Below are 55004 nucleotides of genomic sequence, written 5' to 3' on the forward strand. Positions count from 1 at the left end.
ACTGGCCGGCCTGGAAGGGCACGGGCTGCGCGGTGCGCAGCCACAGGCCGCGGATGGTGGGCGTGAGCATGCGCGCCTCCACCAGCTCGGCCTCGAAGTCCTCGAGCGGCAGGAACTGCGCGTCCGGGTCTTCGTCGATCTCGGCCTCGATGACGAGGTCGCCCTGCGCCATGGCGCAGCAGGCCAGGATCTTGCCCTCGTCGCGCTCGAAATCCATCAGCGCGAAGTTGGACGCATCGCCGTGCTCGCATTCGCCTTCGAGCACCTGCACCTTGCAGGTGCCGCAGACGCCGTGGCCGCAGGCATGGGGCAGCCAGACGCCGGCGCGCAGGCAGGCGTCGAGCACCGTCTGGCCGTCGCGCGCGGCGATGCCCTGGCCCAGCGGTTCGATCGTGATCTGGAAGCTCATGGCGCGCTCCCTGTCCCTCAGCTGCACGAGCCGCCGATGCCGGCGAGGCCGGGCGTGCGGAAGCGGATCACCGACTTGTGGACCAGGCCGTTGTCGGCCAGCGACTTGGCGGGATCGGGCGTGAAGGGCCGGCCGGAGTCGAACCAGCGGACCTGGCCCCAGTCGATCCGCCCGAAATCGGGATGGCTGCCGTAGACGCCGGGCAGCACCTCATTCAGCAGCGCGCCGAAGGGCATGTCCGGCGGCAGCGGCAGGCACACGGGAGAGCAGAAGAGCAGGTGGTCTTCCCACCCGATGTAGAGCAGGCGATTGCCGTGGAAGCGGTCCTCGGCATCGGCGACGGTGCCCCGGTAGCCGGGGGCGAGTGCAACGACGGGCATGTGGGTCTCCTTGTTTTCGGGGTGAGCGCTGCCCGCGCCGTGCATCGCTGCACGGCGTGAGCGTCGTGTGATGAGGGTCAGGCGGCCTTGGGCTGCAGGTCCTGCCCGGTCCAGCGTTCCCAGTTCGCGCGGTCCGGCGAGCTGTTGAACTCGCCGCTGTCGACACCGGGCTCGATGTGGTAGTACTGCAGCACCGCGGCCAGCGGGTTGAAGCCCTCCACCGTCGGGTCGGTGCCCTCGGGGAAGCAGTTGCCCTGGTAGATCTGGTGCACCGGCAGCCAGGCCTGCACGTACTTCTCGGGCTCGCCGTCGAAGATGTCCTTGCAGCCGTCGGAGCAGAAGTGGTGCTTCATGCCGTGGTAGGTGCTTTCGCGGTAGCAGATCTTCGTGGGGTCGTCCGGCTCGGTGAAGGCCATCGGGATCTGGCAGGTCTGGCACAGCATCGGCAGTGTGTTGTTGAACCAGCGCTTGCCTTGGCGCTCCTGCTGCGCCAGCCATTCGAAGCGCGGGCGGTACAGGCGGTCGAAGGTCTCGGGGTATTTCTCCGAGAGCCAGGTCATCTCGTCGGGCTGCGGCACCCAGACGTTGATATTGGCGGCGTGCCCGTAGTTGTTGAAGATCGCCCAGGCCTCGTGCGAGAGGCGCGACTTCTCCTTGGTGGCGACCTCGTGGTACTTGGGCATGCGGATGCCGTAGCGCGCCAGGTCCTGGAACAGCGCGCCGCCGTTCTTCTCGAAGTACATCTCCCAGGCTTCCTGCCAGCTCATGACGCGCTTGGGCAGCATGTAGTCCATCATCATCGCCACCAGCGTGAGCAGGCGGTAGCCGCGCCAGAACCACTTGTCGACCCACTTCTGCACGATGGGCACGTTGTCCGGGTCCTGCTCGAGGATGAACTTCACCACCTCCAGCCCCAGCGTCATGTGGCGCGACTCGTCGCTCTGGGCCGAGAAGCCGAAGGTGACGGTGGCCATGTCGCCGTTGTAGGCCGCGCCGCTCATGAAGGGCATGAACAGCAGGTTGGTCAGCACGTACTCGAAGGAGAAGGAGATCGCGGTGATGAACTCGAAGGGCCCCGCACTCATCGCGTCCTCGAAGTAGCTCTTGGGCACCGACAGGTACCACACGCGGTCGTGCATGTGCTGGGGGTCGTGCAGCCCGTGGAAGTACTTGTTGAAGTGGCTGATGGTGTGGAACTGCGTCTGGCAGTGGCGCAGCTCGTCGATGGACTGCATCTGGCAGGCCACGCGCGCGCCCACGCCGCGCAGCGAGCGCCCGGCCATCGCGTAGCCGCGGTGCGCCGCGTATTCCAGCGGCGAGACGCCGGTGAGGAACAGCTTGAGCGTGTTCAGGTAGCGCGGGTCGCTGACGTTGAACTGGCCGTTGTTCTGCTGGAAGGCGTCGATGATCGCGTAGAGCTTCTTCTCCTTCTCGCCCTGGAACTTCCAGTAGGCGTCCATGGTGAGGCGGAAGGGGTCTTCCCAGCGGTCCCAGTCGTGGATCCTGATGCCCTCGAACTGGTCGTAGGGGAAGACCTTGTCCATCGGCTGGTAGCTGGTCTCCCAGCCCAGGCCGCGGGTCATCATGGCGTAGCGCTCCTTCAGGCCGAGGCGCTTGGGGGTGGTGGTCATGGCGTGGTCCTTGTGTTCTCGTGTGTTCGGCGCTGCGCGTGCGTTCCGGGCTCAGGCGCCCCAGTGCAGGGTGAATTCGTCGTCGCTTTCCTCGATGTTTCCGGACAGCGAGATCAGGCTCAGGTGCAGCTCCTGCGTGTCCCAGCGCCGGCCGACGCGAGCCTCGACGCTCTCGCGGCGGATCGTCAGGCGGCCGGGGGCGTCGATCTTCACCATCGCGGGGTACTCGCTGACGTTGGCTTCCGGGTTGTCGTCGACGATGGCCTCGACGATGGCGCGCGCGGACTCGCTGGTCTGCAGCGCGATGAACACGGGCGCGCGGTTCGCGGCCTGCGGGGCGGGGATGCTCATGCGTGTCTCCTTCGGTGAAATGGGATTCGGCCTCAGCCCTTCAGGCCCAGGCGGGCGGCGCGTGCGTCCAGCTCGGCGCGCACCTCGGCCAGCACGTCGGCACCGGCAGCGCCGAAGGCCAGCGCAGCCAGCGGCTCCAGCCCGGCGGCGAGCGTGTCGCGCCAGTGCGCGTACCACTGCGCGATGTGCGCTGCGTTCGCGGGGGACTCGCCGGCGGCGGTCTTGACGGTGGCATCGACCCAGCGTGCCGTCTCGTCGAACCACTCGTTCTGGAACTCGGTCAGCATCGCCAGCGCGTGGCCGGTGGCGGCGCCCTGCGCGTTCGCGTAGCGGCGGTACAGCAGCGGGTAGACCAGGCCGTCCGCCACCAGGCATTGCGCGACGAAGAGCTCGAACCAGTCGGCGGTGACGAACATGTCCTCCAGCGCGCGGCGCAGGCCCTGCCAGGCCGGGTGCTCGAGCCAGGCCTTCTTGCCGGCGTCCAGCGCGGCGCCGGAGTTGCCGTCCAGCTGCAGCCCGACGCGCGAGACGTACTGCGCGATGCCCAGCCGGTCCATCGCCGCGAAGATGAAGGGCTGCGTGATCGCGGTGCCGTAGCCGTAGCCGCAGCAGTAGCTCATGTTCATGTTGGCGCCCCACTCGTAGTGGCGCAGCGGCACCAGCACCTGCTGGAGCGACTCGCGCGCCGAGGCATCGATCACTGCCAGCAGGCCGCGCTTTTCGGCGAACTCGAACTGGCGGTCGGCGCCTTCCTGCTGGCGTGCCCGCGTCATCGTGTAGACGCCGTAGTAGTAGTGGCGCGGGTCCTTGAAGGTGTACCAGTCGGCCATCTCGATCGCGGTGCGTCGCCTGTCGTACAGCTCGAACTCGGGCTGCCACAGCGGGCGGTAGTGGAAGTTCGCGGTCGGCTGCATGTCCAGCGTCGCTTCCTGGTAGCGCGAGGCCGGCTTGTTGCCGAGCCGGCGCGCGACGTGCGAGAAGGTCTGCCGGATCGGCCGGATGTCGGAGGTCTTGATGTCGACTTGCACGGGGTGTCTCCTGTGTGGGGAAAAGAAGGAAGAGGGGAATTCAGTGGTCGATGCCCGGCGCGCCGTAGCGCCACTTCATGCGCTCGTAGTCCAGCCGCGCGCCGTCCTCGGGCGAGAGCTGCTGCACCGCATGGCGGGCGCAGAACTCGCGGAACTGGTCGAACTGCAGCACCAGCTCCACGGCCAGCTCGGGGTCGCCGATGGCGAACTCGAACTCGACGAAGCGCGCATCGCGTGTTCCGGTGACGCGCACGTAGCACGCCTGGCCGGTCAATCGGGTACCTTCGCCTTTGGCCGCGGTATTCGCCTTCGGAACGGCCGTGCGGCTCATGGCGCCGGCGCTGCGTGGATCGCTGGGCTGGTTGGAGGGCTTCACTTGTTCAATCCATCACTTGAGGGTCGGCAACCGCGCCGCCCTGGCCTAGAGGGGCAACGGCCGTGCCAGCGCGGCTAAGTGATTGATTTGCAAAGGGGCGATCCGCCCGCGGCGCGAAGCTGCGGGTTCTCCCGGATCATGGGTTGATCATTTGCTGCGCTGCAGCTTGATCAAATGGTGAAACGGGCGGGGGAAGCGCTCTTCCGAGAACGCGATCGGGCGAGAAGCCTCGTCGTGCAGTTCGCCGCGCTGCGCGCCTAGGCAAGGCCGGCGCCGGGGCCGGCGATACACGCACGCGATGCATGGCCTTAAGATCGTCTCGCGCCGGGGATGCAGCCATGAGCCCCCGGGGCGACGCGTCGAACGAGGCGGAAGCTGGAGGCCATGACACGAGTTGCGATCATCGGTTCGGGGCCGGGCGGCTTGGTCGCGGCGCGCTACCTGCAGTCGGAAGGCTTCTCGCCCGTCCTGTTCGAGCAGGCACCGGTGCCTGGCGGCCAGTGGAGCGGCGACCCGTGCTGCAGCGGCGTCTGGCCGTCCATGCGCACCAACACGAGCCGTGTGCTCACCCAGTTCAGCGACCTGCCGCATCTGCCGGGGCTGGCCGTCTATCCCTCCAACCGCGAAATCGGCGACTACCTGCGACGCTACGCGGAAACCTTCGATCTGCCGGCACGGATGCGCCTGAACACCGCCGTGCGCGAGATCGCGGCAGTGCGCGGCGGCTGGGCCGTGCGGCATGGCGTGCAGGAGGAAGTCTTCGAGAAGGTGGTGGTCGCGACCGGCCGCTACCAGCGTGCGGAGATCCCCGACGTGCCGGGCCTGGCGTCGTTCTCGGGCAGCGCAGGCGTCGCGCACACCAGCGCGTACAAGCATCCGGATCGGTACCGCGGCAAGCACGTCCTCGTGGCCGGTTGCGCCATCAGCGCGCTCGAGATCGCGAGCGACCTGTGCATGATGGGCGCGGCGCGCGTGGTCGCCTGCAACCGGCGGCAGCGCTACGTGCTGCCCAAGCTCAAGGCCGGCGTGCCGACGGACCATCTCCTCTTCACGCGCGACCAGGCGCTGGCCGAGGCGTCACTGCCGCGCAGCGAGTTCGGCGCCAGGCTGAAGGCGCTGGTGCTGGATGCAGGCGGCAGTCCCGAGCAGTACGGCGCGCCCCGGCCCGCCGACGACATCTTCGAAGCCGGCCTCACGCTGAGCCAGCACTACCTGCCCCTGGTCGCCGAAGGCCGTATCGAGGTGCGTCCGTGGTTCGACCGCGTCGAAGGCACGCAAGTCCGGTTTCAGGACGGCGGGGTGGAGTCCTTCGACGGCATCCTCTTCGGCACCGGCTTCGCGCTGCACATGCCCTTCCTGGATGAGCCGATCCGCCGCACGCTCAACCTCGGCACGCAGCGCATCGACCTGCATCGCCACACCTTCCATCCGCAGTTGCCGGGACTCGCCTTCGTGGGTCTGTGGGACCAGGCCGGGCCGTTCTTTCCACCGCTCGAGCTGCAGGCGCGATGGATCGCCTACACGTGGAGCGGTGCCGTCGCAGCCCCGACCGCCGACGAAATGGAAGAGAGCCTCGCGGCATGCCGCGCCCGTGGCGATGTGCCGCAGAAAACCAGGATGAACCTGGTGGCGCTCTCCTTCGCGCGGGCCGCGGGCGCGGAGCCCGATCCGAAGCGCTGGCCCGCGTTGAAGCACGCGCTGCGCTTCGGTCCGCTCGCGCCCGTTTCGTTCCGGCTGCAGGGCCGCGATGCGCTGCCGGATGCCGCAGCCCGGTTCGCCGCCGATGCCGCGGCGTGTCTGGTACAAGCAGGCCCATGACCGTCCCGCTCGCGGCTTCCATCATCGACCTGGCGCTCGGCCTGGCGCTCGGCGCCTCCGATCCGGCCGCCGGCAACCGCTGCTCCCTGGAGGGCCTGGCCTTGTCGTCGGGACCGGATGGCGTGGTCGAGATCCGAGCGAGCAAGCTGGAGGCGGCGGCGCTTCGGCTGGCGGTGGGCCCGCTCGTCATGGAGCTCGATCGCGTCGCCGTCCACGAGCTGGTGGCGGGGCTGCGGACCGAGGCCGGTGCCATGCGTCTGTCTGTCGTCGAGGCAGCGCAGGTGGAGTTCTCCGGCGTGAAGCTGCACGGCCCCCTGGTCGTGCCGGCCGCCATCCGTCAGGTGTGGGATGCCACGCGCACTTCGGCCGGGTCGGCGTCGCCGGCCGCGAGTGCGGCGCCGGCCGCTGCATGGTTCCTCGGCCCGCTCGGCGACGCCGAAGGCACGGTGCGCGGGGAGATCACCGACGCGCATCTGCTGTTCGATGCCGACGTGACCGTGCCGATCCGTTTCGGCCAGGTCGACTTCAACGACGCGACCGTCGAGCACGTCGGGCCCGACTCGCGCATGGGCGTGAGCCGGATGGGCTTCTATGTCGATGCGCCGAACGGGCGCAGCTATCTGTACCAGTTCGCCTCGGCGCCGCTCGCGGGCGTGGAGTTCGAGCGCCGCGGGGCCTTGCTGAGCCCGTGGGTGTCCGAGCGCGGCAAGCTGCGGCTGCAGCCCTTCGTCGAATCGATGCTGCGCCTGGGCAGCGGCGGGCCCGGGCCCGGGCTGACCGAGCAGGCGCGGCTGCTGCTGGGCCGCACCGCGCTGTCGGGCGAGCTGCAACTGGGCGATGGCAGCCTGGCGATGCCCGGCCTGCAGGCGCACCTGGAGGGGCGCGGCGAAGGCCGCAACGCGGTGACCTTGCATTCCCAGGCCGTGGGCCGCGGCCTGGGCGTCGAGATGGAGTCGGTCTCGGCCCGCGACGCGGCGGCGAGGTGGATGAGCGCCCGGCTCGCCTGCGAGAGGGTCGCCGCGCGGCTGAAGCTCCAGCTCCTCGTCGAAGGCCCGCAACTGCGCTTCGCCCTCGAACTGGCGGACGGCCGGCTCACGCGGCCGCGGCTCGAACTGGCCTAGAAATCCCTCCAGGCGGTGGTCTGGTCGCGCGCCGGCGTGCCGTTGCGACGGACCGCCGGCTGCGCAGCCGGGTCGACGAAGAGCAGCACGGCGCCCGCGGCGAGCGCAACGATCGCGAAAAGCATGCCGAGTCCGAAGACGTAGACGAGCCACGCAGCGCTTGCGGCACAAAGCAGAAGTGAAAACGCCTTGACCATGCAAGTAGTTTGACCCGCGGTGGCCAATCACCGGTGTGACCAAACTGGCGAAATCGGCGCTAAACAACGAAGCAGTCCAAATGGACTGGTGGCGTGTCTGCCGCCGCAAGGCTTCATTCGTCGGCGCGCTGGATCAGCCCTGACCCGGCTCCGGGAGCTTTGCGATCACCTTGATCTCGAACTGGAAGCCATAGAGCCACGTCACGCCGATGCCGGTCAGCGTTGGATGCGGCGCCTTGCCCCAGTACTCGGGAAACACCTTCCAGATCGTGTCGAACGTCGATTCGGGGTCGACGATGAAGACGGTCACGTCGACCACGTCGTCGAAGGTGCAGCCCGCAGCGGCGAGGATCGCATTGAGATTGTCGAATGCGAGGCGGACCTGTGCCTCCAGGTCGGGCTCCGGCGAGCCGTCCTCGCGGCTGCCGACCTGCCCCGAAACGAACAGGAAGCCATTCGACCGGATCGCCGGCGAATACCGGTTTCTTTCATAGAGCGCCTGGCGCCCGGCCGGAAAAACAACGTCGCGTTGAACCATGGATTTGCCTTCTTGAAGGGGTCGGCCCCGACCCGGTGATGACGATGAAGGGACTTTAGCGACCCATCGTTCCCGGATAAACGGGCAAGGCCAACAATCACTTTTTGCAGAATCCAAACAATCTTCGAGATCGATGGAGCAGAGATGGACCGTTTCGATGCGATGCAGGCATTTGCCCACGTGGTGGAGGCACGCAGCTTCACCAAGGCGGCCGAGGCGCTCCACATGAGCAAGACCAGCGTGACACAGCTGGTGCAGCAGCTGGAAGCAAGGCTGCGTGTCAAGCTGCTCAACCGCACCACGCGCCAGGTCAATGTCACGGCCGACGGCGCGGTCTACTACGAGCGCGTGTTGCGCCTCCTGGCCGACATGGACGATGCCGAGACCAGCCTGTCCGGCGCTTCGGCGTCACCCCGAGGCCGGCTGCGGGTCGATGTGCCCAGTCCACTGGCGCGCATGATCCTGGTGCCGGCATTGCCGGCATTCCATGCGCACTACCCAGACATCCAGCTCGACATGGGCGCGAGCGACCGCGTGGTGGACCTGATCGGCGAGAACGTGGACTGCGTCGTGCGCGGCGGCAAGATCACCGACCAGTCGCTGATGGCACGCCAGGTCGGCGACCTGCAGCTCGGGGTCTACGCGGCGCCGGGCTACCTGGACCGCGCCGGCACGCCTTCGCATCCGCGGGAGCTGGAAGAGACGCATCACCGCATCGTGGGCTTCCTCCGGTCACGCAAGGACAGGATCTTTTCGTACGCCATGCGCCGCGACGGCGAGCGCATCGAAGTGCAAGGCCGCTACGTGTTCGCGTTCGACGACGGCAACGCCTACCTCGCGGCCGGCCTGGCCGGCCTGGGCGTCCTCTGGCTGCCGCACTACATGGCCCGGCCGCATCTGGCGCGCGGCGAGCTGGTGCCGTTGTTCGAGGACTGGCGCCTCGATCCGATGCCGCTGTACGTGGCGTTTCCGCCGAACCGGCATGTCAGCGCGAAGCTGCGCGTGTTCATCGATTGGGTCGCGGAACTGATGGCGCAGCATGCGCCGGCCGGCCTCAGGACGCGGGAAGCCCTTCCTTCTTGAGCCGATAGGCCAGCTGCGGCCGCGTGATGCCCAGCAGCCGCGCGGCCTGCGAGAGATTGCCTTTGGCGCGCTGCATGGCCGCGCGCATCAGCCGCTGTTCCAGCGCCGCGATGTCGATGTGCTGTTCCAGCACCTGCTCGCACAGCGCATCCAGCATGCCGGCGGTGCCGTCGTCGTCGGCGCAGAGCTGGCCGCGCTCGTCCACGTGGCTGCGGCCGGCTGCCTCGCCGGCGGCCGTGCCGGGCGGCGTGATCCACAGGTGCGCCGCCTCGATCTCGCCGTGGTCGGGCGCCAGCAGCACCGCGCGCTCGATCACGTTCTCCAGCTCGCGGATGTTGCCGGGCCAGGCGTGGCGCAACACCTCGCGCATGGCCTTGTCGGTCAGGCCGCGCAGCTTCTTGCTGTAGAGCGCGCTGAACTTCTCGATGAAGCGCACCACCAGCGGCGGGATGTCGGCGGTGCGCTCGCGCAGCGGCGGGATGGTGATGGGAAAGGTGTTGAGCCGGTAGAACAGGTCGCTGCGGAAGCGGCCGGCCTGCATCGCCTGCTGCAGGTTGACGTTGGTGGCGGCGACGATGCGCACGTCCACCCGCGTGGGCTGCTCGGCGCCCAGGCGCTCGATCTCGCCGGTCTGCAGCACGCGCAGCAGCTTGACCTGGGTGGCGGGCGGCAGGTCGCCGGCTTCGTCCAGGAACAGCGTGCCGCCGTGCGCGCGCTCGAAGCGGCCGGCGCGCGCGTGATGGGCGCCGGTGTAGGCGCCTTTTTCCACGCCGAAGAGCTCGGCCTCGATCAGCTCATGCGGAATGGCCGCGCAGTTGACCGCGATGAAGGGCTGCTTGGCGCGCGGTCCGTTGTCGTGCAGCCAGCGCGCGAACAGCTCCTTGCCCACGCCGGTCTCGCCCAGCAGCAGCACCGTGATCGCGCTGTTGGCGGCGCTGCGCAGCAGGTCGAAGGCGGCGCGGAATCCGGGGGAGACGCCCACCAGCTTCTGGTCGTACTCGCGCCGCGGCTGCAGGCTGCGGATGTGCTCCAGCCCCAGGTTGAACTCGATCAGCTTCTCGGCCACGTGGTGCTGGCGGAAGTAGTCCAGGTAGCGCGGGTCCTGCCAGTCCTCGGCCGGCTGGCCGACGATGCGGCAGCGGCTGTCGCCCATGCTGGTGCACTCGATCTCCTTGTAGACGATCAGGCGGCCGACGAAGGCGCTGGTGTAGCCCGAGGCGTAGCCGATCTGCGACCAGCACTGCGGGTCTTCCCCGTAGCCGAACTCGGCCACGTGCGCCTCGCATTCCCAGGCGTTCTCCCAGATGAACTCGCCATGGAAGCGCCGTGCCGCGATGTCGATGTCGATGTGCACCTTCTCGACGCTGACGATGCCCTCGATGGAGTGCAGCTGCGGCCCGAGCATGAAGGCGTCCTCGGTGCGCATGCCGGCGTTGCGCGCCTTGGCCGCCATCTCGCCGTCGCGCTGGCCCGACGCGAAGCCCATGCGCACCAGCAGGCTGCGGGCGCGCTCCACGCCGAGGGTGTCCAGCAGCTCCTTGCGCAGCTCGGCGAAGGCGCGCGCATGCAGCAGCAGCATGCGCTGCTCGTCCAGCCAGATGTGGCCCGAGCCGGCGCTGAAGCGCAGGAGCGAAAGCAGATCTCCCACGTCCTGTGTCTCCTATCGGTAATTCCTGGGGCGCGGTAGATGCTAGCAGCAAGGGGCGGCTTGCTGGCGGCCCGCGCCGCGGGGCCGATGCCGGAGCGGACGAGGGACGCCGCCTCAGAACGCGTGCCGGATGCCGAAGTCGTACCCGACGGCCCGGCGCGGCTCCAGCCCGCCGGTGCTGACGTACCCCGGCTGCGGGAGGATCGCCCGCACGCTCAGCACCATCGGCGTGACGCCCATCACGGCCGGGTTGTTGCGGCCGTTGCGGATGTCGATGCGCGCGACCGTCGCGTACAGCGCGGTGCGCTTGGACAGGTGGTGCACGTAGCCCAGCGCGAGCTTGTCGACCGTGGCGTCGCTGCCCGGCAGGTCGTTGCCATTGTCGAACTTCACGCGCCCGTACGACGCGCGGATGACGCCCGCGCCGACCGGCACGTTCACGCCGGCCACGACGCCGTCGTAGCGGTCGGTCAGGCGCGTGGCCGAGGGCGCGGCACCGTCGCGGACGTCGCGCACGCGCGACCATTCGCCGAAGACCTTCACCACGCCGAGGTCGTAGCTGCCGCCGATGTTCAGGCTCTTGATCTTCTCGGCGGTGGGGACGGTGCTGGACAGGGTGCTCTCGCCGTAGCCCAGCGCCACGTCGGCCTTGCCGTCGGTCCAGCCCAGGCGTGCGCCCGCATAGCGGCCCCGCCGCGACGCGCCGCCGGCCGTGCTGCTGTCCTCCACGTTCTCGTGCAGGGCGTACTGGGCTTGCCCGTAGAGGCCGCCCAGTGTCGGGGGCAGGAAATAACTGACGGCGTTGCTGGTGCGCAGGTAGCTGTCGGTGCCAGCGGAGAGACCGCCGTTGAGCAGCCCGCCGGTGGCCAGCGCGCGCACGGCGGCGAGGTTGCTGTTGACCACCGCGATCAGGTTGGTGCCAACGCCGTTGACGCCGAAGGGATCGAACACCGCGTCGTTCCAGAAGGAGGCGGTGTAGTCGCGTCCCAGGCGCACTTCGCCGAAGGGCCCCGACAGGCTGACGGTGGAGCGGCGGCCGAAGTTCGCGATGCCGCTGGCGCCCGTGTCGTTGGCCACCGGTGCCTCCAGCCAGAAGCTGGCCGCCAGCCCGCCGCCCAGGTCTTCGGTGCCCCGGAAGCCGATGCGGCTGGAGTTGTAGCCCGAGCTCGACAGCGCCGTCTGGCTCTGGGTGACTTGTTGCGGCGGCGTGGCGCCCCAGGAGCGGCTCTTCGTCGTGTAGCGGCTCACGCCGGCATCGACGACGCCGAACAGGGTGAGTGACGATTGGGCCGCGGCCGTGCCGGCGGCAAGTGCGGACAGAGTCAGGACGAAGTGCTTCATCGGATGGACTTCCTTGTTCACCTCAGGGCACCAGGATGGTGGAGCCGGTGGTCTTTCGGCCCTCGAGCGCGTGGTGTGCCTCGGCCGCATCGGCCAGTGCGTAGACCTGCTGGGGCTCGCTCGTGATGCGCCCGGCCAGCACATGGCCGAACAGCTCCGCGGCCATCTCCAGCATGTGCGCGCGCGGATGGATGTAGTGCACCATCGCCGGCCGCGTGAGCCAGATCGACTTGGCGGCCAACTGCCGCGTGTCGATCACCACCGGGCCCGACGAGGTGCCGTTGCTCACCAGCGTGCCGCGCGGCTGCAGGCAGGCCAGCGAGGCCTCCAGCGTGTCCTTGCCGATCGAGTCGTAGACCACCGGCACGCCCTGGCCGCCGGTGATCTCGGCGACGCGCTCGGCGATGTTCTCGCGCGATGTCACGATGGTGTGCGCGCAGCCGTTGGCCCGGGCGAGCGCGGCCTTCTCGTCGGTGCTGACGGTGCCGATCATCGTGACGCCCATGGCGCGCGCCCACTGGCAGGCGATCAGGCCCACGCCGCCGGCGGCCGCGTGGTAGAGGATGGTCTCGCCACCCTGCAGCGGACGGACCTGGCGGAACAGGTACTGCGCCGTCATGCCCTTCATCATCAGCGTGGCGGCGGTCCGGTCGGAGATGCCGTCGGGCAGCGGGATCAGCACGTCCGCCGGCATCACCCGCACCTGCGCATAGGCGCCCTGCGGTCCGATCAGGTAGCCGACGCGGTCGCCCACGCGGATGTCCGTCACGCCGGGGCCCACGGCCTCGACCACGCCCACCGCATCGGAGCCCAGCCCGTTGGGCAGCGCGAGCGGATAGCGGCCGGTGCGGAAGTAGATGTCGATGAAGTTCAGCGCGATGTAGCTGTGCCGCACGCGCGCCTCGCCGGGGCCGGGGTCGCCGACCTCGACGTCCTGCAGCTGCAGGACCTCGGGACCGCCGGTCTCGCTGAAACGGATGGCCTTGACCATGGGAATGTCTCCAGTCGTTGTGGTGTCTTCAGTTGAGCTTGATGCCGAAGGTCCTGACGATCTCGGCGTTGCGGTCGTACTCCTCCCGCAGCTCGCCCTGCGCCTGGGCCAGCGAGCGCTCCGCCATCGGCTCGAAGCCGACGCCGACCAGCCGCTCGCGCACGGCGGGGTTGGCCGCCACTTTCTGCAGCGCCGCGTGGATCTTCTCGGCCAGCGGGGCCGGCATCTGCGACGAGGCGATCACCCCGACCCAGTTGCTGAAGTTCAGCTCCGGATAGCCGAGCTCCGCGAGCGTGGGCACGCCCGGGAAATCGGGCAGGCGGGCCTTGGCCGCGATGGCCAGCAGGCGCACCTTGCCGGCGGCGATCGGCGCCTTGGACGTGACGGCGCCGTCGAACATGAGCGGGATCTGCCCGCCCATCACCTGGGCCAGCGCGGGCGCCGAGCCGGGGTAGGGCACGTGTTGCATGTCCAGCCCCGCCGCCTTGTTCAGGATCGCGCCCGCGTACTGGGAGGCTGTGCCGGCGCTGTAGGAGGCGAAGGACACCTGGCCCGGATGCGCCTTCACGTAGGCGATGGCTTCCTTCGCGTCCTTGGCGGGAAACTGCGGCGAGGCGATGAAGAGCATCGACGAGCGCGCCATCAGCGACAGGGGCTTGACGTCCTTGAGCGGATCGAAGCCGCCCTTGAGCACGTGCGGCACCTCGGTCAGCACGTTGCTGGCCGTCACCATCAGCGTCTGGCCGTCGGCCGGCTGCGCGAGCAGGTACCTGGCGGCGATGGAGCCGCCGGCGCCCGGCTTGTTCTCCACCACCACGGGCTGGCCGATGTCACGCGAGAGCTGGTCGCCCACGATGCGCGCCATCACGTCAATGGTGCCGCCCGGCGGCGCGGGCACGATCATCTTCAACGGCTTGTCGGTGAAGGCGGCTGCCGGTGGCGCGCCCAGTACGGCGAGGGCTGCGGTCAGCAGGGAGGCGATGGCGGCGCGCTTCATGGTCGTTCCAGTACGGGTTCAGGCAGCCTTGCGCAGGAAGCCCTGCTGGGCGCCGTTGCGGTTGGGCGCGAAGCCGTTGGCGAGCAGGGTCTCTTCCACCGTCTCGTAGAAGACGCCGATCTTGCAGATCTCGCGCGCCTGGGCGGCCGTGGCGATGGGCCGGCCGAACTCGCGCGAGATGCGCACCAGCTGCTCGATCTGCGCCACCGTGCCGATCTTGGCGGTGCGCGACTGGTTCCAGAGGTTGTCCTCCGTGCCGCAGCGCACGTGCAGGCCCATGGCGATGCCCATCATGTTGACCGGCAGCACGTTGAGCACCGAGCTTTCCACCGTGAGCATGGCGCCGTCGGGCACGGCGCGCACGAAGTTGGCCAGGTTGTAGATGTTGGGCGCATCCATGCCGCCGCCGATGGCCACCCAGTTGAGCGCCAGCGGGCCCCTGTAGATGCCGCGCCGGATCAGCCGCTCCACCGATTCGAAGCTGTTGATGTTGTAGCACTGGAAGGCGCTCTGGATGCCCGCGGCCGACAGGCGCCGGATGTGCTCCTCGGCCCAGCCCGGCTGCGCGGGCACGGTCATCTCCTTGTAGGCGTTGAAGACGGCCGGGTCCTCCATCGAGGTGCCCTGGATGTCGCGCAGGTCGAACTGCTCCAGGATGTTCATCTGCGAGGTGTTGACGGTCACCGTGACCTGGTCGGGCTTGGGGTCGAGCTCGGCCAGCATGTGGCGCGTGTCGTCGCTCAGCCACTTGGCGGCGGCGCCGTCCGTTTCCGGCGCGAAACTGATGGAGCCGCCCACCTGGATGATCATTTCCGGCACGCGCTCGCGCACGCCGGCGATCAGCTCGTTGAACTTGGACAGGCGCTTGCTGCCCTTGCCGTCCAGTTCGCGCACGTGCAGGTGCAGCACGGTGGCGCCGGCGTTGTAGCAGTCCACCGCCTTCTGGATCTGCTCTTCCATCGTCACGGCGATCTCGCCGGGGAAGTCCGAGGGCAGCCACGAGGGCGCGTAGGGCGCGGCGGTGATGACCAGGGGCTGCTGGTTCTCGGGGAACAGGTGGCCGTCGAGGAAGTTCATGTCGGGAGCTCCGTGAATGTGCGATCGAGGGTGGGTCAGGCGGTCGGCGTGCCGACGATTCCCGCGCGTTCCATCTTGCGGTGGCAGGGCGGGTAGTCCATGACGGCGTAGTGCTGCGTGGCGCGGTTGTCCCAGATCGCCACGCTGTCCGGCTGCCAGCGCCAGCGCACCTGGTACTCGGGGATGGCCGCCTGGCTGATCAGGTACTGCAGCAGCGACGACGCGCCCTGGGTGAAGTCCTGCCCGTAGCGCACGTTGGCCGGGGTGTGGAAGTTGGTGAAGTGCGTGGTGAAGCCGTTGACGAACAGCACCTTCTCGCCGGTCTCGGGATGGATGCGCACCACGGGATGCTCGGCATCCGGGTACTGCTGCCTGAGCGCCAGGCGCTTCTCGATCGGCATGGCCGCGCCGAAGGTGCACTCGATGCTGTGGCGGGCGCGCAGTGGCGCGATCAGGTCCTTGACTTGCTCGGGCAGCCGCTCGTAGGCCAGCGCCATGTTGGCCCACATCGTGTCGCCGCCCACCGGCGGACACTCGATGCAGCGCAGCACGCAGCCCATGGGCGGCACCTCGCGCCAGGTGGCATCGGTGTGCCAGCTGTTCTCGTAGCGGTCGTTGGGCGCGTCAGGGGTCTTGTAGATGCGCACCAGCCCGGGGTGCTCCGGGTCGCTGCCGGCCACGGGGTGGTCCTCCAGCTCGCCGAAGCGGCGGGCGAAGGCCACGTGCTCCGCGCGGCTGATGGCCTGTCCGCGCAGGAACAGCACCTTGTGGCGCAGCAGCAGTGCCTTGATTTCGGCGAACAGGTCGTCATCGCGCGCCGCATCGGCCAGGCTGACCCCCTTCAGCTCCGCTCCGATGGCGCAGGTCAGCGGCTCGATCTTCATTCTGTTGTCTCCTTGGTGGGTGTGGAGACTGTAGAAGCCGGGGCCTGTTCCGGCTTTGCATTTGATGCCAGTCGCTTGACATTTCATGCCAGAATGAATCGATCACGAGGCAAGGCTCGACCATGGTGGCTCTGGTGCGCGCGGCGGCGCTGACGAACTTCTCGGAGGTGGCCCAGGAGCTCGGCCATGACCCGGCCGCGGCCCTGCGCAGGGCGGGGCTCCGGGCGGCGCTGATCCGGCAGCCGGACCAGTTGATCGAGGCGGAGCGCGTCGCCCGGCTGCTCGAGGATGCGGCGCGCAGCACGGGTTGCGAATCCTTCGGCCTGCGCATCGCGGCGCGGCGGCAACTGTCGAACTTCGGCGTCGTCAGCCTGCTGCTGATGCACCAGCCCACGCTGCGCCAAATCCTGCTCACGCTCATCGAGCACCTGCATCTGCTCAACGAGCGGCTGGCGATCCAGGTGGAGGATGTCGGAAGCCTCGTCGTCCTGCGCGAGGAGCTGGTGATGGCCGTCGATGCGCGGCAGTCCATCGAGCTGGCGATCGGCGTCCTCTACCGCATGGGCGAGGCGCTGCTTGGCGAGCGCTGGCAGCCGGTCAGCGTGAGCTTCACCCACGGCGCGCCGTCCAGCCTCGGCTTTCACCGCCGCTTCTTCAAGTGCCGCGTCGAGTTCGACGGCGGCTTCAACGGACTGGTGTGCCGGGCCGCCGATCTGGACGTGGCCAACCCGGCGGCCGATCCCGTGCTGGCGGACTACGCCAGGAAGATGATCGCGGCGCTGCCGGGTGACCGGCAGCGCGCGATCGACCAGGAAGTGCGCAAGGCGATCTATCTCATGCTGCCGGCGGGCCGGGCTACGTGCAAGTCGGTGGCGCAGGGCCTGGGGATGAGCGTGCGCACGCTGCAGCGCGAACTCGATGGGCGGTCGCTGAACTTCAAGCAGCTGATCAACGAGGTCCGGCAGGAGCTGGCCCCCCGCTACGTGGCCAACAGCCGCTACAGCCTGGGCGAGGTCGCCGCGATGCTGGGCTACAGCACCCACAGTGCATTCACACGGTGGTTCGGCGTCCAGTTCGGCTGCGCGCCCGATGCATGGCGCAGCCGGCAGTTGCACACGCGCAAGAGCCAGCCCTAGCCGCCAGCCCCTTCGACCCCTCCTCGCCCACAAGACGGAGCCCCCCGACATGCAATGGACAGAGATCTTCGGCTACCTCGGCGCGCTGCTGACGCTGACCACCTTCTCGATGAAGACGATGGTCCACCTGCGCATGGCGGGCATCGTGGCCAACCTGGCCTTCATCACCTATGGCCTGCTGGGCCCGGTCTACCCGGTGCTGCTGCTCCACCTGGCGCTCCTGCCCTTGAACCTGTGGCGTCTGCGGCAGTTGCTGCGGCTGACCCGCCAGATCGAGGCGCTCACCGGCAGCCAGCTCTCTATGGACTGGCTCAAGCCCTTTTCGCGCCACCGTGCCGTCCGGGCCGGCGAAACGCTGTTCCGGCGAGGCGACGCGGCGGAAGAGGTCCTGTTCGTGCTGGGCGGGCGCTTTCGCGCGGTCGAGGCCGACGTCGCCGTGGGGCAGGGCGAGGTCATCGGCGAACTGGGCCTGCTCAACAGGGAGCACAGGCGCACACAGACGGTCGTGTGCGAGCAGTCGGGAACGCTGCTGTGCGTGACCTACGACGAGGTGCGGCAGATGTACTACCAGAACCCGCGCTTCGGTTTCTTCTTCCTGGAGCTCGTGGCGGAGCGGCTGATGCGGGACGTCCAGCGGACGGCGCGCCCCGCCTCGTGAGCGCGCGCGTGGACGAAGTCCCCCGGATGGGCCTGGCTGGGCATCACGCCGCTCGTGGCCTTGATGCCGCCGTTGGCGCTACTTTCTCGAATACTTGCTCCTGGCCAGTGAACCTTCTCCTGTCTGGTGTCCCGTGGCCTGCGTCTCTATGATCCGCGCCCACCAATGAGGTGAATGCGGCAGGCGGACGCCGCCGCTTCTCTCGTTGGGTCGCGCCGCTGCGCACCACCGAGCGCAGCGAGAAGATCAAACAACCAGGGATTTCCATGACAGGCGCGCACGGGTCGTGCGGGCCGCGTGCGTCGTGCTTCAGGCCTCGCTGCTGGCGATGCCTGCCAGTGCCGGCACCATTCGCACCGAGTACGACGTGATGGGCCAGCCGATCGCCATCACCGATGCTTCAGGCCAAGTCACCCGCATCCAGCGTGACCTCCTGAGCCGCCCCACGCTCATCACCTATGCCGACGGCCAATCCAGCACGCTGGTCTATGGCGTCGGCGCCCATGCGAAGGGCTACCTGAGCTCCTTCACCGACCGCAGCGGCAGCACCACTTACACCCGGGACATCTTCGGCTGCGTGGTCACCAAGACCCAGGTACTCGCCAGCGGGCTGAGGCAGCAGGTCGGCTATGGCTACACCGCCGCTGGGCAGCTTGCCAACAAGCGCTATGACGGGCAGTACTTCGACAAGGAGTCGGGGCTGCACTACAACTACCTTCGAACCTGCTGCCCTACGTGCGGTCGGTACACGCGTTCCCTCGCTGCGGCGCTTGCACAACCTGCTGTCATGGCGCGCCTGCATGACGCTGGCTTGGTCACTCTGCTTCTGCTCGTGTTCGCTCGTGTTTCATGAGTCCGGAAAGACTCACAGTTCCGCTTTCAGGCGGGCGAGCACATTGTTGATGGCCTTTTCATTGCGCTTGTAATAAGACCACTTGCCGCTTCGTTTGGCGGTGACCAAGCCGATGCGAGCAAGGTCGGCCAGATACTTGGAGGTTGTCGAGAATGCGAGGCCCTGGCCAGCTTGTATCGATGAGACGCAAACGCCATCCAACACCGGATCACCTTCGTCTTGCGGCGGAAAGCTGGTTCGAGGCGACTTGAGCTTGCGCAGAATCTCCATACGCTGCTCATTGGCCAACACGACAAGGATTTCGACGAGGGGAACCTGCTTATCGTTCATCAGTCAGCTGGTTCATGGCTTCACGCGGGGTGTTCGTCTAGTCGATCGTTGAAGTAACTCTAGCAGCTTCCGGAATTTGAAGCGCAGACTCATCCGGCCTTGCCCGGCTCCATTCCCCTGACGACCGAGCGAGGTGGCGCCTGCGTGCTCCATACGCAAATGGAAATGTCCTCCCGGTGATAGGGACTGCACCCCGCGCATAGACCTTGACGCTGAAAAGGGATTGACGTGCCGAGCTGTCATTTCGAGAAACGTCGATACAATGAACTCGTTTTCAGCCGATGTCCGACTTCGTTGAAGTGCATCCCGCCATGTCGCGGATGCTCTTGCGGGTTGCATCGCGAGTCGTTGACCCCCCATATCGAGGTATTGAAATGAAAGCGATCGTTCTGAAGAAGTTTGGTGGTCCTGAGAGCTTCGAGCTGCAGGACGTGAAAATCCCTGAAGTTGGAATCGGCGAGCTGCTGGTGCGCGTCATCGCCACGGCCATCAATCCGCTCGACTACCAGATCCGCCGAGGTGACTATCCGGACTATGTCCCCCTGCCCGCCATCATCGGGCATGACGTATCGGGCGTGGTCGAAAAGGTGGGCCCGGGCGTGGCCGACTTCGCAGTGGGGGACGAGGTCTTCTACACACCGCAGATCTTCGGACCGAAAGGAGGCTCGTATGCCCAATATAACGTTGTGCCCGAGACGTTGGTGACTCGCAAACCTGCAAACCTGACGCACGAAGAGGCGGCCTCCACGACGCTTGTCGGAGGGACCGCCTGGGAGGCCCTCGTCACACGGGCGAGGCTGCGGCCGGCCGAGTCCGTATTGATCCATGGTGGCGCGGGTGGTGTCGGCTCCATTGCCATTCAACTGGCCAAGGCGATGGGTGCAACCGTGTACACGACGTGCAGGGAACGCGATCAGGCATTCGTTCGCGAATTGGGCGCAGACCACGCCATCGATTTCACCTCTCAGGATTACATCAAGGAGATCGCTGACCTGACCGGGAAGAAAGGCGTGAACGTGGTGTTCGACACCATCGGCGGGATGACTTTGAGCCAGTCGCCTCATGTGCTCAGCGATGCGGGCCGTGTGGTGTCGATCGTCGACCTGGCCACGCCGCAGAACCTCGTCGCGGCATGGGGGGTGAACGCCGAATACCACTTTGTCTTCACTCGCCAGAATCGGGGCAAGCTGCTTGCGCTCAAGACGCTGCTGGAAAGTGGCCGCGTCCGCCCGATCATCGGAGCCAAGTTTTCTCTGGAACAAATTCCCGAGGCGCATTCCGTTTTGGAACGCGGTGAAGTCGACGGCAAACCGTTCCACGGCAAGGTGGTGATATCCGTTGCTTGATCGACCCATGTGCCTGTGGCTCGAACGCTTCGATCATCGAGCGATGTTGAAGGAGTTCATGAATGGTGACGACCGAAGAAGTTCTTGCGAGCCACGAGGCTGCGCTTGGCGAACAGCGCCCCGACAAGCTCTCGCGCCACTACGCGGACGACGCGGTGTTGATCGTCAATGGAGCCGTCCACCGTGGCCCGAGGCAGATTGCGAACTTCTACGCAACGTTGATCGGTGATCTGCCCGACGCCATCTGGCGAACCAATATCGCGGTGATTCAGGACGATTTGGCATATGTGGAATGGGCATGTGTGTCTGCTACATCAAGCGTCAAGTTCGGAACTGACACTTTCGTGGTGAAGAACGGCCTCATCACCCGGCAGACGGCGAGCTTCTCGGTCACCGAGGACTAAGCGGTCATGCCGCCATGCCAATGCCTCACGTTCGGCGGACACCAAACCACGTCGCCGGCACGAATCTCCTGGATCGGCTTGCCACATTCCTGCGTGAGCCCGACACCCGCGGTGACGACTGATCGCTGTCCCGCCGGGTGGGTATGCCGTGCGGAGCGCGCGCCCGGCTTGAAGGTCACTTCGGCTCCCGATACGTTGAAGCCATCGCTTGCTGGCCAGACGGGCTCGATGCGGACACGACCCGTGAAGTATTCCGCCTTCCCGACCAGGAGGTGCTGGGCGCCCGCTCTACCAAGCGTCTTCCGTCACTGCAGATTCCGCCATCCGTGTCGGAGTTCGCAGGATTTGTGAATGCTGTTGTCGATATCGATCAACGCCAATAGCCTGGACGGTTGCACAAGCTTACGGCAGGTGAGGCAGTTGCCTTTCGCTATGTTGATCGAGTCCACCCAGGGCTTGAGGCAGACGAGGCACCACGCGAACAGCAAGGGCAACAACCGCATCGATTGAGCCAGCGCCAGCCGGGCGGCGGGGATGGCTCTAATATCGCCCCATGTACGTAGGACATTTCGCCTTCGGCCTGGCGCACGGCCCTCGCGCATGCTGCGCATCATCGCCCGGTTCGCGATGATCTCGCAGCCCTTGCCCTCCCATTCCTCCGCCCGCGCCAACGGCCGTGCCATCTTCGCGATGATCGGCGCCATGGCCTGCTTCGTGTCCAACGACGCGCTGGTCAAGCACGTCAGCCAGTCCATGCCCGCGGCGCAGCTCATCTTCCTGCGCGGGCTGATGGCTTCCGCGCTCGTGCTGCTGGTTGCGCACCGGCTGGGCGCGCTGCGGCAGCTGAGCGCGGTGCTCCATCCGCGGGTGGCGCTGCGCGGGGCGATCGATGCCTGCGCGACCGTGCTGTACCTGCTGTCGCTGTTCCGGCTGCCGATCGGCAATGCCACGGCCATCAATCTCGCCGCGCCGCTGTTCATGACGGTGTTCGCGGTGCTCTTCCTGGGCGAGCGTGCCGGCGCGGCGCGCTGGGCCGCCGTGGTGCTGGGCTTCGTGGGCGTGATCTGCATCGTGCAGCCCAGCGGGGACGACTTCAATGCATGGGCGCTGCTGTGCCTGCTCGGCACGCTGTTCCATGCGATGCGCGATCTGATGACGCGGCGCATCGACCCGGCCATCCCCTCGATCATCATCACGCTGGCGACAGCGCTGGCCGTCACCCTGCTGGCCGGCTGCCTGAGCCTGCTGGGCGAGTGGCAGCCCATGGCCGGGGCCGACCTGGCCCTGCTGGGCGTCGCGGCGGCCTTCCTCGCGTCGGGCTATTTCCTGCTGGTGCAATGCATGCGCACGGGCGAGGTGTCGCTCACCGCACCCTTCCGCTACATGGCGGTGATCTTCGCCATGCTGCTGGGCTACGCGATATGGGACGAGGTCCCCAACGGGTGGGCCTGGCTGGGCATCGCGCTGCTCGTGGGATCCGGGCTCTACATGCTGTACAGCGAGCGGGGCCGCAGCCGCGCGGCTGCCGCGCTGGATGCCCAGCCGGAATGATGCGCCCGGCCTGGTGCGGAGTGCTTGTCAGGCGCACGGCTTGCCCCTTACATTCGGCGCGAGCTCATGAGGATGGGAAATGGATACAGGCGGTGGCATCAACGGTGAGTCCGGCACGCGCGGGAGCGACTCATTCGGAGCGTTCGAGACGGCGCTGAGGTCCTTCGCGATCGTCACGCCGGACGCGGACGATGGACGGGTCGACCGGGCCGTGCGCGATGTCCTGCGCCTGGTGCGGGAGCACCTGGGCATGGACCTGGCTTTCGTCTCGTGCGTGCAGGGCGGTCGCCGCCTCTTCCGGAACGTGGATCCTCCACACGGCCTGGAGATCGTCGCGGAAGGCGCGTCGGATCCCGAGGAGGACAGCTTCTGCCGGCAGGTCCTCGACGGCCGGCTTCCGGAGCTGGTGCGGGACGTCGGCACGCACCCCGGACGGGACACGCTCCCCGTCACCCCGTTCCGGATCGGGGCGCACATGAGCACGCCGATCCAGCTGCAGGATGGAACCGTCTACGGAACGCTCTGCTGCTTCAGCTTCGCCGCGAACGAGGGCCTCGCGGACCGCGACCTGAAGCGCCTGCAGATGGCCGCCCAGATGACCGCACGCCTGATCGACCAGGCCCGGCGCAATGGGAAGGATGTGAGCCAGGTCAGGTGAGACGCAAAGAGGTGGCTTGCCTGGATCGATGTCGTGGCCGACGTCGGCCATCGCAGCTTCTCGATTGGCAACCCGCTGTCGTCTTGAAGACATGGAATCAGGGATTCCCATGACAAGCCATTCATGGCGCGCACGCGTCGTTCGTGCCGCGTGCGTCTCGCTTCAGGCCTCGCTGCTGGCGGTGCCTGCCCGCGCCGGCACCGCACACAAAATTCAGGACAGGCTCCGGGCAGCAGGGGCCGGCTCTAACATCGCGTCATGTACGTCGGACATTTCGCCATCGGCCTGGCGCTCAAGGCACGCCATCCGGATGTCCCCGCCTTGCCCCTGGTGCTTGGCGCGGGCTTCCTGGACATCCTCAACGGCCTCTTCATCGTCCTGGGCTGGGACCGCGTGGCACCGGATCTGCGCGCCGGGCCCTATCTTTTCTTCGACCTCCGCTTCATCGACTGGGACCACTCCCTGCTGGCCGCGCTGTCGTGGTCTGCGCTCTGGGGCGCGTTCTTCCTGCGGGACAAGCGGGTCGCGGCCCTGGCTTTCGTCGCTGCCTTCTCGCACTTCATCGCGGACTGGCCCGTGCACAACGACGACATGGCGCTGTATCCGTTCGCGCAGACGCACATGGGCTACGGGCTGTGGGGCAAGCTGGGCACCGCGTCCTGGGTGCTGGAAGGTGTTCTTGCCGCGGCCTTGATGGCGTATGCATGGGCCGCCAGCGCCCGCCGCGGGGTCAGCCTGCTCTGGCCTTCGATCGTGCTCGTCGTGCTGTTCGTGAGCCTGTCGCCCTGGCTCTCGCCGATGAAGTACGCAGCGGGTCTGAACGAACCCTGGGCGCATCTGCTGCACGGCACGCTGGTCACTGCCGGCTTTCTCGTGCCTGGAAGCCTGCTGACGTGGCTCGTCGGCAGGGAGGAGCGCCGTTCCACGGGCGCGTTCCTGCGGCGACCGGCGGCTTCGGCTTCGTGATCTCGGGCACGCGCGGGTGAGGTGTTGGCCGCGCTGCCGCGGCAAGCCGAGGGCTACGGCCTCTGAACGTTGGTGCGCACGTGGTATTCGGCGATCAGCCGTTCCCAGACGACCTCCAGTTCGTAGGCCATGGACCGGGCCAGGCCATCGAGATCGGGAAAGAGCGTCGCGTTCGTCACGTTCATGCGATACAGGGACTGCATCGCCTGCGCACGCATGTCCAGCGGCAGCACGTATTTGACGATCACCGGCTCGTCTGCCACGTAGCCATCGAGGATGCGGTGAAGGGGCTGGTCCAGCACGCCCGGCAAGACGAACAGGCCCGACTGCGCGACCAGCCGCTGATCCATCTCCAGCGGTTCGCCGAACCAGACGACGGGCAGCTGGTTCACCATGAAGTACTTCTCGAAGTTGCCCGCGACGCGCGGATCGATCACTTCACGCGTCAGCGCCGGATCGAATGACGGGGATGCCGACCACAACGCCGGCGTGTTGAGCGCATAGACCGCTGCGTCGGTGACCGCATCCTCGAGCGCGAAGAACGCCGCGACATACGGTGACTTGGTGAAGTCGAGCAATCGCGTGGGCGCGCCATGGTGTTGCATCAGCGCCAGGCAGCGAAGGTCGTCCTGCAGCGCGGCCGCAGAGGTGCGGTAGATGTGCGCCTTGCGACGGAACACGCGCAAGGACCGTTCCTCGCGCAGCGGCCAAAGCGTGGAATCGGGTGCGTAGACCTGCAGTCGCCGGGTGAGCGAACTCACCAGCGGCCACTGAGCCGACACTTCCCCGCGGAATGCCCAGCCTGTCTGAGCCTCGGTCAGCTCGACGAACTCGCTCCACTTCGACAGTCTTCTGACTTCCATCGTCCGGTCCATTTGGTTGTTGCTGCAGATGCACCGCAATGCACCGCGGATAGCGGTGCGGCTACGTGGGCTCGTTGCGCACGAGCCGTTGGCCGAGCTCGCGCGTCGAAGGCACACGTCGCTTCGTGCCTTCGGCGGCAGCTTCATCCTCGGCCAGCGCGGCGGTGATGGCCAGCAGGACCCGCCGGGTCGTTTCCACATCCTCGGCCGAGATGCCGCGCACGCTGATCTCGTTGACCTCCTCCGCGAGGGGAACCAGCTTGCGCTGCAACTGCCTGCCCAGTTTCGTCAGGTAGACATGGACCTTGCGGTCGTTGCCCGGCAGGTGCATGCGCTCGACATAGCCGAGCGTTTCGAGCGCCTTGACGGCGGTGAAAGTGGTCGGCTCGGTGATGCCGGCCTGGATGCTCAGTTCCCGCTGCGACAGGCCGTCGCGCAGCCAGAGTGCGCGAAGAACCGACCAATGGCCATATGACACCGCATGCGACGCCAGTCGCATCTGCAGGGCCCGGACGTACGCCCGGGCCGCATCCTTGACGATATGTGCCAGCCGCTCCTGCGTGTCTTCGGCTGAATCGGCTGGCGGTGGGGGCTGTCTGTCTCTCATGGCATGCAGGACCGGGTTCTGGAAGGCAGTGGCATCGGCGGCGCACAAGTCGCCGGCGAACGCGCGCGCACATGATAGATGCAGCTGCGCATCGCGTCGCTGCCGCACTCGAACCGTCTTCCAGGATTGCCGAGAATAATATTAGAGATCAAATTAGTTGTTGACAGAACATTCATCGTGCTTAGACTTATGAACTTCGATAGCTAAGTTTATCGGGAAACATCAACCTGCCAGGCCGCCGGCGAGCGGCCGCACCTAGGAGCACGATATGTATGACCCCTTCTTGACCGATCGCCTGATCGATCAATGGCTGGCAGAGGACATTGGAGGCTGCGACCTGACGGTCCAGACGATGATCGACAAGGACGAGCGCGGTGCGTTCTGCATGAATGCGCGGGAGGCGGCGATCGTGGCGGGCGTCGACGTCGCTGCACGCGTCTTCAAGCGCTACGACCCGTCCCTGGAGGTCGACGTCCTCGTCGCCGACGGAGAACGCGTGGAGCGCGGCGCGATCCTGGTCGCGGTGAAGGGCTCGGCGCGCAGCGTGCTGACGGCCGAGCGCACCGCGCTGAACATCATGCAGCGGTTGTGCGGCATCGCCAACGAAACGGCGAAGTACGTCGAGGCCATCGCGGGAACCCAGGCCAGGCTGATCGACAGCCGCAAGACCACGCCGGGCCTGCGCATGCTGGAAAAGCATGCCGTGCTGTGCGGCGGCGGGCTGAACCACCGCCTGGGCCTGGACGGCGGCGTGATGATCAAGGACAACCACATCGCGGTCTGCGGCAGCATCGAAGCGGCGGTCGCCCGCGCGCGCCGGTCGCTGCCGGTGCTGACCAAGCTGGAAGTCGAATGCGACCACCTGGAGCAGGTTGCGCAGGCGCTGAAGGCGGGCGTGGACGTGATCATGCTGGACAACATGTCGGTGAGCGACATGCGGCAGGCGGTGCGCATGGTGGAGGGCCGCACCAAGGTCGAAGCCTCGGGCGGAATTCGCCTGGAAACGATTCGCCCGATCGCGGAAACCGGTGTCGACTACATCTCGACGAGCCGCGTCACGCAGGCTGCGATTGCCGTCGACATCGGCCTCGACGAAGCCCGGTAACCCCATGGAAAGCGGCACCTTCTTCCTTGTCGTCGGTCCGAGCGGCGCGGGGAAGGACGCGCTGATCGACGGAGCGCGGCAGCGGCTGTCGGGCGAGGGGCGCCATGTCTTCGCCAGACGCACGATCACGCGGCCGGCGGCGGCGCCGGGCGAAGACCACGAAAGCATCTCGCCTGCGGAATTCGATCGACGCGAAAGCGCCGGAGACTTTCTGGTGACCTGGCGCGCGCACGGCCTTTGCTACGGCTTGCCCACATCGCTGCGCGGCGCGCTGGAGGCCGGCCAGGACGTGGTCGCCAACGGCTCGCGCAGCGTCATCGCGCAGTTGTCGCAATGCCTGGCGCGCCTGGTCGTGATCGAAGTGACGGCCGCGCCGGAGGTGCTGGCGCAACGCATCGCCGCCCGGGGGCGCGAGCGCGAAGACGAGATGCAACTGCGGCTGGCCCGGCGTGGCGCGCCGCTACCGGCGTCGGTGCGCTCGCTCGGTGTGGACAACGACGCAGGCCTGCCCGAAGGCATCGACCGCTTCGTCGAGGCGCTCGAATCGTTTCGCAGCTGGGCGACGGTCCGATGCCTGGAGATGCGCAGCGGGGCGGATGGCGTGGTCCATCTTCCAGCCACCGGCGCGGACGCCCCTCTGCCCGCATGGCAGGGGGGCGAACAGGTGGAGCTGTCGGCCCTCGGCGGTCGCGGCATCACGCGCGTGCGGGCCCGCGTCCACGTCGGCGGCGCCGGTGCGGCTCTCGCAGCCGGCGAAGTCGGCCTGTCGCGCGAGACCTTCGAAGCCCTCGGCGCGCCGCCAGGCAGCCAGGTCGCGCTGCGCGCGATTCCCGCGCCCCGAAGCCATGCGCTGCTGGCGAAAAAGATACGCGGCGAAGAGCTGAACGAAGCGCAATACCGGCGGCTTCTGCGCGACTTCGTCGAGGGGCGCTACGCCGACCGCGAACTGACGGCCTTCCTGGTCGCCGCGACGCAGAAGCTGTCGGACGCCGAGGTCCTGAGCCTGGCTCGCGTGAGGGCGAGCCTGGCGCATCGCCAGACGTGGAACGAACGCATCGTCGTCGACAAGCATTCGATGGGCGGCGTGCCCGGAAGCCGCATCACGCCGATCGTGGTGTCGCTGGTCGCGGCGCATGGCCTCGCGATGCCGAAGACCTCGTCGCGTGCCATCACCTCCGCCGCCGGAACGGCCGACGTCATGGAAGCCGTGGCGCGGGTCGATCTCACGGTCGACGAGGTGCAGCGCTGCATTGCCGAGGCGCGCGCCTGCATCGCCTGGAACGGCCGCCTCAATCATTCGGTGCTGGATGACGTGATGAACGCCTTGACCCGCCCGCTGGGCCTCGACTCGGCACGCTGGTCGGTGGCGTCGATCCTGTCGAAGAAGAAGGCGGCAGGCGCCACCCATGTCATCGTCGATCTGCCCTATGGAACGTACGCGAAGCTGCGCACCGAGCAGGCCGCGCTCGAGCTGGCCGCCTTGTTCGAAGCCACGGGCGCAGGCATCGGCCTGCATGTGCGCGCGCTGGCGACGGACGGCAGCCGACCCATCGGCCGCGGCATCGGTCCGGCGCTGGAGTTGCGCGACGTGCTGCGCGTGCTCGACAACCACCCCGGCGCACCCGCCGACCTGCGCGACAAGGCCTTGCGCTTCGCCAGCCAGATCCTGGCCTGGGATCCGCTGGTGGGCTCGGCCGAAAAGGGACGCACGGTGGCGCAGGCGCTGCTCGACTCGGGCGCCGCGCGCCGCGCCTTCGCGCGCATCGTCCAAGCGCAGGGAGCCCATGAGGAGCCGGCACGTCCGAGCGCGCTGACCCATGCCGTGCGCGCGGAGCATGGCGGCGTGGTGAGCGGGATCGACGGCTGGACCATTGCAGGCATTGCGCGGCTGGCCGGTGCGCCGGTCGACAAGGGCAGCGGCATCGACCTGCTGTGCCAGGTCGGCGATGCGGTGCGGGCCGGCGATCCGCTGTGTCGCATCCATGCCGCATCCTCCGACAGCCTGGCTGCGTGCGTGGCGCTGGTGCAAAGCGCGCATCCGATTGATATTGCGGCCGAACGGCCGCAAGCTCACGCAGGGCGCGGCGCGGGCCCGGCAGCGGCCTCCATGCGGATCAACGAAAGGAGTCGGACATGAAGCACTGCAATCGGCTGGTCGGGCTCGCAGCCTTCGTCGTCGCCTGCCTTCAGGCGCCTTTCGCGATGGCTGCTGAAAGCGGGGAGGCCGCGGGCAAGCCGATCGAGATTACCGTGACCTTTCCGCCTGGCGGCGGCACGGATGTGCTCGCGCGGCTGATCGGCAACCACACGGCCGAGAACCTGGGCCGGGCCTCGGTGGTCGAGAACCGTCCCGGCGCGAGCGGCAACCTGGGTGCCCGATACGTCGCCGGGCGGCCGGCGGACGGCGGCTCCCTGCTGATGGTGAACAGCTCGTTCGCGATCAATCCGGGCGTGTTCAGGACGCTGCCTTTCAATCCGAAGACCGATTTCGTCGCCATCATCAACGTGGCCTACGTGGCCACCGTCTTGGTCGTGCCGGTCGACTCGCCCTACAAGACCTTCGCCGACGTCATGGCGGCGGCCAGGCCGAAGAACAACACGGTGTCCTTCGGCTCGTGCGGGAGCGGCACGCCGCAGCATCTTGCGGGCGAACTCATCAACCTGCGCGCCGGCGTTCACATGCTGCATGTTCCGTACAAGGGCTGCGGACCGGCGCTGAACGACATCGTCGGCGGCCAGATTCCAATCGCGCTCGTCACCACATCCAGCGCCATGCCATTGGTCAAGGGCGGCAAGCTGAGAGCACTGGCCATCTCGTCGAAGGAACGGTTCAGCCAGCTCCCCGACGTTCCGACGGTCTCCGAACAAGGCATGCCGGGCTACGAACTCAGCCAATGGCACGGCCTGCTCGCGCCCAAGGGCACATCGGCGGATGTTCAAAGGCGCCTCTACGAAGGATTCGCAAGGATCCTGGCGCGCAACGACGTGCAGAAGGTCCTGGGCGACCTGGGCTATACGCCGGCAAGTGACGGGCCCGAGGCGTTCCAGAAGATGGTCAACAGCGACATCGATCGATTCGCCGAGATCTCCAAGCGCATCGGCCTGACCGCCGACTAGCCGACGCCACAACTCCGGAGCCATCTGCATGAAGAAGAAAATCGTCTCGCTCGCTGCCATGACCGTCGCGGGCGCCGCGTCGGCGCAGACCTCGGTCACCGTATTCGGGGTCGTCGATGCGGCAGTCAGCGGCTTCTCGAGCCGTTCCGAAGACGCGCGCGGCGCCCGAGGCAGCGTCAAGGTCAGCCGCACCGCCCTCACGAACGGCGCCTACAACAGCAGCCGGCTCGGTTTCCGGGGAACGGAAGATCTCGGCGGCGGGCTGGCGGCCGGATTCTGGCTCGAGGCGCCCATCAGCAACGACGACGGTCAGACCGGTATCGCATCGTTCTCGCGCCGTTCGACCCTGAGCTTGTCGGGCGGCTTCGGCGAAATCAGGGTGGGTCGAGACTACACGCCCATCTTCTTCAACGACGCGGTGTTCGACCCCTTCGGCGCGGTGGGAACGGGGACCAACCTCCTTTTTACGGCGAACACCTCGAATCCGACCGGCGGTGCTGGCGGATTTGGCGGCAGCACGAGCTACAACCGCGCCAGCAACAGCATCGGCTACTTTCTTCCGCCGGGGCTTGGCGGCTTCTATGGGCAGGCGATGTATGCCTTCCACGAGCAGGACAAGTACACGCCGGGCAGCCTGACGCCGACGGCCGCGAACAATTCGCGCGCGGGCCGCCATGTCGGGGCACGGTTCGGCTATGCGTCGGGGCCGGTCGATGCCGCACTGGCCTACGGCAACGCCACCACGGGCGACCAGTTCTTCGCCGGTACCACCGATACGGTCAAGACGCTCAGCTTTGGCGCCTCGTACGACTTCGGGCCCGCGAAGCTGCATGGCGAAGTCGCGCGTTCCAGTTTTCAGCGCGATGCCGACGTGCCGCCACCGGTGCCGTTCAATGACACGAAGCTGCACGGCTACCTGCTGGGCGTCACCGTTCCGGTGGGCGTGGGGCTGATCCGGGCCTCGTATGCCAGGGTCGAGTACGACCGGCTCTTCCGTGCGACGCCCACATCTGGGGGTGACCCGCGCGCCAGCAAGGTCGCGCTCGGCTACGTCCACAACCTGTCCAAGCGAACCGCCCTTTACGCGACGCTGGCCAGGATCAGCAACAAGAATGGCGCGGCGCTGACGATCGGAGGGCCTGCATTCATCCGCACCTCGCCGTTCACCCCCAGGGCCTCGACGGGCTACGACCTGGGAATTCGCCACGCGTTCTAGGCGCGGGTGACGTCGGCCCGTTGGAGGGTGTCCATCGACCCGGCCGTGGGTTGCGTGGCGCCGTCCGCGAAGATGAGGTGGCGCATCTGCGCCGCAATGGACGCGCCGAGCGCCTGCGCGCCCTCCGATCCTGCATCCGTCGATGTGCCGAAGCTGACCCTGGCGACCAGGTCGTGGTAGCGCGGCAGCGCCACCTGCAACGCTGCAGCGAGCTTTTCCTTGTCGTGCGGCGTACGGCGCAGCAGCGTGAGCGGATGTCTCTGTGCATCCGAAGAAATGACGTGGCTCACCAGCGCGGGCACGAACTGCGTTCGAGGGGCCAGGCGGGCGAACAGGGTGTAGCTGCTGGACCAGTTCTGCAATGACGCCGCCGCCCGCTGCGGACCGAAAGCGGCGGGGTCGGGCTCGATCTCTCCCGCCGGGAAGGTCAGCAGCGCGCCACCTTCCTGCAAATGCCTGGCGGCAGCGCGCATGACGGCCATGCGGCCGCCTTCTTCGTCGGGCAGAAAGATCAGGTGCCGCGCGACGTGGGGCAGGGCGCGAAGAAAGGGGCGGTCCGAAGCGATCACCCGAAGGTCCGGACGGAACGCGAGACTGGTAAAGAGGGCGACCGTGTCGGTCATGCCGGGGTGGTTGGCCAGGATGATCACGGGGCCACTGGCCGGAACATGCTCCAGGCCCGCAGTGACGATGCCGGCGGTCATCCGGTTCACCAGCCACGCGCTGCCCTGCGAGAGGCCATGCGCGCCGACGCGGGTGTCGAACTCGTGTGCAGTGCGGGCGAAACGACGGGCGGCGGGCAGGAACAGGCGGCTCAGCGGCGTGCCCCGCAGGCGCAGCAGGCCGATCGAGTCGAGCAGGTCGGCGAGGTTGACCTCGGTCAGTGTCTCGATCGATGGTGATGCGGGGGTGGTCATCTGCCGGTGGGGGTGGGGCGGTGCTGGTGCGGCGGCATCCATTCTTTCAAATATCCGCGCCAATGAAAGCGTGCCCATTGGAATTCACGGCAGCAGGCCTATGATTTCGACCGCAAAACTCCGGCAGGAGGCAGACGATGTTCAAGGTGAGCAAGGCGGCCCGGCTTCCGAGCACCGCCTACGGTTTCGTGACCTCGCCGCAGGGCGACGCCTATTTCGCCGTCCAGGACCAGGCCAAGAACGGCAGCATCGATCCCGCCTACCTGGTGCTGGCCTATGCCTTCGACCAGGGTTGGACCGAAACCCGCGTCCACAGCAGCTACAAGCTGGACGACAAGTGGGTGACCGCGGGGCGCGGCTTGACGCACCTGGCGTCGACGCTCCCCGGCGGATTCAGGACGACGGTGTCATCGCAGACGGCGGCTGCCGAGGCGGACAAGCTGAGAGGCAACCTGCACGAAGTCACGCTCGAGGGTGCGGCGCCGCCCGACAGCCCGGGGCCGCTGGAAAGCGGTGACATCTTCACGCCGAACAGCAGGGGCTATCACAACATTCCGCGCCTGTACCTCATGGCTGCGCTGGCACAGGAGGAAAGGGCCAACGCATCCGTCGTCGCGCTGGTGGCGAACGAGCGCGGCCTGATCATCGCGGTGGGGAAGAAGGCGCATGGCGAAGGCGGCTGCGGCCACGCCGAAGTGCGTGCGCTGTTCTCCATCAAAGGGCAGGTGCCCAACCGCGCCATGCTGTTCTCGACGCTCAAACCCTGCACCATGTGCGCCGGGCTGATCCAGGCCGTGTTCTCGGGCAACTGCAAGCAATACTGGGCGCGCGCGGATCCTTCGAACGGCGCCAGCTACAACCATGTCGAGAACCTATCGTTGCCCAACGGACTGGCATCGACCCAATCCGCGAAGAACGACGCGCATCGCCTGCGCGAGATCAAGCTGAAGGATGGCCGCAGCTTCACCGACGCCTTCTCCGACTCCTGGGGAGGAAGAGACGACCGGGTGCTGGTGGCCAACGCCGGCTCGGCTGCGCGGATGAAGCAAGCCTTCCTGGACTGGTGCGATGCGGTGATCAGGCCAGGCGCGGTCGTCGCCAGGCCTCCGGGCGCGGAGATCCGCGTCAAGAAGGTCGACGACGCGCCGGCCAGAGCCAAGGCCTGCGGCGATGCGAATGCACTCTCCAAGCGCAACGACCTCTTCGAGCGCTGGAACAAGAGCGCCGCCAAGACCTCCGGGATGTTGAACGACGACCAGAAGCTGATCATCAACGCGTTCACCAACAGCGCCCAGGCGAAGAGCGTCGACAACCCGATCAAGACCGCGACCAAGGAAGCCGGCATGGGCATCATCGAGTACATCTCGGGCGCGTCGGGGTCCACCAACCTTCGCACGTCGGCACGCAACGCGTTGTCGCGCAAGTTCGTGAAGTACGGCAAGTCGGTCGGCGATGTGCAGGGTGTGACGGGAGCCAGACTCGCAGCACCCACCGATCCGCCTCCAGCGAGCAAGAGCAACGACGCACGCATGGCGACGATCGGGAACTACCTGTTCGGCTTTCTTCAAACGCAGCGCTGATCCAGCGAACACCGCATCCTCACCGCCCGGCGCCCCGCGGCTGGGCACCGCATGAAGCCAACGCACGTCCAGGCGCTCTTCGCCGGCACCATCTTCACCAGCGCCTTCCTGCTGTTCCTGGTGCAGCCGCTGATCGCCAAGCAGATCCTGCCCTGGTTCGGCGGCTCGGCCGCCGTGTGGTCGATCTGCATGGTGTTCTTCCAGGTCGTGCTGCTGGCCGGCTATGCGTACGCCGACTGGATCACGCGGCGCCTGCGCGTGAAGGCGCAGGCGCGGCTGCACGTCGCGCTGCTGCTGGCGAGCCTGGCCTTCCTGCCGATCGTCGCCGCCGCGCGCTGGAAGCCGAGCGGCACCGAAGACCCGGCGCTGTGGATCCTCGGCCTGCTCGCCGTCACGATCGGCCTGCCGTATTTCCTGCTGTCCACCACCGGGCCGCTGGTGCAGTCCTGGGTCGCGCGCACGCCCTGGGGTGCGCAGGTCTACCGCTACTTCTCGCTGTCGAATCTGGCCTCGCTGGTCGCGCTGCTGTGCTATCCGCTCGTGATCGAGCCGCGCAGCACGGGGCTGCAGCAGGCCTGGGGCTGGTCGCTCGCCTATGTCGTGTTCGTGCTGCTGTGCGCGGGCACCACGCTCTACATGGCGCGCCGCTGGGCGAGCGCCGCGCCGGCCGCATCCGCATCCGCATCCGCATCCGCATCCGCGGCGGGCACGGCCGCCAGGCCGCGCGCCAGCGACTACCTGCTCTGGCTCGCGCTGCCGGCGCTCGGCGCCTGGCTGCTGCTCGCCATCACGAACCACATCACGCAGAACGTGGCGGCCGTGCCCTTCCTGTGGGTGCTGCCGCTGTCGGTCTACCTGCTGAGCTTCGTGCTGACCTTCGAGAGCGACCGCTGGTACCGCCGGCGCGTGTTCGTGCCCCTTGCCGCGGCGATGCTCGTGCTGTGCGCCTTCGGCCTGCAGCATCGCGTGGGCTCCGACATCAAGTCGGCGCTGCCGATCTACGTCGCCGGGCTGTTTGCGCTGTGCATGTTCCTGCATGGCGAGATGGCCCGCCTGCGCCCCGCATCGGCCTGGCTTACCCGCTTCTACCTGATGCTCTCGCTCGGTGGCGCCATCGGCGGCGTGAGCGTGGGGCTGGTCGCGCCGCAGCTCCTGCCGGCGTACTACGAGCTGGGCATCGGCTTGGTGTTGTGCGCGCTGGCGGCGACCGTGCTGTGGCGCCGCAGGCCCGTCGGGATCGTGGCCTCGCTCGCCCTGGCCAGCTGCTGCGCCTGGTTTCTGTCGAAGCAGGTGCAGAAGGACATGCGGGGCCAGTGGCGCATGGAGCGCAACTTCTACGGAGCGCTGCTCACCAGCGAGACGCGCACCGGCATCAAGGGCCCGGCGCGCAAGCTCTACCACGGCTCGACCAAGCACGGCGAGCAGTACCTGACCCCCGAGCTTCGCCGCGAGCCGACCAGCTACTACGGGCGCAACTCCGGCATCGGCCGCGCCATCGCCGCCGCGCCCGGGGGCCCGCGCCGCGTCGGGCTCATCGGCCTGGGCGCCGGGACGCTGGCAGCCTACGGCCGGCCCGGCGACGTCTACCGCTTCTACGAGATCAACCCCGCCGTCTTCCGGCTGGCCGATCGCGAGTTCAGCTTCCTGGCCGACAGCGCGGCGCGGATCGAGCGCGTGCTGGGCGATGCCAGGCTGTCGCTGCAGCGCGAGCCCGCGCAGCGCTTCGACCTGCTTGCGGTCGATGCCTTCTCCGGCGACTCGATCCCCGTTCACCTGATCACGACCGAGGCGCTGGATGTCTATCTGCGCCACCTGCAGCCTGAGGGCGTGATCGCCTTTCACGTCAGCAACCGCTACCTCGCCCTCGCGCCCGTTGTCGAGCGGATCGCGCTGGCCAGGGGCCTGCACGCGGCGCTGGTGGAGGACGAGCCCAGCAAGCTGACGGGGCTGGATGAGAGCGACTGGGTACTCGTGGCACGCGATCCGCGGGCCCTGCTGCGCGATCCGCTGCGGGGTGCGACGTCCGGCCTCGAGCCGACGGCGCCGCTGCGGCCGTGGACCGATGACTTCAACAACCTCTTCGAGGTGCTGAAGTAGCAAGGGAAAGCGTGCGCGCGAATGGGCGCGTCGGCATGACGAGGGGCCCTCCGCCAACTTTCGTTCGCGCGGAGGGCCCCCGCAGTCCCGGAGTGCCCGATGGGTGTTGCCGCGACCGTGGGTTGATTCTGGGGCTGCCTCGCTGCGCGCGCAATTCAGCCGAGCGTCATAGATCGAGTGGGAAGCGGCTTACGTCCGCCACACGGCCGACCACGATGTGACCCTCGTCACCGCATCGCGGGCCGGCCTTCCTTCGCGCCATCCGGTTGCGGTATCGACAACGGCGTGACCTCCACCTGCGCGAGACCGTCTTCCCGAGACAGGCCGATCTCGCGTGCCGTGGCGGGAGAGAGGTCGACGATCCGGCCTTTCACGAAGGGACCGCGATCCTGGATGGTGATCACGGCGCTGCGCCCGGTCTCCAGGTTGGTCACTTTGGCGGTGGTGCCGAGGGGCAGGGTCTTGTGGGCGGCGTTGTTGTCGCTGGGATCCATGCGGGTGCCGTCCGCCATCTTCCGGCCCGCGAACTTGTCGGCATAGAAGGACGCCTTGCCGACCTGCTTGCCGCCGCTTCCGTCGATGCCAGGCTTGGCTGCAGAGACCGGCTTTTGTGTCGACGATGAGGCCGGCGACAGCGAGAGCGGTGGTGCATCGCGCGGCGAACGCCCGCCCGCCGCGGCCTCTTGCGCAGCCGGTTCACGCGGCGGCGTGGGCGAGATGGCACAGCTGGAGGCCCCACATGCAATGCAAAGCGAGAGCGACGCGAGCTTGCGGAACATGAAGGCCTCCTGAGCGAAGGGTGGGGGATGCGAGGAGGTTCCGCTGTCCGGCGCATGCAGGTTGTCGGATGCCTACCGATTTGCTTGGCGGACCACGCTGGTGGCCAATGCAGTACTTCTCGTGTCAGGCGACTGCCGGGAAGGGCTTCTCGCGCGAGTGATGCATTAAATTGCATCTTCTCAAGGGTGCGATGCGCCGAGGAGATCGGCGTGCCCAGCAGTCTTGGCGCATCCCGGCACGCACGATCACTGCCGCTTTCCAGGATGGTCCACCAGGAGACCCGCGGCTTCGAGCCGCTGCGCCGGGCGATCGCGAACCACCTGGCGATCGGCCGGAGGCTCGCGTGCAGCGAGCGCCAGGTCTTTCATCACCTCCGGCCTCCTCGGCGCCTTGTCGCTCACGGGCCGGACGTTGCTCGGCCCCGTCAAGCCCCTTCGATGATCCGCAGATCTCGCTCGGCGCCGTCACCCAGCGCGGCCAATGCGGCTTGGTAGTCAGGGCTGTCATGCACGGCGATGGCCTGCTCGACGCTGTCGAACTCGATCAACACGGTGCGTTCGGCCAAACCGAACTCGTAGACCTTGGCGGGCAGGCCGCGCGCGAGGAAGCGGCCGCCGCCGCCCGTGATTGCCGGGCCGGCCAGTTTCGCGTAAGCCGCAAGCTTGTCGGCATCCTTGACGGCGCGGTACGCGCTGACCCAATAGGCTTTTGCCATGGTGATGTTCTCCGTTTCTGATTGAGCAATATAGCTTGCGGCTACGCGTGGCGTCAGCGCCGTCCGGTGAAACAAAGCGCCATTGGACCTTGGGCTGATCGCGCCAGGACGAGAAGCACTGGCGCGGCCTGCGCAACAACGATCCGAGCGACGCGTCGCCTGACGGTCGCGCGCGAAAGCCCGGTCCGTTCCGCGATTTCCCCATTGCCCAGCTGATCCGAACCCGGCCGGAACGCGCGAAGAATCTCCACGCCGCGCACCAGCGAACGGTTCAACACCGGGTCTTCGTGGTGCTGCCGGCGTGGCTTCTGACGCGGGGTAGAGGACATGGCGCAATTTACACAATTTCCATTTGATGGAATTTGGCGGGTGCCCAAAAGATCATCGCCCGAAGCGTGGTGTTGTCACGAAACCGTCACGCCGGCAGGCGAGCCTTGGCGACCCTTCAAACCTTCTTCTACAGGTGTCGCCCATGCCTCTTGCCGCATCGCCTCTTCGCGCCGCTGCGCGCGCCATCACCCTCGGCATTGCCGGCCTTGCGTTGTCGCACGCGCCGGCCATGTCCCGGCCCGGCCACGAGCCGCGGGTGGAGGTCCAGATGCAGCGCCTATGGCAGTTCGCCCACCAGCCGGGCGTGCCGGGGCAGAAGTCGGAGATCGTGGCCTTCGACGAGCGCAGCGATACCCTGTGGGTGGCCGGCGTCAAGGGCGTGGACGTGCTGGACCGCGACACCGGCCAGCGCGTGGCGCACATCGACGTGAGCCAGTTCGGCCTGGTCAACAGCGTCGCCATCCACGAAGGCCTGGCCGCCTTTGCGATCGAGAACGCCCTGGACCGCACCCGCCCCGGCGTGGTGGTGTTCTACGACACCAAGAGCCGCCGCCAGCAGGGCGCGCCGGTCACGGTGGGCGCCTTGCCCGACATGCTCACCTTCACGCCCGACGGCCGCCAGGTGCTGGTGGCCAACGAGGCCACGCCCAACCCGCGGCCCACTGCCGCCGGCCTGTCGGCCGAGGACCCGGTGGGCAGCGTGAGCATCATCGACGTGCACCGGCGCGACGTGCACACCGTGCCCATCGACCCCTCGATCCCCGGCTACCAGCAACTGCGCCTCTTTCCCGCCGCCGGCACGCTGCCCACGCAGCCTGCCACCTACAGCCCCTACGGCCCGGAGCCCGAGTACATCGCGGTCGACAAGGACGGCCGCTACGCCTACGTCGGCCTGCAGGAGGCCAACGGCGTGGCGGTGCTCAACCTGCGCAGCCAGCGCTTCGAGAAGATCTACAGCCTGGGCCAGAAGGACTTCTCGCTGCCCGGCAACGAGATCGACCCCAATGACCAGGACGGCGTCATCCAGCTGCGCAGCGTTCCTGTCAAGGGCCTGTACCAGCCCGATTCCATCGCCGCGTACGAGTACCGCGGCGACACCTACCTGGTGATGGCCAACGAGGGCGATGCGCGCGACAACGGCGAGTCCGACGCCGAGGACGAGCGCCGCGGCTCGGCCGGCAACGCCACCATCGAGTACGTGCCCGACGGCAGCGGGCTGGGCCGTCTGACCTTCTCCAACGTGGATTCGGCGCGCGGCGGCCCGCTGGTGGCTTTCGGCGGGCACTCCATCTCCATCCGCCGCGCCGACGGCAGGCTGGTGTACGACAGCGGCAGCACGCTGGACGCCGAGGCCATCCGCCTGGGCATCTACGACGACAGCCGCAGCGACAACAAGGGCGTGGAGCCCGAGGGCCTGGCGCTGCTGCGCATCAAGGGTCGTGTGCTGGCCTTCGTGGGGCTGGAGCGCACGCTGAAGTCGGCGGTGGCGGTGTTCGACATCACCGACCCTACCGACGTGGATTACCTGGACATGATCGTGAGCGAAGGCGACCTGTCGGTGGAAGGCCTCACCGCCTTCAAGCGGCGCGGCCGCTACTACGTGGCGACGGCCAACGAGGTCTCGGACACCACATCGCTGTTCGAGGTGAAGCTCAAGCGCGGCGGGTGGGACCGCGACGAGGACGAGTGAGCGCGGCGGGGCGGCCGCTCAGCCGCCAGTGGCATGCTGTCGAAGAGGACGTGCGCACGCCCGACCATAATCGGGTAGAGCTCCCCCCGATGTCCTCCGCATCCCACTCCCTCTGGTCGCCGCTGCGCCTGCCCGCATTCCGGGGCCTCTGGACCGGCAGCGCCATCTATTTCACCGGAAACGCCATGCAGGTCATGGCGGCTTCGTGGCTCATGGTGGAGCTCACGGGCTCGTCCTTCCTCGCGGCGCTGGTGCAGACCGCCGTGTTCCTGCCCATGTTCCTGCTGGCGCTGCCGGCGGGCGTGCTGGCCGACACCACGGACCGGCGGCGGCTGATCCTGAGAGCGCTGACCGTTCAGGTGGCCATCGTCATCGTCCTGTCCCTGCTCGCATTGGCAGGGTGGGCGGGACCGGCGACCCTGCTGTTCTTCACCTTTGCCGCCGGTTGCTGCACGGCGCTGCTGTCACCCGCCTGGAACACCAGCGTGGCGGATGCCGTGCCACGCGAGGACATGCCACAGGCCATCACGGCGATGTCGATCGCCTGGAACAGCGCGCGGGCATTGGGGCCCTCCATCGCCGGCTTCGTGTTCGCATGGCTCGGTGCAGGCTGGGTGTTCGTGGTCGCGGTGGCGAGCGCGCTGGTGATGATGCAAGCGGTGCGGCGCTGGCCGCCTGCACCGCATGCGCAGTCACCCCTGCCGGCGGAGCGCCTCTGGAGCGGCACCATCGCGGGCCTGCGCTACGCAAGGCACTCGCCGATGATCCTGGCCCAGCTGCTGCGCACCGTGGCCTACAGCGGCACTGGCTCCGCGCTATGGGCGCTGTTGCCGGCCATCGCGGCGCAACAGCTGAAGCTGGGCGCCACCGGATTCGGCTTTCTCATGGGATGCCTCGGCACTGGCGCAGTGGCTGCAGGCTTGGTGCTGGGCAAGTTGCGCGCGCGCCTGGGGCTCGAGCGCCTCGTCGCCCTGGGGTGCATGCTCTTCGCGGCCGTGATGGTGATCGCCGCGTTCGTGCGCATTCCCACCGTGGTCTTCGTCGCGCTGGCCTTCGGTGGCGCCGCGTGGATGGCGGTCATGGCCACCTTCAACACCGCCACCCAGTCCAGCGCGCCGCCCTGGGTGCGGTCGCGTGCCGTGGCACTGCACACGGTCAGCGCGCTGGGCTCGTTCGCGATCGGCTCGGCGTTCTGGGGCGCGGTTTCCGGCATCATCGGGCTGCCGATTGCGCTGTGCATCGCAGCCCTCGCCATGGCGGGAGGCATCTTTCTCGCCCGCTGGCTGCCGCTGCGGATGGGTGCTTCGCCGGAAGTCACGCCCGTTGCGCTGTGGGAAGATCTTTTCATCAAGGACCAGCCTCTTCCGGACGATGGCCCGGTGTCGGTGGAGATCGGCTATCGCATCCGCGCCGGCGAAGCCAAGGAGTTCCTGAACGCCGTGACCCAGCTGCGCGCCTCGCGGCGCCGCGACGGGGCCACCTTGTGGCGCCTCTATCGCGATCTGGGGGATCCGTCGCGCTATGTGGAGCGATTCATCGTCGCATCCTGGGCCGACTACCTGCACCAGCGCGCGCGGGCCACGCTGGCGGACCAGGAGGTGGAGGCGCGGGTGCGGATGTTCCTGCGCGAGGGGGAGGGGGTGAATATGCAGCACTACATTGCCGAGCGATGAAGGCCGGTTCTTGAGTGGCCCGCTGTGTGCCACGTGACCGCAATGGCTTCGGGGTATTCATCATTCCTGCTGCCACCCGCAGCGCGACAATCGAGGAATGGCACTGCCCCGCGATCTCGAGACGTTTTCGGCCGTCCTGCGTGCCGAGGGCCCCGCTGCGGCACTGGCCTACCTGAATGAAGGCGTGCCGCACCGGTACAGCGCGATCTATCGGTTCGCGGGCCTCAAGCTTCAGAACGTATTCCTCCAAGACAAACTTGGCGAGATGCGGCCCCAGTACCTTGCGACGGTCCCCTTCGACCAAAGCTTCTGCCAGTTCGTTCGCCGGGACAGTGCGTTCCGGACGGACAACTCGGCGGTCGACCCGAGGCTCGAAGGCCACCCTTACCAAGGGGTGGTCGTCTCGTACCACAGCGTTCCCGTGGTGAGCGACGCGGGCGAGTTGTGGGGCACGCTGAGCCATTTCGATATGGCATCTCTGCCGCTCTGCGATGATGAGTTCGAGCTGATGCAGGGGGCGGCCAAGCTCCTGCCGAGTTTTCTTGTGGAGCGCTGAATCAAAACTTTTTTCCTGGCCATCGCGTTGGCTGTAGCGTCTCCCGCAATCGCACAGCCAACAGACCCGGTCGACACCACCGTTTGCAAAGCCGAGGAAGATGCGCTGGAGCGCGACATCGACCTCGCCCGCTCCAGGGGCCAAATGCTGCGCCGGCAGCACCTGGCCGAGGCAATGGCCGCACTGCAGGCCCGCTGCAAGACGGTCACGCCGGAGCAGAGCCGGGCAGCGCGCGTCGAGAGGCTGGAGCAGGCGATCCGGGAACTGCGGCTTGAGCTCAGCCGCGCGGAGGAGCAACTGCGCCAACTGAAGCAGTAGGGTCAGCTCTCCCAACCGGCCTCGGAAATGTGCCTTGCATAGACCGCCAGCACGATGCGCTCGGAGTGAACCAGATACTCGTTGAGCGCCGCAGCGGCATCGGGAAAATTGCCGGCTTCGGCAAGTTCGAGGATCTTCATATTCATGTCGACGTAGGGTGCATGCAGGAACTCGGCGTCGCGCAATAGGCCGAAGGCCAGTCGCAGTTCAGCCAGCACCTGGGCGAACATCAAGTTGAGCCGCTCGCTGTCGGCCAACTCGACGATGGCCATATGAAAGGCCATGTTGGCGGTACCCGCGCCCACCCAGTCGTTGCCGGCCCGGCAGCGCAGCGCGGTCTCCACCGCCTCTCGCATCTTCTTCTTGGCCGGGTGGCGCGGGTAGGCCTGCGACAGCGCCTGGCATTCGATGAGCCGGCGCACCCGGTAGATGTCGATGATCGACGCGATGCTGGGGACGGCCACGAACACGCCTCGATTCGGCGTGTGCTTGACCAGGCCGTCTTTGGTCAGCATGCGGAACACCTCGCGCAAGGTGTTGCGCGAGATGCCCAGGCTCTCGCTCAGCGCCTGCTCCGACAAGCGCTGGCCCGGCGCGAACTCGCCCTGGGTGATCTTCTGGCGCACCTGCTCGGCCATTCGTTCGCTCAGCGTCTGGATCGCGGGATAGGGGGCGGCGGGAAGGCTCATTGTTTCGGGTTGTAGCAGATCAAATGGCGTCTTGCCACTTGATCGCTCAACAGGACGCGGGTTTTCACTTAGAAATCAGTCGGGTATGAGTGAGCATTTCAGGATGAATTGTTGAACAATCATGACATGATGAATCAACCAAATAAATTGATTGGTTGAGTTATCCGGCGTGCCATTGCCCTTCAAACCTCACTGGAGCATCCGATGAATGTTTCCCTTTTGCGTGTTCTCGCCTCTGCCGCGTTGGTCGCCGCCGGTGCCCAGCCGGCCCTGTCCGCCGACTATCCGACCAAGGCGATCAAGATCGTCGTGCCCTACGCGGCCGGCGGCTCCACCGACGCGCTGGCGCGCGTGGTCGCGGAGCGTCTGGGCAAGCGCTTCGGGCAGCCGGTGGTGGTGGACAACAAGCCAGGTGCCAGCGAGCAGATCGCCATCACCAACGTCACCAAGGCCGCGCCGGACGGCTACACGATCCTGCTGTCCACGCTCAGCGGGCTGGCGGTCAACCCGGGGCTGTACGGCGCGCGGATTCAATACAACCCCGAGAAAGACCTCACGCCGATCGCGCTGGCTGCCACCGTGCCCAGCGTGGTGGTCGTGCACCCCTCGGTGCCTGCGAAGAACATGACGGAACTGGGCGCCTACCTGAAGAGCAGGCCCGGCGCAGTCAGCTATGCGTCGGCCGGCGCCGGCACCCCCAGCCACCTCGGCATGGAGTACTACAAGAAGGCGAACGGCTTCGATCCGGTGCACGTGCCCTACAAGGGTGGCGCCCCGGCATTGAACGAGGTGATGGGCGGGCAGGTGCAGCTGATGATGGCGCTCGTGCCCGAAGCGATGCCGCTGGTCAAGAGCGGACGCATGCGCGCGCTGGCAGTGACCACGACCAGGCGCCTTGCCGCCTATCCCGACCTGCCGACGGTGTCGGAGTCGGGCGGCAAGGACTTCGACATGACGTTCTGGTACGCCTTCATGGCACCGGCCGGCACGCCCGCCGAGATCGTGACCAGGCTGAATCAGGCGATCGACGCCATCCTGGCCGAGAAGGACGTCCGCGCGCGGCTCGATGAGATGAGCCTCGACGTGGTCGGCGGCGCACCGGCGAAGGTCACCGAGCTGATCAGGACGGATTCGGCCAAGTGGAAGAAGGTGATCGACGAGGCCGGCATCAAGGTCGACTGAGCACGGCAGCATCGACATGGACCTGAACAGCGACCTCGGCGAGAGCCTGGGTGCCTGGCGCATGGGCGACGACGACGCCATGCTGGGCATCGTGAGCAGTGCCAACGTGGCCTGCGGTTTCCATGCCGGGGACGCCGCCGGCATCCTGCAGACCTTGCGCCGCGCGGCCGAGCGTGGCGTGGCGGTCGGCGCGCACGTGTCCTACCCCGATCTGGCCGGCTTCGGCCGCCGCCACATGGACGTCGCCAGCGCCGACCTGGTGGCCGACGTGATCTACCAGATCGGCGCGCTGCAGGGGCTGGCTGCCGTGGCGGGCACCCGGGTGCGCTACGTCAAGCCGCATGGTGCGCTCTACAACACCATCGCCCATGACGAGCGGCAGGCGCGCGACGTGATCGCGGCGATCCGTGCGATCGATGCGAGCCTGTACCTCGTCGGACTGGCCGGATCGCCGCTGCTGGGCTGGGCGCAGGCCAGCGGCTTGCGCACGGTAGCCGAGGCCTTTGCCGACCGTGCCTACACGCCGCAAGGCACGCTGGTGTCGCGGCGCGAGCAGGGCGCCGTGCTGCACGACGCACACGAGGTGGCGGCACGCATGCTGCGCCTGGCGACCGAAGGCGTGGTCACGGCCATCGACGGCAGCACGGTCCGCATCGAGGCCGATTCGCTCTGCGTGCACGGCGACAGCCCCGGCGCGGTCGAGATGGCGCGGGAAGTGCGCGCGCTGCTCGAGCGCTCGGGCGTGACCGTGCGGTCCTTTGTCGATGCGCAGCCCGCGCAGGTGCTTCGGTGATGCGGTTCCTGCCCGTCAACCTGGATGCGTTCCTGGTCGAGCTCGACGATCTGCCCCAGACCCTGGCGCTGCTCGCCTCGCTGCAGGCCGAGCCTGTCGCCGGCATCGAGGAGCTGGTGCCGGCGGCGCGCACGCTGCTGGTTCGCTACCGCCCCACGAAGGTGTCGCAGGCCGCGCTGATCGAGCGCATCGGTACGCGCAGCCTCGCGGCGCAGGTCGAGCGGGAGGCCACGCTGATCGAGATCCCCGTGGACTACAGCGGCGAAGACCTGGACGAAGTCGCGCAGATGCTGGGCATCTCGCGCGACGAGCTGATCCGCCGGCACACGGGCAGCGAGTACACCGTCGCCTTCACCGGCTTTGCGCCGGGCTTCGCCTACCTGAGTGGCGGCGACCCGAGCCTGGACGTGCCGCGCCGCGCCACGCCGCGCACGCGCATCCCCGCCGGTGCCGTGGGATTGGCGGGCACCTTCAGTGGTGTCTATCCGCAGGCCAGCCCTGGGGGCTGGCAGATCATCGGCGTGACGGCCACACCGATGTGGGATCTGGGGCGCGAGGTGCCTGCGTTGTTGCAGCCAGGCTTTCGCGTGCGCTTTGTCGACAGCACGGGGCGGCCCTCGTTGCCATCATCGCCATGCTCCGCGCCGGCGCGCAGGCCTTCCGCTGCACCCATCGCCGAGCCCGACGGCGCCGCGCTGGAGATCCGCAGCACCGGCCTGCAGGCCCTCTTCCAGGACACGGGCCGTCATGGCCAGGCGCGGCAGGGCGTGTCGGCCTCGGGCGCCATCGATCAGGGCGCATTGCGTGCGGCCAATCGGCTGGTCGGCAATGCCGGCGATGCAGCCTGCGTGGAGATCGCCTACGGCGGCTTGCAGCTCGTCTGCCGCGGCGAGGCGGTGGTGGCCGTCACCGGCGCCGATGCACCCATTGACATCACCTGTTCCGGCGGCGCGTCCTGGTCCGCGCCCGGCTACCACGCGATCGCGCTGTCGGACGGCGACAGCCTCACGATCGGCGCACCGCGCGCGGGCAGCCGCTCGTACCTCGCGGTGCGCGGCGGCTTCGCCATTGCGCCGGTGCTCGGCAGCTGTTCGACCGACACGCTCGCCCGCGTCGGCCCCAAGCCCATCGCGGCCGGCGACGTATTGCCCGTGCGCCCGGTGGCGCGCGGCGCCATCGTGGGCCTGCACGAGCAGCCTCCCGCTGACCTGCCCACGGTGCAGCAGCCCGTCACGCTCGACGTGGTGATGGGCCCGCGCACCGACTGGTTCACACCCGAGGCCGTGGCACTGCTGGCCAGCCAGGTGTGGAAGGTCACGCCGCAGTCCAACCGCGTCGGCCTGCGCCTGGCCGGTGAACAACCCCTGGTCCGCGCCAACCCGGCCGAGCTGCCGAGCGAAGGGACCGTCCTCGGCGCCTTGCAGGTGCCGCCGAGCGGGCAGCCCGTGCTGTTCCTCGCCGACCACCCGCTCACGGGCGGCTACCCGGTGATCGGCGCCGTCGCCACCTACCACCTCGACCGCGCGGGACAGATCCCCATCGGCGCCAGCGTGCGCTTCAACCCCATTCACCCTTTCGGTACGCCATGAAAAAAGTCCTGATTGCCAACCGCGGCGAGATCGCCGTGCGCATCGTTCGCGCCTGCGCCGACTACGGCGTGAAGTCGGTCGCCGTGTACGCCGATGCCGACCTCGACGCGCTGCACGCGCGCATGGCCGACGAGGCCTACGGCCTGGACGGCCAGCGCCCGGCCGACACCTACCTCCACATCGACAAGCTGCTGGCCGTGGCCGCGCGCAGCGGCGCCGATGCGGTGCACCCGGGCTACGGCTTCCTGTCGGAGAACGCGGGCTTTGCACGCGCCGTCATCGCCGCAGGCCTGGCCTGGATCGGCCCGCCGCCGGACGCCATCGATGCACTGGGCGACAAGGTGCAGGCGCGCAAGATTGCGCTGGAAGTCGGTGCACCGCTGGTCGCGGGCACGCCCGGCCCGGTGAACAACGCGCAGGAGGTGCTCGCCTTCGCCGAACAGCATGGCCTGCCCATCGCGATCAAGGCCGCCTACGGTGGCGGCGGGCGCGGCCTCAAGGTGGCCTGGCGCATGGACGAAGTGGCCGATCTCTATGAATCGGCGGTGCGCGAGGCCATCACCGCCTTCGGCCGCGGCGAGTGCTTCGTCGAGCAGTTTCTCCACCAGCCGCGCCACGTCGAGGCGCAGGTGATCGCCGACACGCACGGCCACGTGGTCGTGCTCGGCACGCGCGACTGCTCGCTCCAGCGGCGCAACCAGAAGCTGGTCGAGGAAGCGCCCGCGCCGTTCCTGACCGACGCGCAGCGCGACCGCATCCACCGGTCGGCGCGCGACGTGTGCGCCAGGGCCGGGTACGTCGGCGCTGGCACCGTGGAGTTCCTGCTGAGTCCGTCCGGAACGATCTCCTTCCTCGAGGTCAACACCCGCCTGCAGGTCGAGCACCCGGTGACCGAGGAAACCTCGGGCGTCGACCTGGTGGTCGAGCAACTGCGCGTGGCCGACGGCCTGCCGCTCTCGATCACCGACACGCCCGCGCCGCGCGGCCATGCCTTCGAGTTCCGCATCAACGCCGAAGACGTGGGCCGCGGCTTTCTGCCGGCGCCCGGCCAGGTGCGCGTGTTCGAGGCGCCTTCGGGCCCGGGCGTGCGCGTGGACACCGGCGTGCTGTCGGGTTCCACGGTGCCCGGCACCTTCGACTCGCTGATGGCCAAGCTCATCGTCACCGGCGCCACGCGCGCCCAGGCCATCGCCCGCGCGCGCCGTGCGCTCAAGGAATTCCGGATCGAGGGCGTGCCCTCGGTGCTGCCGTTCCATCGCGCGGTGATGGCGCAGCCGGACTTCACGTCGGCCGATGCGTTCAAGGTGCACACGCGCTGGATCGAGACCGACTTCGCCAACACGCTGGCCGCCGCCGTGCGCAGCGAGCCGCCGGTGTCGGACGCGGCCCTGGTACGCACCGCGGTCGAGATCGACGGGCGCCGCATGGCGCTCGGGCTGCCAGCCGAACTCCTGCGCGGCTTGCAGTCCGCGGCGGGCGACGCCGCATCGTCCGCTGCGGCGCAAGCACCGGTTGCCGCAGACCCCGCATCGGTCGCCGCGCCGATCGCCGGGACCCTGCAATCGTGGAAGGTCGCCGATGGCGACACCGTCGCCCAGGGCGACGTCATCGCAACGATGGAAGCCATGAAGATGGAGACGCAACTCACGGCGCATCGCGCGGGGCGCATTGCGCTGAAGGCGGAGCAGGGGGCGTATCTGGTGGCGGGGGCGACGGTTGCGGAGATTCGAGCTACGCGCCAAGCTTCAGCAGCCGCCCGTTCGTCGTGAGATACCAGCGCGGAGACTGGTTCTTGTTGAGGGACTGGCCGATCAGTTCCTTGGCGACGAGCGCGGTGAGCGCCTCTTTCGCACGCGTGGGGTCGAGCCCTGCTTCCTTCGCGATGCCCGTCAGCGAACGCAGCACGAAGCGCGACCCTTGCATGACTTTCATGACGGCGCGTTCGTCGTCCGGCATGGGCTTGATCGATTCGAAGCCGTCGTCGAGCAAGCCGGGCTTGGGTTCTTCGAGGACCTCGCCCTCGACCAGCGGCGCAACGGCCTGCTGCGCTTCGGTCGCTTCGGCCGCGGCGGTCGTGGCCTGAACCTGGGCGTCGTCGGCCTTCGTGACGGCGTCGTCCGCCTTTGCGGCGGCGTCATCAGCCTTGGCGCTCGCAACTTCCACCTCTTTCTTGACCGTACGCACCTCCTGCAGAAGCCGATCGGAGATCGTTCGGATGAAAGCCCTGGATGAGATAGCGGCCACGAGGCAGAACCCGGCCAGGACGAAGAGCTTCGACTTCTCGTCCTTGTCGATGATGTCGTTGATGATCTCCCCCGAGATCATGTTCAGGAACAGCGGGACCATGAACGAGGCGGCGATGCCAACCAGCGTGTGTTGCCACCAAGGCAGGCGCGTCTCCTGCGCGGGGTCGGTGATGATGGCGTTGACCACGCCACCCAAGATGCCAAAGACCAGCAGGACGAGGGCGATGGAGTGCAGCGGTTCAATTTGCATGGACTTTCCTTCCGGCAAGTGCGGCGACGCGCGAGTGTCTCACCTCGTGCCTCGGCAGCAAACGATTGTCGAGCGACCGCTGTGACCACCTGTCCTGGTCCATCACGTCTCCTCAGCCCTCGGCGTCATCCTTGGCGGGCAACTGGACACGAACGAGCGTGTTCAATGCGCCATGGATATGCGCATTGGCGCCACCCTGAACCGTTACACCCAGCCGCGGTGCCAGGTTGCTCATCACGTCTCGGCTCTGCGCGACCGAGATCCGGCCGGTGCGTTCGAAACGTTTCAGGAAGTCGGCCACTTCGGCCTCGCTCAAGGGCTGCAGCGCCTCGGTCCACACCCCAGGTTGCCCCCTCAGATCCTGGTACCGCGGCGGCGCACCGAGCAGCACCATGTGCAGCTTGAGCCCGGGCGGCTGGCTGCTTTGGGCGGTCCGCGCGAGCATGACCAGCAACTCGCCGACGTCAGGTGCCAGATCGGGCCGATCCAGATCGTCGACCACCAGTACCACTGGCCGCGTGCGCTTGACCAGCTGCGCGGTAAGCCACTGGGCGTAGATGCCGGTCCTGCGCAAGAAGAGCAGCGCAGACGAGGGCATCGTCGCGGGTTCGAGGCCCAGCCGGATCACCAGTGTTCTCATCAACTCGTCGATCCCGACCCCGGTCCTGCTCATCGAGAGCACGCACGCGTCGAACGCGCCGGTGCGGCGCGCCACGGCATCGACGAGCCGCGCCGAGTAGCTCTTGCCAGAGCCCGGGGGGCCATCCACCAGTAGCAGCTTGACGCTATTCTGTGTGCCCACCTGCTGTAGGAAGTGCCGCAGCATATGCCGGCCGAGGAATGGCTGGCCATCGTCCAGCACCAGGCTCGAATAGGCGTTGTCGGCGGCGAGCAAGCCGTCGGTCCATTCGGCCGAGGGCGAGGAGGTCGCAGCGGCTGCGTCGCCCGACGCCAATCCCGGCAACGACTCGCGCAGCAGCTGCAGGAAGCCCCGCCGCTGCGGCGCCAGCAGCCGATCCAGGTTAACGAGCAACTCGTCGATCAGGCGCCCGTAGGTGTACGCCAGCGCCGAATAGCGCTGGCCGGACATCGTGCTGTCGAGCCAGCCGTGGGCCTGCTCCTGGACACTGCGCTGCGGTAGCGCGACGTCGACTGCACGCGCGAGGCGGGTCAGCAAGTCGCGGCAGCTGCGATCGGAACTGCCCTGTTCTGCTGCAGCAGAGGCCGCCAGTTCGCTGCCGAGGTTGGCATTCGCCAGGCGCTCGCGCACGCTCATGGGCCGACGCTCGTACAGCGCGCCGACCAGTTGGAAGGCCAGGGCAAGCTGCTCGCCGGCAGGGATGGCCGATGGCTGCGCCTGCCAAAGCGCCATCAGGTGCCCCTCAAGATCCCGCTCGGCAGCGCTCGGCCGCATCCGTGCCAGCATCAACGCCCCCAGCTCAAGCAGGCGCGGATCGTCGTGGTAGCGGCTCGAAAGTGCCATGAAGCCCTCTAGTTGAGCCAGCTCGTCGACGGTGACGGATGGATCGCCCGCAACGGCTTCGACGCGCGCCCGCTGCAGCATCAGATCGAGCATGTCGGCCTGCGCCTGGAGCCCCGCCGCGGCTGCGGAGGCGATGCCCGCGTCCAGCACCGCCAAAGCCTCGCGGTGCCGCCCCAGCTCGGACAGCAGCTGCGCCTGCAGTCCGTACAGGCGGCTGCCGGGAAGTCGTTCAGCGCGCTCTGTCAGGCGGCCGAGCGCCTGGTCCCGTGCGCCCAGCGTGCGCGCCTGCAGTGCCTCGACCCAGGCGAAGCGCTCCCAACTGGCCTGGTCCGCCGCGTCAGCGATCGCGCTGTCGACGCTCTCGCCGGTCAGCAGGCTCAGCACCGTGCGCGCGTGGAGAGTGAAGTCTTCGTACGAGGGCCACAGCTCAGTCTGCACGCCGTCTATCCAGCGTGGCTCCACCTCTTCCATGGTCTGGCCCAGCATCAGCCGGTGGTAGATCTCCTCGGCGCGCTCGGCCACGCTGCTGCGCTGCTCGTCGGCATAGTAGGCCACCGCGGCCATGTGGATGGCCAACGCGCATCGCCGCTTGTCGGCTTGCAGCAGAGGCAGCATCGTGCCGCGCAGATCGCCGCGATGGCGAAGTGCCCCGTCGGGCATGCGGTCGACGATCCAGACCTGCTGGGCCAGCTTGTCGAAGATCTCCTGCGCCTGCTCCAGCGTCTGCAGCTGCAGCCCGCAGGGTTCCGACAGCACGCGCAGGATGACGTCCGGCGTGACGCGCCGCAAGACCAGTCCCGGATGCGCGAGCTTGCGCAGCTGCGGGTCTTTCAGCGCGAGCGGCCCGAGCAGCCGTTCGTACAGCAGGCCCTGGATGACCTGGGCGTCCAGGCGCATCAGCTGTAGCGGCCCCAGTGCGCTGCGCGTCTTCAACCCCTCGAGCTTGCCGGCATCGGGCTTGCCCTGCTCGTCGTGCCCGAGCACCAGACGCGCCGCCAAGCGCAGGCACAACGGGTGGCCCCCCACCTTTTCGAACACTACCTTGGCCATCGCCGGGTCGCCGATACCCAGTGACGCCAGGTTGGCCAACGCCGACGCCTCCTCGAGCGGTGCCAATGGCACCGGGTGCACGTCGGGATCGATGAGCACCGCCCGGCCCGACAGCACGAGCCGCAGCGCCGGCTCGCGCTGTCGCAACCGCGAGAGAAAGGCCCAGAGCGTCTGGACAGCGTTCGGGCCGTGATGCTGGACCAGCTCGAAGGTATCGAGCACGACCACGATCGGACCTGCCTGCGCCACTTGCGCGAGCACACGGTAGATGCCCTCTGAAACGAGTGCGAGGTCGACGCTCGGCTGCGTGGTCTGCGACTTCAGATCACCCCGGCGCCGCCGCACCGTGTGCAGCTCGGCAAGCAGGCTCCTGCGCAAGGCGGACGTCTCGTCGCGCAACCAGGAATGCTGGACGCCGAGCTGGCGGGCCGCTTCGGCCAGCAGCGTGGCCGGCTCCAGCGGGTCCAGCTCGGCACGGTCCAGGTCGAGGTAGATCCAGCTCAACGGGTCTGCGCCCTCGGCGTCGATATGGTCAAGCAGGAAGCGCGCTATCACAGCCGACTTGCCGACACCGCCCAGGCCATGCAGCATCAGCACCTTCGATCCCCAGCCCTGCACGCTACGGATCGCGCGGCGCAGCCGGGTACCGAGGCTGTCCGGCGGCAGCACGCCGACAAAATCGCTCAGCTGATCCACCTCGTTGCTGCGGCCCGCGAAGTGGCGGTCGGCCAGCGCCCGCAGGGGTGCCAGCAGCTGATGCCGTTCGTAATGCGCGGCGAGCGTGGCCGTGTCCGGCACGTTCGGCAGCAGTCCGCTGAGCCATTCCGACACCCGGGCCAAGGCCTTCATGCCTTGGGCGTCCTGTACCGTCGGGTCGACAGCTTCGCCGCGCAGGGCCTGCTCCAGCAGGGCCTGCAGCGGACTCCTGGTTCGTTGCGGATTGGCGGCCAGCGCCGCCACCATCGCCTCGCTCGATGCCATGTGGTGCAGCACCCGCTGGCGCACGTCCAGCTTGAGGCTCCACACCGGCTGCCCGGCGTCATCCTGCAACACCGTGCAGTCTTCGAGCAGCGCGGAAAAGTCGCTCTGGCTGGCGTCGTCACCGGCCGGTTGCAGGGCATCGGGGTCGAAGTGCGCCAGCACCGCGGCCGCCCGGTGGTAGGCGCTAGGGCGCGCTTGCGCCCCGGTGCGAGCGTCGTCCGAGGGGGCGGGCGATGTGTTCACGCGGCTTGCCCGTCAAGGGAACAGTTCGAGCACACGGGCCTTCGCGGCGCGCGCGAGCTGCGACAGGAACATCGGATCCTCCCGCGCCAGCGTCACCTTGCCGATGACCTCGTCGTACAGCGTCTGGCTCGTCGCGGCCGGGGCGACGTTCTTGTGCTCGTGCACCTTGGTGAAGAAGTCCATCACGTCGGTGCTGGTAGGCGGGCCAAGCTTTTCTTCCTCGACCACGTCCTGGCTCTCGAACGGCAGTTCCTGACCCGGATAGCCCACCAGCACCAGACGCAGGCCACGGCTCTGGGCCGCACGCATGGCCAGGTGGTTGATGAACGAGCGCACATCGTCGGGCAACAGGCTGGCGTCGAAGTGATCGAGCACGATGCAAAAGGTGCGCCGGCCCTGCGGTGTGTGGCTGTCCGCCAGCGCGGCCAGGCGAGCGGCCTGCTGGTGGCCCTGGTGCGAAGCCTGCCCTGCAGCGGCGTGCGGCTCGACGGGCGTCGACGGATCTATCTGCGCCATGATGTTGCCGACCAGGAAGGGCACATCGATCTGGCTGCTGCGCATGTCGCGGAGGTCGACTGTCGCAAGCCTGAAGTTGGGCCCAAATGCTGCCTGTTCCATCGCCAGGAAGCTGAGAAATCGCACCGAGTACGACTTGCCGGTGCGCGACGCGCCATTGATCACCAGGACACGGCAGGTGCCTCCGGACAAGGCCTGCACCTTGTTGCGCAGCGGCTGCCGGTCGAAAAACGGCGCCCGGCCCTGCAGGAAGCAGGTCTCGAAAGGTGTCGGAGGCCGGTACCACACCAGGTCCTCCCCACAGGCGGCTGCACGCTGCCTCACCTTCCCCAGCAGGTCGGCCACCACGGTGGAGAAAGTCTTGCTTTGCGTTGTGTGCTGCTCCAGGCGTTCGAGCAGGGTCAGGAAGCCGTCGCGGGCGGCTTCGTGGTCGAGCAGTGCCAACCGCGCTGCCTCCAGCGATTGATCGACGGTCTTTTCGTCGAGATTCCAGCCGAGCTCGTTGATCGTCAGCGTTGCCAACTGGGCTCGCCGCATGAACTGCCGAGCCAGCGCCGCGTCCAACTTGTATCGTTCGTCGCTATAGAGCATGAATGCCTCGACGTTCTGGCGGAGCGGGGGCAAGCAGTGCGGCGCAGGGGCCGGCCACGAGGTCTTCGAGAATGGCAGGCATCGGCACTGCCCCGTTGTTGCCGCCGGCACCGACGCCTTTCTGGTGTATCGCCGCCAGCCGCCACTTGGAATCAAAACACGGCGCGCCGGACGACCCGGGCTGCGTGTTCGCGTTGTGGCCGATGCGGCGTGCCTGCACCTCCAGCGCTGCTCCGAGCGTCATTTCCAGTCGGCGGGCGTCGGGGTGATGCAGCAACAGCAGCGGCTCATTGGTTGCCAACGGCTGCGGGCGCGCGTCGATCCAACCGCGCGCCGGCGTACCTGGGGTTCCGACCGGGTCGCTGCCCGGCGTGCCGTCGATCCGGAACAGCACATAGTCGAGCTGCCCTTGCGGGCTGCGACGGCAGCACCAGTCGGCCCCTTCCTGGAGACCGAACGTCACGCCATCGCGCAGCGTGCTGCCGTCGGCATCTGCCTTGTAGTCGAAGCGCAGGCGAACGCGACTGCGATTGAATTCGAGCGCATGGATGCCATTGCGCTCGAACACGTGGTCGCAGCTCAGCCCCGCATTGGGCCCGACGAGGAAGCCCGTGCCAATCCCTGCAGGACCGGCGGCACCTCCATCGATCTCGATGCGGAACACGGCCAGCTCGCGCCGGCTCATCAGGTCGCGCCACTCCTCGGGCTGCTGGAACCCGGCCTTCTCGATGACGATGGTCTCGTCCTGAGCGTTGCGCAGGAGGCCCTGGCCGGACTCATCAGCCAGCTTGCGCAGGCCGCGGTGAGTGGGGTTCTCGGAGCGCGCCGCTGCCAGCAGTTGGGGCACCAATTCCTGCGCTTCGGCGTGAAGGATGAGTTCGGTAAGTGCCCCGGGCAGGTCAGCGCCTTCGCCCACCACGCCGTCGTAGTTGAACCCGTAGGCGACCGTCACCATCGGGCGCAGCCGCGCGATGGTCGGAAAGGCCTGCTTCAGCGCTGCGAACAGCGCGCGACGCAGTTCTTCGGGCGTCAGATCGTTCATGGGGCCCACCTCGGTGCGGCCCGGTGGCACGACGCTACGCTTCGCACCTACGACCGGCCCGGCACCTCGAACGGTAGACCTCGCCGCCTGCGGCCGCATCCTCTATTCTGTGGACGCCCGCCCTATCGCGAAGTGAGGCCGCCACCAACTGCCTGCGCTCCCGGTAGTGCAGCGGAGCGATGCGGGCCGGCGTGGCGTTGATGGTGAAGCCGGGCAGTGTGATCCACAGCTCGTCCGGCATCGGGCGCTCGGCGACTGGGGCTGCGATCCAGAAGTGCCGGTCCCACGCAGCACATTGGATCGTCGTGCGGCCGCCCACCAAAGGCGTGCGTACCGGCAGCTGAAACGGCGCAACGGCGCTGGACGTGGTGTAGCTGTTGACGATCGGTCCGTCGATCAGGCTGACGTTCGGAAAGCGCACCTGCCGCGCCGGTGCAGCCGCGGGCGCCCTGACCTCGATCAAGCGCAGCACGCAGATCACGCGGTCCCGGAACAGCGGCACGCTGCGCAGCCAGGGCACGAAGACGGCGTGCGTGCAGCATCGCCCGGCCTGCTGCCGGAGTACCTGGCCGAGCACATGTGGGTCGCGCTGCCGGTGATGCGGCCCCACTGGGCGAGCCGCATGCCTACTACACCACCGAAACCGGCGACCTCAACCAGTTCATGCACCCGTGGCGCCCGGGGCTGCGCCTGCGCGCGGCCTAGAAGACGCCGAACACCTTCAGCAGGATGATCACGCCGATCGGCACGCCGCAGAGCCAGAGAATGATGCTTTTCATGGAAGGTTCTCCTGTGTGCTTGTGCGTGCACCGTAGGCGAGGGCGCTGGAGCGCACGGACGGAGAAGGTCCGGGGTGCGAGTAGGGCGAGTGCTTGCGCGGCCGTCCGCTACATCGACCAGATGCGCGGCGGCTGGCCCGGCATCCGCCACAGCTCGGCGCGCCAGGCCTGCCAGACCTGCCGCAGCAATTGCATGGCGGGCTCGACCAGAGGCGCCAGCACACGCAGCACCAC

At 67.7% G+C, this 55004-nt stretch carries 56 protein-coding genes and 1 pseudogene (2 of these 57 only partly in view); 26 read left to right on the forward strand and 31 right to left on the reverse strand.

Annotated features, from left to right (window positions below; translation table 11 throughout):
- The 6 genes from A8M77_RS03300 to A8M77_RS03325 form a co-directional block, all read right to left on the reverse strand.
- Positions 1–409: the start of an NADH:ubiquinone reductase (Na(+)-transporting) subunit F gene (locus A8M77_RS03300; protein WP_086920114.1), read on the reverse strand. Its footprint begins 650 nt before the window's first position; only the first 409 of its 1059 coding nucleotides appear in the window; its start codon is at positions 407–409; its stop codon lies off the left edge, out of view.
- Between the two features lie 17 nt (positions 410–426).
- Complete coding sequence (locus A8M77_RS03305) at positions 427–789, reverse strand: phenol hydroxylase subunit P4 (protein WP_086920115.1); 363 nt, start codon at positions 787–789, stop codon at positions 427–429.
- Positions 790–866: 77 nt separating this feature from the next.
- Positions 867–2420 (reverse strand): aromatic/alkene/methane monooxygenase hydroxylase/oxygenase subunit alpha, encoded by a 1554-nt coding sequence (locus A8M77_RS03310; protein WP_086920116.1) that lies wholly within the window; start codon positions 2418–2420, stop codon positions 867–869.
- Positions 2421–2471: 51 nt separating this feature from the next.
- A complete protein-coding gene (locus tag A8M77_RS03315; protein ID WP_086920117.1) occupies positions 2472–2771 on the reverse strand; it encodes an MmoB/DmpM family protein in 300 nt (99 codons plus the stop codon).
- Positions 2772–2803: 32 nt separating this feature from the next.
- Positions 2804–3799, reverse strand: a complete 996-nt coding sequence (locus tag A8M77_RS03320; RefSeq protein WP_086920118.1) for an aromatic/alkene monooxygenase hydroxylase subunit beta — start codon at positions 3797–3799, stop codon at positions 2804–2806.
- Positions 3800–3839: 40 nt separating this feature from the next.
- Entirely contained in the window at positions 3840–4175 is a 336-nt protein-coding gene (locus A8M77_RS03325; protein WP_238136694.1) for a phenol hydroxylase subunit, read from the reverse strand.
- A gap of 384 nt (positions 4176–4559) precedes the next feature.
- Here A8M77_RS03325 and A8M77_RS03330 point away from each other — a divergent pair, with 384 nt between their 5' ends.
- Together A8M77_RS03330 and A8M77_RS03335 are read left to right on the forward strand one after the other, a co-directional pair.
- Complete coding sequence (locus A8M77_RS03330; RefSeq protein ID WP_086920119.1) at positions 4560–5993, forward strand: flavin-containing monooxygenase; 1434 nt, start codon at positions 4560–4562, stop codon at positions 5991–5993.
- Entirely contained in the window at positions 5990–7114 is a 1125-nt protein-coding gene (locus tag A8M77_RS03335; RefSeq protein WP_086920120.1) for a hypothetical protein, read from the forward strand. The genes A8M77_RS03330 and A8M77_RS03335 overlap by 4 nt, the downstream gene beginning before the upstream one ends.
- On the opposite strand, the gene A8M77_RS37155 is transcribed toward A8M77_RS03335, so the two are convergent.
- Entirely contained in the window at positions 7111–7239 is a 129-nt protein-coding gene (locus tag A8M77_RS37155; protein WP_272947415.1) for a hypothetical protein, read from the reverse strand. The genes A8M77_RS03335 and A8M77_RS37155 overlap by 4 nt on opposite strands.
- A gap of 205 nt (positions 7240–7444) precedes the next feature.
- The gene (locus A8M77_RS03345; RefSeq protein WP_086920122.1) at positions 7445–7849 is read right to left on the reverse strand and encodes a RidA family protein; all 405 of its coding nucleotides are present in this window, start codon (positions 7847–7849) and stop codon (positions 7445–7447) included.
- Between the two features lie 144 nt (positions 7850–7993).
- Between A8M77_RS03345 and A8M77_RS03350 the strand changes: the two genes are divergently transcribed.
- Positions 7994–8932, forward strand: coding sequence for a LysR family transcriptional regulator (locus A8M77_RS03350; RefSeq protein ID WP_086920123.1), 939 nt, complete (start codon positions 7994–7996; stop codon positions 8930–8932).
- On the opposite strand, the gene A8M77_RS03355 is transcribed toward A8M77_RS03350, so the two are convergent.
- The 6 genes from A8M77_RS03355 to A8M77_RS03380 form a co-directional block, all read right to left on the reverse strand.
- Positions 8904–10580 carry a sigma-54-dependent Fis family transcriptional regulator gene (locus A8M77_RS03355; RefSeq protein WP_086920124.1) on the reverse strand — a complete coding sequence of 559 codons (1677 nt, stop codon included), beginning with the start codon at positions 10578–10580 and terminating at the stop codon, positions 8904–8906. The two genes, A8M77_RS03350 and A8M77_RS03355, sit on opposite strands and share 29 nt — an antisense overlap.
- Before the next feature lie 114 nt (positions 10581–10694).
- Positions 10695–11921: a porin gene (locus A8M77_RS03360; protein ID WP_086920125.1), complete on the reverse strand. Its 1227-nt coding sequence runs from the start codon at positions 11919–11921 to the stop codon at positions 10695–10697.
- Between the two features lie 22 nt (positions 11922–11943).
- Positions 11944–12912, reverse strand: coding sequence for a quinone oxidoreductase family protein (locus A8M77_RS03365; RefSeq protein ID WP_086920126.1), 969 nt, complete (start codon positions 12910–12912; stop codon positions 11944–11946).
- A gap of 28 nt (positions 12913–12940) precedes the next feature.
- On the reverse strand, positions 12941–13909 hold the full coding sequence (locus tag A8M77_RS03370; protein ID WP_086920127.1) for a Bug family tripartite tricarboxylate transporter substrate binding protein: 969 nt from the start codon (positions 13907–13909) through the stop codon (positions 12941–12943).
- Between the two features lie 18 nt (positions 13910–13927).
- Complete coding sequence (locus tag A8M77_RS03375) at positions 13928–14986, reverse strand: 3-keto-5-aminohexanoate cleavage protein (RefSeq protein WP_086920128.1); 1059 nt, start codon at positions 14984–14986, stop codon at positions 13928–13930.
- A 35-nt stretch (positions 14987–15021) separates the two neighbouring features.
- On the reverse strand, positions 15022–15870 hold the full coding sequence (locus A8M77_RS03380; protein WP_086920129.1) for a TauD/TfdA dioxygenase family protein: 849 nt from the start codon (positions 15868–15870) through the stop codon (positions 15022–15024).
- A gap of 122 nt (positions 15871–15992) precedes the next feature.
- On the opposite strand from A8M77_RS03380, the gene A8M77_RS03385 reads away from it, so the two are divergent.
- The 3 genes from A8M77_RS03385 (at position 15993) to A8M77_RS03395 (ending at position 18517) form a co-directional block, all read left to right on the forward strand.
- Complete coding sequence (locus tag A8M77_RS03385) at positions 15993–17006, forward strand: AraC family transcriptional regulator (RefSeq protein ID WP_086920130.1); 1014 nt, start codon at positions 15993–15995, stop codon at positions 17004–17006.
- A gap of 49 nt (positions 17007–17055) precedes the next feature.
- The gene (locus A8M77_RS03390) at positions 17056–17664 is read left to right on the forward strand and encodes a Crp/Fnr family transcriptional regulator (RefSeq protein ID WP_158100874.1); all 609 of its coding nucleotides are present in this window, start codon (positions 17056–17058) and stop codon (positions 17662–17664) included.
- 304 nt (positions 17665–17968) lie between these two features.
- Positions 17969–18517 (forward strand): hypothetical protein, encoded by a 549-nt coding sequence (locus A8M77_RS03395; RefSeq protein WP_086920132.1) that lies wholly within the window; start codon positions 17969–17971, stop codon positions 18515–18517.
- Positions 18518–18529: 12 nt separating this feature from the next.
- On the opposite strand, the gene A8M77_RS03400 is transcribed toward A8M77_RS03395, so the two are convergent.
- A complete protein-coding gene (locus A8M77_RS03400) occupies positions 18530–18847 on the reverse strand; it encodes an ArsR/SmtB family transcription factor (protein ID WP_086920133.1) in 318 nt (105 codons plus the stop codon).
- A 374-nt stretch (positions 18848–19221) separates the two neighbouring features.
- Here A8M77_RS03400 and A8M77_RS03405 point away from each other — a divergent pair, with 374 nt between their 5' ends.
- A complete protein-coding gene (locus tag A8M77_RS03405; RefSeq protein WP_086920211.1) occupies positions 19222–20193 on the forward strand; it encodes a zinc-dependent alcohol dehydrogenase family protein in 972 nt (323 codons plus the stop codon).
- A 62-nt stretch (positions 20194–20255) separates the two neighbouring features.
- Complete coding sequence (locus tag A8M77_RS03410) at positions 20256–20597, forward strand: nuclear transport factor 2 family protein (protein WP_086920134.1); 342 nt, start codon at positions 20256–20258, stop codon at positions 20595–20597.
- On the opposite strand, the gene A8M77_RS03415 is transcribed toward A8M77_RS03410, so the two are convergent.
- Together A8M77_RS03415 and A8M77_RS36010 are read right to left on the reverse strand one after the other, a co-directional pair.
- Positions 20594–20866, reverse strand: a complete 273-nt coding sequence (locus tag A8M77_RS03415; RefSeq protein ID WP_086920135.1) for a cupin domain-containing protein — start codon at positions 20864–20866, stop codon at positions 20594–20596. The genes A8M77_RS03410 and A8M77_RS03415 overlap by 4 nt on opposite strands.
- A 36-nt stretch (positions 20867–20902) precedes the next feature.
- The gene (locus A8M77_RS36010; RefSeq protein WP_158100875.1) at positions 20903–21301 is read right to left on the reverse strand and encodes a hypothetical protein; all 399 of its coding nucleotides are present in this window, start codon (positions 21299–21301) and stop codon (positions 20903–20905) included.
- Between A8M77_RS36010 and A8M77_RS03420 the strand changes: the two genes are divergently transcribed.
- From A8M77_RS03420 to A8M77_RS03430, 3 genes are all read left to right on the forward strand, one after another.
- Positions 21300–22148 (forward strand): DMT family transporter, encoded by an 849-nt coding sequence (locus A8M77_RS03420; protein WP_158100876.1) that lies wholly within the window; start codon positions 21300–21302, stop codon positions 22146–22148. The two genes, A8M77_RS36010 and A8M77_RS03420, sit on opposite strands and share 2 nt — an antisense overlap.
- Positions 22149–22227: 79 nt before the next feature.
- A complete protein-coding gene (locus tag A8M77_RS03425) occupies positions 22228–22806 on the forward strand; it encodes a GAF domain-containing protein (protein ID WP_086920137.1) in 579 nt (192 codons plus the stop codon).
- A gap of 258 nt (positions 22807–23064) precedes the next feature.
- Positions 23065–23772 (forward strand): hypothetical protein, encoded by a 708-nt coding sequence (locus A8M77_RS03430; protein WP_086920138.1) that lies wholly within the window; start codon positions 23065–23067, stop codon positions 23770–23772.
- Positions 23773–23825: 53 nt separating this feature from the next.
- On the opposite strand, the gene A8M77_RS03435 is transcribed toward A8M77_RS03430, so the two are convergent.
- On the reverse strand, positions 23826–24635 hold the full coding sequence (locus A8M77_RS03435; protein WP_086920212.1) for an FRG domain-containing protein: 810 nt from the start codon (positions 24633–24635) through the stop codon (positions 23826–23828).
- A 61-nt stretch (positions 24636–24696) separates the two neighbouring features.
- Positions 24697–25242 (reverse strand): MarR family winged helix-turn-helix transcriptional regulator, encoded by a 546-nt coding sequence (locus tag A8M77_RS03440; protein WP_086920213.1) that lies wholly within the window; start codon positions 25240–25242, stop codon positions 24697–24699.
- Positions 25243–25510: 268 nt separating this feature from the next.
- Between A8M77_RS03440 and nadC the strand changes: the two genes are divergently transcribed.
- From nadC to A8M77_RS03460, 4 genes are read left to right on the forward strand one after another with little or no spacing between them, the layout of a single operon-like run.
- Positions 25511–26347, forward strand: coding sequence for a carboxylating nicotinate-nucleotide diphosphorylase (gene nadC / locus A8M77_RS03445; protein WP_086920139.1), 837 nt, complete (start codon positions 25511–25513; stop codon positions 26345–26347).
- A 4-nt stretch (positions 26348–26351) separates the two neighbouring features.
- Positions 26352–28484 (forward strand): phosphonate metabolism protein/1,5-bisphosphokinase (PRPP-forming) PhnN, encoded by a 2133-nt coding sequence (phnN, locus tag A8M77_RS03450; protein WP_086920140.1) that lies wholly within the window; start codon positions 26352–26354, stop codon positions 28482–28484.
- Positions 28481–29464 (forward strand): Bug family tripartite tricarboxylate transporter substrate binding protein, encoded by a 984-nt coding sequence (locus A8M77_RS03455; protein WP_086920141.1) that lies wholly within the window; start codon positions 28481–28483, stop codon positions 29462–29464. Before phnN ends, A8M77_RS03455 begins: the two co-directional genes overlap by 4 nt.
- A 28-nt stretch (positions 29465–29492) precedes the next feature.
- A complete protein-coding gene (locus A8M77_RS03460) occupies positions 29493–30680 on the forward strand; it encodes a porin (RefSeq protein WP_086920142.1) in 1188 nt (395 codons plus the stop codon).
- On the opposite strand, the gene A8M77_RS03465 is transcribed toward A8M77_RS03460, so the two are convergent.
- A complete protein-coding gene (locus tag A8M77_RS03465) occupies positions 30677–31639 on the reverse strand; it encodes a 1-acyl-sn-glycerol-3-phosphate acyltransferase (RefSeq protein WP_158100877.1) in 963 nt (320 codons plus the stop codon). The two genes, A8M77_RS03460 and A8M77_RS03465, sit on opposite strands and share 4 nt — an antisense overlap.
- 95 nt (positions 31640–31734) lie before the next feature.
- Between A8M77_RS03465 and A8M77_RS03470 the strand changes: the two genes are divergently transcribed.
- Both A8M77_RS03470 and A8M77_RS03475 read left to right on the forward strand, forming a co-directional pair.
- On the forward strand, positions 31735–33177 hold the full coding sequence (locus tag A8M77_RS03470; RefSeq protein ID WP_086920144.1) for a Bd3614 family nucleic acid deaminase: 1443 nt from the start codon (positions 31735–31737) through the stop codon (positions 33175–33177).
- A gap of 51 nt (positions 33178–33228) precedes the next feature.
- Positions 33229–35274, forward strand: a complete 2046-nt coding sequence (locus A8M77_RS03475; protein WP_086920145.1) for a spermidine synthase — start codon at positions 33229–33231, stop codon at positions 35272–35274.
- A 227-nt stretch (positions 35275–35501) separates the two neighbouring features.
- Here A8M77_RS03475 and A8M77_RS03480 read toward each other — a convergent pair whose 3' ends face one another.
- The 4 genes and pseudogenes from A8M77_RS03480 to A8M77_RS03490 all read right to left on the reverse strand — a co-directional run.
- On the reverse strand, positions 35502–36053 hold the full coding sequence (locus A8M77_RS03480; RefSeq protein WP_238136696.1) for a septal ring lytic transglycosylase RlpA family protein: 552 nt from the start codon (positions 36051–36053) through the stop codon (positions 35502–35504).
- Positions 36054–36299: 246 nt separating this feature from the next.
- Positions 36300–36422 (reverse strand): hypothetical protein, encoded by a 123-nt coding sequence (locus tag A8M77_RS37160; RefSeq protein WP_272947416.1) that lies wholly within the window; start codon positions 36420–36422, stop codon positions 36300–36302.
- 56 nt (positions 36423–36478) lie between these two features.
- Complete coding sequence (locus A8M77_RS03485) at positions 36479–36769, reverse strand: DUF1330 domain-containing protein (protein ID WP_086920146.1); 291 nt, start codon at positions 36767–36769, stop codon at positions 36479–36481.
- Positions 36770–36906: 137 nt separating this feature from the next.
- A pseudogene (locus A8M77_RS03490) lies at positions 36907–37098 on the reverse strand (helix-turn-helix domain-containing protein); the annotation flags it as partial.
- Between the two features lie 143 nt (positions 37099–37241).
- On the opposite strand from A8M77_RS03490, the gene A8M77_RS03495 reads away from it, so the two are divergent.
- From A8M77_RS03495 to A8M77_RS03510, 4 genes are all read left to right on the forward strand, one after another.
- The gene (locus A8M77_RS03495; RefSeq protein WP_238136697.1) at positions 37242–38789 is read left to right on the forward strand and encodes a choice-of-anchor I family protein; all 1548 of its coding nucleotides are present in this window, start codon (positions 37242–37244) and stop codon (positions 38787–38789) included.
- Positions 38790–38878: 89 nt separating this feature from the next.
- Positions 38879–40462: an MFS transporter gene (locus tag A8M77_RS03500; RefSeq protein WP_086920147.1), complete on the forward strand. Its 1584-nt coding sequence runs from the start codon at positions 38879–38881 to the stop codon at positions 40460–40462.
- Positions 40463–40559: 97 nt separating this feature from the next.
- The gene (locus A8M77_RS03505; protein WP_086920148.1) at positions 40560–41018 is read left to right on the forward strand and encodes a hypothetical protein; all 459 of its coding nucleotides are present in this window, start codon (positions 40560–40562) and stop codon (positions 41016–41018) included.
- Between the two features lie 27 nt (positions 41019–41045).
- The gene (locus tag A8M77_RS03510) at positions 41046–41336 is read left to right on the forward strand and encodes a DUF1090 family protein (protein ID WP_238136698.1); all 291 of its coding nucleotides are present in this window, start codon (positions 41046–41048) and stop codon (positions 41334–41336) included.
- Between the two features lie 2 nt (positions 41337–41338).
- Here A8M77_RS03510 and A8M77_RS03515 read toward each other — a convergent pair whose 3' ends face one another.
- Complete coding sequence (locus tag A8M77_RS03515; RefSeq protein ID WP_086920150.1) at positions 41339–42025, reverse strand: GntR family transcriptional regulator; 687 nt, start codon at positions 42023–42025, stop codon at positions 41339–41341.
- 204 nt (positions 42026–42229) lie between these two features.
- On the opposite strand from A8M77_RS03515, the gene A8M77_RS03520 reads away from it, so the two are divergent.
- Genes A8M77_RS03520 through A8M77_RS03535 form a run of 4 tightly spaced genes read left to right on the forward strand, consistent with a single transcriptional unit; the run spans position 42230 to position 47358 of the window.
- A complete protein-coding gene (locus tag A8M77_RS03520) occupies positions 42230–43207 on the forward strand; it encodes a Bug family tripartite tricarboxylate transporter substrate binding protein (protein WP_086920151.1) in 978 nt (325 codons plus the stop codon).
- A gap of 10 nt (positions 43208–43217) precedes the next feature.
- Positions 43218–44000, forward strand: coding sequence for a LamB/YcsF family protein (locus tag A8M77_RS03525; protein WP_192871542.1), 783 nt, complete (start codon positions 43218–43220; stop codon positions 43998–44000).
- Positions 44000–45589, forward strand: a complete 1590-nt coding sequence (locus tag A8M77_RS03530) for a 5-oxoprolinase/urea amidolyase family protein (RefSeq protein ID WP_086920153.1) — start codon at positions 44000–44002, stop codon at positions 45587–45589. The genes A8M77_RS03525 and A8M77_RS03530 overlap by 1 nt, the downstream gene beginning before the upstream one ends.
- The gene (locus A8M77_RS03535; RefSeq protein ID WP_086920154.1) at positions 45586–47358 is read left to right on the forward strand and encodes an acetyl/propionyl/methylcrotonyl-CoA carboxylase subunit alpha; all 1773 of its coding nucleotides are present in this window, start codon (positions 45586–45588) and stop codon (positions 47356–47358) included. The genes A8M77_RS03530 and A8M77_RS03535 overlap by 4 nt, the downstream gene beginning before the upstream one ends.
- Here A8M77_RS03535 and A8M77_RS03540 read toward each other — a convergent pair.
- The 5 genes from A8M77_RS03540 to A8M77_RS03560 all read right to left on the reverse strand — a co-directional run bounded on the left by A8M77_RS03540 (position 47321) and on the right by A8M77_RS03560 (position 54568).
- Positions 47321–48085: a YEATS-associated helix-containing protein gene (locus A8M77_RS03540; protein WP_086920155.1), complete on the reverse strand. Its 765-nt coding sequence runs from the start codon at positions 48083–48085 to the stop codon at positions 47321–47323. The genes A8M77_RS03535 and A8M77_RS03540 overlap by 38 nt on opposite strands.
- Before the next feature lie 112 nt (positions 48086–48197).
- Entirely contained in the window at positions 48198–51842 is a 3645-nt protein-coding gene (locus tag A8M77_RS03545; protein WP_143694536.1) for an ATP-binding protein, read from the reverse strand.
- Between the two features lie 12 nt (positions 51843–51854).
- Positions 51855–52949 carry a hypothetical protein gene (locus tag A8M77_RS03550; protein ID WP_086920157.1) on the reverse strand — a complete coding sequence of 365 codons (1095 nt, stop codon included), beginning with the start codon at positions 52947–52949 and terminating at the stop codon, positions 51855–51857.
- A complete protein-coding gene (locus tag A8M77_RS03555) occupies positions 52939–53991 on the reverse strand; it encodes an effector-associated domain EAD1-containing protein (RefSeq protein ID WP_158100878.1) in 1053 nt (350 codons plus the stop codon). The genes A8M77_RS03550 and A8M77_RS03555 overlap by 11 nt, the downstream gene beginning before the upstream one ends.
- Positions 53992–54025: 34 nt before the next feature.
- Positions 54026–54568 carry a hypothetical protein gene (locus A8M77_RS03560; RefSeq protein ID WP_086920159.1) on the reverse strand — a complete coding sequence of 181 codons (543 nt, stop codon included), beginning with the start codon at positions 54566–54568 and terminating at the stop codon, positions 54026–54028.
- A 2-nt stretch (positions 54569–54570) separates the two neighbouring features.
- On the opposite strand from A8M77_RS03560, the gene A8M77_RS37165 reads away from it, so the two are divergent.
- Positions 54571–54696 (forward strand): hypothetical protein, encoded by a 126-nt coding sequence (locus tag A8M77_RS37165; RefSeq protein ID WP_272947417.1) that lies wholly within the window; start codon positions 54571–54573, stop codon positions 54694–54696.
- 182 nt (positions 54697–54878) lie between these two features.
- Here A8M77_RS37165 and A8M77_RS03565 read toward each other — a convergent pair whose 3' ends face one another.
- Positions 54879–55004 carry the end of an urease accessory protein UreD gene (locus A8M77_RS03565; RefSeq protein WP_086920160.1) on the reverse strand. Its footprint extends 705 nt past the window's final position, so 126 of the gene's 831 nt are visible here — the last part of the coding sequence; its start codon lies off the right edge, out of view — the gene reads right to left on this strand; it ends in the stop codon at positions 54879–54881.

The sequence above is a fragment of the Variovorax sp. JS1663 genome (assembly GCF_002157355.1).
In the GTDB taxonomy this organism is placed as follows: domain Bacteria; phylum Pseudomonadota; class Gammaproteobacteria; order Burkholderiales; family Burkholderiaceae_C; genus Variovorax.

What these genes read in the sequence shown, in the direction of transcription:
- A8M77_RS03475 (WP_086920145.1), top strand. Translation starts at nt 33,229, where the DNA reads ATGAAGCCAACGCACGTCCAGGCGCTCTTCGCCGGCACCATCTTCACC.
- A8M77_RS03365 (WP_086920126.1), bottom strand. Translation starts at nt 12,912, where the DNA reads ATGGTCAAGGCCATCCGTTTCAGCGAGACCGGCGGTCCCGAGGTCCTG.
- A8M77_RS37160 (WP_272947416.1), bottom strand. Translation starts at nt 36,422, where the DNA reads ATGAAAGACCTGGCGCTCGCTGCACGCGAGCCTCCGGCCGATCGCCAG.
- A8M77_RS03305 (WP_086920115.1), bottom strand. Translation starts at nt 789, where the DNA reads ATGCCCGTCGTTGCACTCGCCCCCGGCTACCGGGGCACCGTCGCCGAT.
- A8M77_RS03330 (WP_086920119.1), top strand. Translation starts at nt 4,560, where the DNA reads ATGACACGAGTTGCGATCATCGGTTCGGGGCCGGGCGGCTTGGTCGCG.
- A8M77_RS03495 (WP_238136697.1), top strand. Translation starts at nt 37,242, where the DNA reads ATGCCTCTTGCCGCATCGCCTCTTCGCGCCGCTGCGCGCGCCATCACC.
- A8M77_RS36010 (WP_158100875.1), bottom strand. Translation starts at nt 21,301, where the DNA reads ATGGCGCCGATCATCGCGAAGATGGCACGGCCGTTGGCGCGGGCGGAG.
- A8M77_RS03410 (WP_086920134.1), top strand. Translation starts at nt 20,256, where the DNA reads ATGGTGACGACCGAAGAAGTTCTTGCGAGCCACGAGGCTGCGCTTGGC.
- A8M77_RS03515 (WP_086920150.1), bottom strand. Translation starts at nt 42,025, where the DNA reads ATGAGCCTTCCCGCCGCCCCCTATCCCGCGATCCAGACGCTGAGCGAA.
- A8M77_RS03385 (WP_086920130.1), top strand. Translation starts at nt 15,993, where the DNA reads ATGGTGGCTCTGGTGCGCGCGGCGGCGCTGACGAACTTCTCGGAGGTG.
- nadC (WP_086920139.1), top strand. Translation starts at nt 25,511, where the DNA reads ATGTATGACCCCTTCTTGACCGATCGCCTGATCGATCAATGGCTGGCA.
- A8M77_RS03405 (WP_086920211.1), top strand. Translation starts at nt 19,222, where the DNA reads ATGAAAGCGATCGTTCTGAAGAAGTTTGGTGGTCCTGAGAGCTTCGAG.
- A8M77_RS03440 (WP_086920213.1), bottom strand. Translation starts at nt 25,242, where the DNA reads ATGAGAGACAGACAGCCCCCACCGCCAGCCGATTCAGCCGAAGACACG.
- A8M77_RS03535 (WP_086920154.1), top strand. Translation starts at nt 45,586, where the DNA reads ATGAAAAAAGTCCTGATTGCCAACCGCGGCGAGATCGCCGTGCGCATC.
- A8M77_RS03380 (WP_086920129.1), bottom strand. Translation starts at nt 15,870, where the DNA reads ATGAAGATCGAGCCGCTGACCTGCGCCATCGGAGCGGAGCTGAAGGGG.
- A8M77_RS03400 (WP_086920133.1), bottom strand. Translation starts at nt 18,847, where the DNA reads ATGAACGATAAGCAGGTTCCCCTCGTCGAAATCCTTGTCGTGTTGGCC.
- A8M77_RS03370 (WP_086920127.1), bottom strand. Translation starts at nt 13,909, where the DNA reads ATGAAGCGCGCCGCCATCGCCTCCCTGCTGACCGCAGCCCTCGCCGTA.
- A8M77_RS03425 (WP_086920137.1), top strand. Translation starts at nt 22,228, where the DNA reads ATGGATACAGGCGGTGGCATCAACGGTGAGTCCGGCACGCGCGGGAGC.
- phnN (WP_086920140.1), top strand. Translation starts at nt 26,352, where the DNA reads ATGGAAAGCGGCACCTTCTTCCTTGTCGTCGGTCCGAGCGGCGCGGGG.
- A8M77_RS03540 (WP_086920155.1), bottom strand. Translation starts at nt 48,085, where the DNA reads ATGCAAATTGAACCGCTGCACTCCATCGCCCTCGTCCTGCTGGTCTTT.
- A8M77_RS03335 (WP_086920120.1), top strand. Translation starts at nt 5,990, where the DNA reads ATGACCGTCCCGCTCGCGGCTTCCATCATCGACCTGGCGCTCGGCCTG.
- A8M77_RS03460 (WP_086920142.1), top strand. Translation starts at nt 29,493, where the DNA reads ATGAAGAAGAAAATCGTCTCGCTCGCTGCCATGACCGTCGCGGGCGCC.
- A8M77_RS37155 (WP_272947415.1), bottom strand. Translation starts at nt 7,239, where the DNA reads ATGCTTTTCGCGATCGTTGCGCTCGCCGCGGGCGCCGTGCTGCTCTTC.
- A8M77_RS03505 (WP_086920148.1), top strand. Translation starts at nt 40,560, where the DNA reads ATGGCACTGCCCCGCGATCTCGAGACGTTTTCGGCCGTCCTGCGTGCC.
- A8M77_RS03315 (WP_086920117.1), bottom strand. Translation starts at nt 2,771, where the DNA reads ATGAGCATCCCCGCCCCGCAGGCCGCGAACCGCGCGCCCGTGTTCATC.
- A8M77_RS03465 (WP_158100877.1), bottom strand. Translation starts at nt 31,639, where the DNA reads ATGGATGCCGCCGCACCAGCACCGCCCCACCCCCACCGGCAGATGACC.
- A8M77_RS03360 (WP_086920125.1), bottom strand. Translation starts at nt 11,921, where the DNA reads ATGAAGCACTTCGTCCTGACTCTGTCCGCACTTGCCGCCGGCACGGCC.
- A8M77_RS03470 (WP_086920144.1), top strand. Translation starts at nt 31,735, where the DNA reads ATGTTCAAGGTGAGCAAGGCGGCCCGGCTTCCGAGCACCGCCTACGGT.
- A8M77_RS03350 (WP_086920123.1), top strand. Translation starts at nt 7,994, where the DNA reads ATGGACCGTTTCGATGCGATGCAGGCATTTGCCCACGTGGTGGAGGCA.
- A8M77_RS03375 (WP_086920128.1), bottom strand. Translation starts at nt 14,986, where the DNA reads ATGAACTTCCTCGACGGCCACCTGTTCCCCGAGAACCAGCAGCCCCTG.
- A8M77_RS03485 (WP_086920146.1), bottom strand. Translation starts at nt 36,769, where the DNA reads ATGGCAAAAGCCTATTGGGTCAGCGCGTACCGCGCCGTCAAGGATGCC.
- A8M77_RS03550 (WP_086920157.1), bottom strand. Translation starts at nt 52,949, where the DNA reads ATGCTCTATAGCGACGAACGATACAAGTTGGACGCGGCGCTGGCTCGG.
- A8M77_RS03530 (WP_086920153.1), top strand. Translation starts at nt 44,000, where the DNA reads ATGCGGTTCCTGCCCGTCAACCTGGATGCGTTCCTGGTCGAGCTCGAC.
- A8M77_RS03500 (WP_086920147.1), top strand. Translation starts at nt 38,879, where the DNA reads ATGTCCTCCGCATCCCACTCCCTCTGGTCGCCGCTGCGCCTGCCCGCA.
- A8M77_RS03310 (WP_086920116.1), bottom strand. Translation starts at nt 2,420, where the DNA reads ATGACCACCACCCCCAAGCGCCTCGGCCTGAAGGAGCGCTACGCCATG.
- A8M77_RS03435 (WP_086920212.1), bottom strand. Translation starts at nt 24,635, where the DNA reads ATGGAAGTCAGAAGACTGTCGAAGTGGAGCGAGTTCGTCGAGCTGACC.
- A8M77_RS03480 (WP_238136696.1), bottom strand. Translation starts at nt 36,053, where the DNA reads ATGTTCCGCAAGCTCGCGTCGCTCTCGCTTTGCATTGCATGTGGGGCC.
- A8M77_RS03555 (WP_158100878.1), bottom strand. Translation starts at nt 53,991, where the DNA reads ATGAACGATCTGACGCCCGAAGAACTGCGTCGCGCGCTGTTCGCAGCG.
- A8M77_RS03345 (WP_086920122.1), bottom strand. Translation starts at nt 7,849, where the DNA reads ATGGTTCAACGCGACGTTGTTTTTCCGGCCGGGCGCCAGGCGCTCTAT.
- A8M77_RS03520 (WP_086920151.1), top strand. Translation starts at nt 42,230, where the DNA reads ATGAATGTTTCCCTTTTGCGTGTTCTCGCCTCTGCCGCGTTGGTCGCC.
- A8M77_RS03390 (WP_158100874.1), top strand. Translation starts at nt 17,056, where the DNA reads ATGCAATGGACAGAGATCTTCGGCTACCTCGGCGCGCTGCTGACGCTG.
- A8M77_RS03430 (WP_086920138.1), top strand. Translation starts at nt 23,065, where the DNA reads ATGTACGTCGGACATTTCGCCATCGGCCTGGCGCTCAAGGCACGCCAT.
- A8M77_RS03420 (WP_158100876.1), top strand. Translation starts at nt 21,300, where the DNA reads ATGGCCTGCTTCGTGTCCAACGACGCGCTGGTCAAGCACGTCAGCCAG.
- A8M77_RS03455 (WP_086920141.1), top strand. Translation starts at nt 28,481, where the DNA reads ATGAAGCACTGCAATCGGCTGGTCGGGCTCGCAGCCTTCGTCGTCGCC.